This window comes from Candidatus Edwardsbacteria bacterium (assembly GCA_031082425.1).
GTDB lineage: Bacteria > Edwardsbacteria > AC1 > AC1 > EtOH8 > UBA2226.
On the sequence record JAVHLB010000008.1, the window covers coordinates 66293 to 123216 of the forward strand.

Sequence of the window (56924 nt, forward strand, 5' to 3'; positions counted from 1 at the left end):
GCCGCAGCTTAGCTGCGGCCTTTTTGATCGGGTGGTTGATATTAACCTAAGCGGTGAGGGTCCTTCTACGCCAAGGGTGCGGCGGCGGATCCTTGGCGACCGGAGCGGCGGAGATGACGATCTCTTGCTGATGATTGGTTAATTTCTTTCTGTCGATGGGTGTCGGAGGAACCGAAGGTCCCGTTATCGTCTTTTTGCAGATGGTGATCCCGCCCTGATATGAGGAGGTCAGTTCGATTGGAGATGAAAATCCGGTGGAATCAGTCGGCATCACGATGGGCCGGGGAAGATATTTCCGGAAATCGATGGCGGCAATTGTGATATCGCTGCCGAGGGAATCGGCCGGGATAACGATAGGCCGGGGCAAAAATCTTTCCCAGTTGGGGCGGGCGTAACAGGTGGTGGTTATTCCGGTGAAGATGATTCCGCACAGGGCTGCGAAGATGGCTGTCTTTTTCATTTTAGTTCTCCTTTGGGTTTAAGAGTTTATTTGTTTGGTTTGTTTGCGTTCTGGTATTATATACAAGCACTTGTCGTGCCAAGTCCGGCTTTGCCGCGTAATCGCTGTCATTGCAGCATATTGGTCGAGTAGACTGCTCTGGGTGAAATAAGAGGAAGCGCCATAAATATCGGACAGGTGCCGCAATGCGACTGCTATTGGAGGGTTTTAAAACAGGCCTTGCTCCTTCCAGGCTATATATGGTTAACTGAAATAAACCGGGAAATTATTATTCCTGGCGGGAATACCGATGGCCCCGAGCAAGGCATGAAGTTTAATAAGACATGTATTTAGAAATGTCGTCATTTTAAAATGACAGATATATCATGATGGTTTTTTGGTGCTAATCGGCAAAGCAAGCAATCCCAGGGCTTTGAACAAAATTTTTAACTTGGCATGCAATCTGCTTAATAATTCAGGTGAACCGTAAATGGAAATAAAGGAGAAACAACATGCACCCCGCGTCAGTAAAAAAAGCCGGTATGATAGCAGCAACAGTATCTTTGATGTTCACCAGCATACAATGCTCCCTGCAGAATCCGGTGGCCCCTTCCTGGGAGGCAGATATCAATGTCCCGCTTTTAACCAGCAATACCTACATCGGCGATTTTCTCGGTCTCAAGAACTCCGGCAGCAAAGACCCCTTTGTTCCGGTCATCCTGGGCGTCACCAGCATCACCGGCCAGGTCAGGGAAGTTGACGTTTCGGCATTAAGCGGAATGGTAAGCAACGGGGCCGTCAATTACGATCTGGAAAACCGGCTGGCGATCGGGTTGGATACGGCGGTCATATATATCAGCCGCGACCCGGCCAATGTTTATCAGGCGCCGGAAGTGGTCATCGGCCCCCTGCAGATAGAGGCCGCCGAGGTTGATGCCAAGGGAAATGTGATTCAGACCAGAACCACCAAGATAAATATGACCCTGACCGAAAACGAGATGGCGGTGTTGACCAATGAGTCGGGGATGGTATATGTGGGCTATTACCTGGTCACCAGCGGCACCAACGGGCTTTCGGTAAACATCCAGCCCGCCGATTATCTTAAGACAGCGGTGTTGATCTCGGTCAAGGCCAGGGTCAACTGATCTGCAGGACAGGGTGATGAAACTTTTAGTAAAAATAAACCTGGTGTTTTTAACGGCCTCGATGGCGGCCTTAAATGCGTATGCTTTTGACGGTTTCGACCCCCGGACCATGGCCCAGGCAGGGGCCACCCTGGTAAGATCCCGCGGAGTGGAGGGCTCCCTGGCCAATCCGGCCAACTTGGGGATGGCAAATAACGGCGGCCTCAACATCAAACTGTTCCATTTTGGCGCGATGGCGGGCAATAATTCATTCAGCCTGAAAGATTACAACCGGGTCTCCGGGGATTTTCTGGACGAAGGGGAAAAAGAAGCCCTTCTTCGGGCCATACCATCTTCGGGCTTCCGGGCCTCATCCTCGGTGGATGCCATGCTGCTGGGGCTGTCTGCCGGGCGGATGGCCCTGACCATCAACCTGCGTTCGGCCGAGAGCGTCTGCATACCCCGTGACCTTTTCGATCTGGCCCTTTTCGGGAACCAGCTGGACAGAACCTACCGCCTGGCGGCCAGCGATATGGGTGATGCCTGGACCGTTGCGGCCACCACCCTATCCTACGGCCAGCCCGTAAAAATCGGGGTATTCAAAGGATTGGCCCTGGGGATAGGGATCAAACACCTGATGGGCATAAATTACGGGAAGGTGGGCGGAGAGTTAAGTTTTACCACCAGCGGATCGGGCTTTAATAACACCGGGCTTATCGAGATCCTGTCCGCCGGGGAAAATGATTTCGATGCCAAAAGGCTTAACATGAACGGGTCCGGTTTTGCCGCCGACCTGGGCCTGGCCTGCCAGCTGAACCATCATTGGTCACTGGGAGCCTCGCTGATGAATCTGAGCAATGGAATAACCTGGAAGAACGACACCAGAAAAAGAATTTTAAATATGGAAGTAAATGAACTGTCCCTGCTGGGGGACAGCCTAACCGGGATGCTTTCGGGCAATGAGATCATTGGCCGGACCGATACCCTGGGAGGGATCTTCCGGTCGCGGTACCCGGCCAGCTTCAACGCCGGCATCGCCTATGACGCAAAATACTTCTCCGCCGAACTGGATGTGAGGAAAGGCTTCTATAACGGCGCCGGCAGTGCCGCCCGCTGGCAGTTGGCCCAGGGGTTTGAATTGAGATTGCTATCATTTCTCCCGATCAGGGCCGGGCTGGCCGTGTTGGATAATCGAACCATTGCCTACAGCGCCGGCAGCGGGTTGAAACTGGGCTTCATCAGCTTAGACGCGGCAGCCACCAGCCTGGGGTTTCCCGGCTATAATACCCAGGGATTTGGGGCGAGCGTTTCGGCAGGCCTGGAATTTGGCAGGTAAGATAATCGTAATACAATAATAAATATAAATTTACGCAAAATGTCATGTTTATATGACAATAGTCATATAAACATGACATTTATTTATTATTATGTAAACTCATAATTATACTTACTCATTCATTAACAATAGGTTAGTTTGAATAATACATAAAGGCACATTAAATGCATCTTAATTCTTACACTATCACAATGTTTTGTCATCGCTGGCAACAAAAACCGGAAAAATCCGGCCCAAGGGGAGGCAATAAATATATTTATGTCAGCGTATTGACACGTTATGAATACGGTGCTAGCATGAAATAAGAACTGTACGGGACTTCCAATAAACATTAACCGGAGAGATACAATGGGCGAGGATAAATTAAAGATCCTGGTGGTGGATGACGAGGAGCAGCTGCGGGATTTTTTAACCGCTGGACTGCAGTCTTTGGGCTGCCAGGTAAAATCAACCGGCGGAGCCGCCCAGGGCTTGGAGATGATCCGCCAGGGCTTGCGGGAAGACCGTTGGGATGTTCTGGTGACCGATTTGAATTTGGCCGATCAGGACGGGGTCTGGCTGTTAAAGGAGAGCAAGAAGCTGGACCCGGAGCTGGTGGTCCTGATCATCACCGGCTACGGCTCCGTCGAATCAGCGGTGGAGGCCCTTCAGCTGGGGGCGGCCGATTATATCCAAAAGCCGTTCAAGTTGGAGACCTTGAAACTTAAACTTGATAGGTCCTGGCAGGCTCAGCAACTGGGCCGGGAGAACCGTCTTCTGAAGCGGGATCTGGCCCTTTATCAGATCTACGACCTGTTCATGGGCAGTCCCGACCGCGAGAAACTGCTGAATATAGCCCTGCAGTCCCTGAATCATATAACCGGGAATACCGCAATTAAGATCAAGCTGAGGGACGGCACCCACAAAAGCAACCCAGCCTGGCAGGACGAATTCGAACTGTATGCCCTCCAGGCCTCGCTGGAATCCAAGGGGACCACCTACGGAATGATCTATCTCAAGCCCCTGGAGGGGGAACTGGGCCCGGACCAGCGCACCGGGCTGGCCCTGCTGGCAAAGAATGTATCCCTGGTATTGGAGAACCTGGACCTGGTGACCAATTTAAAGGGAAAGATGGAACAACTGGAGGCCCAGCGGTCCGACCTGCTGGATTCCTTCAAATATGCCATTCTGGGGGAGATCGCCTCCAGCCTGGTGCATGAGATGAGAAACCCGCTTTCGGCCATCACCCTGGGCGTGGAATATTTCGGGATGTGTATCGCCAGCGATGACAAATTACAAAAAGCGCTGGGAAGCATCTCCAAGTCGGTGGAGCGTCTCAATGTGATCCTGGACAACCTGTCCCTTTACAGCCGGGATTCCTCGGACATCAAAAGCACCGCTCTGCTGTCGGACATCGTTAAAAAAGCCGCGGGACTGGTCAACTATTACCTGGCCGGGAAAAAGGTCAAGATCGAGGTCGACCACGGTGAGTATGAAAACCCGGTGATGGTCAATCAGGGGCAGATCCAGCAGGCGCTGGTGGGCCTGCTGGTATTTCAAGGCAAAAGGCTGGAAAAGGGGGGCGGCCTTAAAATTACCGTCAAACATCAGGATGATGAAATGGCCGTCACCATGCACAGCCCCGGGCTGGCGATCGACCGGGCGGAGCTGGCCGGGATGATGGAGACGTCGCTGGCGTCCTGGAAGCCGGGACGGGACCTGTCCGTCAACCTGGCCCGAAGACTGCTGGAGGAGAATAATTGCCGGCTTGCGATCACCAGCAGCCCCGACCGGGGGACCGAATTTGAGCTGAACTTCACCCAGCGCCATTAAACCACAGATCATAATATAGCGAGGGAACCATGAACAAACCGCCTGATATCAGGGTTTTGGTGATAGACGACGAGGAACCCATTCGGGAGATACTCAGCCAGATAATCTCCCATGTCGGTTACCAGATAACGGTGGTGCCGGACGGCAACTCCGGCCTTAAGGCCATGAGTGAGGGCGATTACGACGTGGTGCTGCTGGACATGCATCTGCCGGATATCTCCGGCCTGGAGCTTATCCCCCGGCTGAAAGAGATCTCGCCGGAGAGCTCCCTGATCATGATCACCGGGCATGCCACCGTGGAGAGCGCGGTCAAGGCCATCCGATCCGGGGCCTATGATTACCTGGAGAAGCCGATACACACCGACGCAGTGCTGCTGGCCATCAGCCAGGCGGCGGAGCGGAAAAAGCTGCTGGACCAGAACCGGTACCTGCAGCAGACCCTGGACCGGCGTTACGGTTTTGAGAACATCGTGGCCAAGAGCAAGAAGATGCTGGCCATTTTCGACCTGATCCGCAAGATCGCCGACACCAGCACCACGGTGCTGATCCAGGGCGAGTCCGGCACCGGCAAGGAACTGGTGGCCCGGGCCGTTCACTTCAACAGCCGGCGGAAAGGGGGCCGTTTCGTGGCCCTTAACTGCGGCGGCATCCCGGAGGCCCTGCTGGAATCGGAATTGTTCGGCCACACCAAGGGGGCCTTCACCGGGGCGGCCGCCTCCAAGCAGGGCCTTTTCCAGATGGCCGACAAGGGGACCATCTTCCTGGACGAGGTGGCCACCATGCCGCTGAGCACCCAGGTCAAACTGCTGAGGGTCCTGCAGGAGGGCGTCTTCTATCCGGTGGGGGCCACCTGCCCGGTGGAGGTTGACGTCCGGGTGCTGGCCGCCGCCAACCAGGACCTGGAGCAGGAGGTCAAGAAGGGCGTCTTCCGGCAGGATCTTTTCTACCGCCTGAACGTCATTCAGATAAACCTGCCGGCCTTAAGGGAAAGGCCCGAGGACATCCTGCTATTGGCGCACCATTTTTTGAACAAATATTGCGCCGAGCAGTCCCGGGAGGCCAAGCAATTCAGCCCCGAGGCCGCCGAGTACCTGACCCGTTATAACTGGCCCGGCAATGTCCGGGAGCTGGAGAATGCCGTCGAGCATGCCGTGGCGCTATGTCCCGGGAAAATAATAAAGATCGGAGATATGCCGCGGCGCAACCAGGCGGTGGAGCTGGACCAGGTGATACTGCCGCTGGACCGGAGCATGAAGGAGGCCCGGGACATCTTCGAAAAACAGTATGTCGAGGGACTGCTCAGGATCACCGGGGGGAATGTCACCAAGGCCGCGGTGATGGCCGGCATGGCCCGCCAGAATATGCAGCTTAAGCTGAGGGATTACGGCATCAGCTCAAGAACCTTCTCCTTAAAGAACGGAGAATGACCTGATGGACATCCTGATAGTGGACGATGAGACGGTGCTGGCCGTAATGGTGTTGATGATGCTGAACGGCCGGGGCTATCATGCCTCGGTGGCCGGGGACGGCCGCCGGGCAGCCGAAATGATAAAAATGGATCCGCCCGATCTGGTGATCTCCGATCTGGCGATGCCGGTCATGGACGGCCTGCAGCTGCTGGAATGGCTGAGGAATCACCGCAATTTGGACAAGGTAAAATTCATGATAATGACCGGCAAGCAAAATGTGCTGGGCCCCCTGAAGCGCCATTCCATCGAGGCTGACGATTCCATAGCCAAGCCGTTCACCGAAGAGCAGCTGCTGTCCAAGGTGATAAAACTTATCGGCCATCCGGCCAAAAAGGAATGACAAAGTGGAACCTGGAGCCAAAATATTAGTGGCTGACGACGAACCGGTCAATTTGGAGCTGATGGAGGCGATCCTGTCCAGGCTGGGCTATGGCGTGTTGCTGGCCGGCGATGGCAACCAGGCCTTGTCCCTGTCCCTGGACCAGATGCCGGACCTGGTCCTGTTGGATATAATGATGCCGGGCCTGGACGGGTTTGAGGTGACCAGAAAACTCAAGGAAAACGACCGTACCAAGATCATACCGATAGTGATAGTATCCGGCAAAACGGAAGTACGGGACCGGGTGAAGGCCCTGGAGGCCGGGGCCGACGACTTTTTGAACAAGCCGGTGGATCCCACCGAACTGCAGGCCAGGATCCGCTCCCTGCTCAAGGTCAAGGCCTACAACGACCACATGGTCAATTATCAGAAAGCGCTGGAGGAGGAGGTCTCCAAAAGGACCCTGCAGCTGAAGGTTTCGCTGGATAAGATAAAATCGGCCTCTTTGGAGGCCATCTACCGGCTGTCGCTGGCCGCCGAGTACAAGAACAAGGAGACCGGGGACCACATCAAGCGGGTCAGCCATTACGCCGAGGCCATCGCCGTGAAAATGGGGCTCAATCGGGCCACCATCGAGGCAATTCTATACGCCGCGCCCATGCACGACGTGGGCAAGATCGGGATACCGGACCATATCCTGCTGAAGCCCGGCAAGCACGACCAAAAGGAATGGGAGATCATGAAACAGCACACCACCATCGGGGCCAGGATCATGGAGGGCTCCGAACACGGCTTTATCCGGCTGGCCTCGGTGATCGCCCTGACCCACCACGAACGGTGGGACGGAGATGGATATCCCCGCGGGCTTAAGGGCCGAAAGATCCCGCTGGCCGGGAGGATAACCGCCCTGGCGGATTTCTTCGACGCCATGACCTCTGAGCGGCCGTACCGCAGCGGGGTCCACAGCCTGGAATATACCGTTGACACCATCAGGCAGAACAGCGGCAGCCATTTTGATCCGCAGGTGGTGGATTGTTTTATGCAGTCGCAGGACCGGATCTGCCAAATAAAAGAGACCTTCCGCGATGAGCTGTCGTCGCCGGATAGAGGAGGGGTCGAATGAACAACCAGACGGAAGGCAAGAAATCATTTTTCAAGACCTATTTGAGCATCTTCGTCAGCCTGGGGCTGGTGCTGGTCTTCTGGGCGCTGGAGTATTATATCCATTTCCGTTTAAGCCCCGGGTTTTCGGCCTACCAGCATTTTTTCGGGGCCGAGCCGATGGAGCTGCACATGCGGCTGCTGGTGACATTCATGCTGCTGGCTTTCGGGACCTACGCCCATGTCCTGATAACCACCAGGAGATCGGCCGAGGTTATAGCCAACAACCAGACCAGGCAATACCAGACGCTTTTGGGCAACATGCTGAACGGCCTGGCTCATTATCAGTTGCTGACCGACGAGCTGAACAACCCGGTGGATTTCATTCTGCTGGAGGCCAACCAGGCTTACTATGACATCACCGGGCTGGCCGCCGACCGGGTGTTGGATCGCAAAGCTTCGGAGGCCACCCCCTGGATACTAAAAGGGGGCATCGGCTGGCTGGACATATACGGCCGGGCGGCCCTGGCGGGCGAGACCAGCAAAACCGAGATCTATTCTAAGCATCTGGACAAGTGGCTGCTGGTCTCGGTCTACAGTCCGGCTCAAGGGTTTTTTGTGACCCTAGTCGAGGACATCACCGAGCGTAAAAGGATAGAGGGCATCAACCGCGAGAACCAGGAACGGATGGAGGTTATACTCGAGGCCGTACAGGCCGGGGTCGTGGTGATAGACCGTGAAACCCACCTTATTGTGTATGCCAATAAACAGGCGACCCAAATGATAGGCGCCCCGGTTAGTGATATTCTCGACAGGAAATGCAACAAATTCATCTGCCCGGCCAGTGACGGTGCCTGTCCCGTAACCGATTTGCATCAGACAGTGGATAATTCGGAAAAATGTGTTATCAATATTAAAGGGGAAATGATCCCCATTCTTAAAACCGTAACACCAACCAAAATGGGCGGGCGTGAAGTGCTGGTGGAAAGTTTTGTGGATATAACGGAGCGCAAGCGGGCCGAGCAGGCTCTTAATGCCGAGGCCATCCGAAGGCGCATCCTTATCGACCAGTCACGAGACGGTATTGTGGTCCTTGCCAAGGACGGCAGCGTATACGAGTCCAACCGGCGGTTTGCCGAAATGCTTGGTTACTTCCCCGAGGAAATCAAACAACTCCACGTGTGGGATTGGGAGTTTCAGTATACACGTGAGCAGACGATGGATATGATCGGTAATGTTGATGAGGCCGGTGACTTCTTTGAGACGCGACACCGTCGTAAGGATGGTACCATCTATGATGTTGAAATAAGCACCAATGGGGCTGCCTTCGAGGGAGAAAAGCTGATTTTCTGCGTGTGCCGGGACATCACCGACCGTAAAAAAGCCGAAGATGAGTTGAGAAAAATGAACATCGCCTTGGAGCAAAGCCCCAGTGCGGTGGTCATCACCGATCTTGACGGCCGGATCGAATACGTGAACAACGCTTTCGTAACTATGACCGGATACCCCAAGGCCGATGCAATCGGCGAGAATCCCCGGATACTGAAATCGGGCGAGACCAGTGAAGATGACTATCAGGTTTTATGGAAGACCATAGCTGGGGGTGGAGAGTGGAAGGGAGAATTTCACAACCGGCGCAAGGATGGCAGCCTGTACTGGGAGCAGGCGGTAATAGCTAGCATCAAGGACCAAAACGGCGCTCCGATAAAATATGTGGCCGTCAAGCAGGACATCACCGAACGCAAGCGGGCCGAAGAAGAACTGCGGGCAAGTGAGGAGAAATTCCGGAATTTAGTCGAAAACCAAAGCGAGGGGATAGGGGTAATCAACCAAGAGGAAAAGTTTGTGTTTGCCAACTCGGCAGCGGATAAGATCTTTGGTTTGGAAAAAGGATTGCTGGTGGGTCGATCGCTTAAGGAATATTTAACCCCGGAAGGTATTCAACAAATAGCGGAAGAGAGTCGGCAAAGAAAAGATGGCAAAAAAGGACTTTATGAACTGGAGATAAACACCGGAACAGGTGAAAAGAAGATCATATACGTTTCGGCCATTCCCCAGACCGATCCAATGGGAAAGTACATTGGAACTATGGGATTATTCCAGGATATCACCGAGCAGAAGAAAGCCAGACAGGAAATCGAGGATACGCGCCGCCGCCTGGAAATGATCCTAAGCAGCGCCGGCGAGGGCATCTACGGGTTGGATGATAGGAGGAGAACCATATTCATGAACCCAGTCGCCGCAAACTTACTGGGTTATTCGGTCGAAGAAATGATAGGCAAGGTCCAGCACGAAGTCTCCCATCATACAAAACCAGACGGCTCGCATTATGACAGCAAAGATTGCCCGATCAATGCCAGCATAACAGACGGCCAGATTCACCATGTAACTGGTGAGATTTTTTGGCGCAAAGACGGCAGCAGTTTCCCGGTGGAATACACCAGCACTCCAACCGTTGAAAACGGCCGGACCACCGGATCGGTGGTGGTATTCCGCGATATCACCGAGCGCAAGCAGAGCGAGGCTCTGCAGTCAACCATCTATAAGATCTCGGAGATATCAACTTCGTCCGAAAGCCTGCTTGAACTGTATGCCGGGATACATATGATAGTTGACGAGATGATGAGTACTGCCAATTTCTATATTGCCCTATACAACAAAAAAGAGAATAAGCTTGAATTCCCCTATTTTGTCGACGAACGGGATCCGTCCCCGGTCTCCCGCCCCTTGAAAAAAGGCTTGACGGAATATGTGCTAAGAATCCATAAGCCCCTGCTGGCCCCGCCCATGGTCCAGAAAAAACTGGCCGATGCCGGGGAAATTGAGATAGTGGGCACGCCCTCGGTGGACTGGATGGGGGTTCCGCTTAAAAGCGGCAACCAGGCCTTCGGCGTGCTGGTGGTCCAATCATATCGCGAGAAGGTAAGGTTCGGGGCCAGGGAACTATCTATGCTTAATTTCGTATCGGACAATATTGCGGCGGCCATACAACGGAAAAAGGGGGAGGACGAAAGAAAGAAACTGGTCACAGAGCTGCAGGAATCGCTGGACAATATTAAAACCCTCAAGGGACTGGTGCCCATCTGCTCCTCCTGCAAGAAGATCCGCAACGACGGGGGTTACTGGCAGCAGGTGGAGGAGTATGTGGCCGAGCACACCGAGGCCGACTTCTCCCACGGCATCTGCGACGAGTGCGCCCACAAGTTATATCCCCAGTATTTTAAGGACAAGAAGAACAAGACCAAGGGCGACGAGGTGGGCTGATGACAGCATCAGTTTAAAGTTCAAAGTTGAAAGTTGAAAGAATAAAAGGCGTGTCATCACTTAGGTAGTAATATAATAGCTAAACTCAGTGCAGGCTCTGAGGGCGGCATTCATTTTTACTGCCGAAGGATCTGCGACGGGGAAGTTTTACCGGGGACTGCCCACTAAAACCACGGAAAACCGCTAAAAATAACCTGGTAATTATTCGTGTTTTTCGCGTATTCCGCGGGGAAGGCCGGTGCGTTTTTGCGGTTCAAGAACCCTGGATTCCCGCCTGCGCGGGAATGACAAAAAAATAAGCATAAAACAGGAGAGATCCATGCTGCAGGAGAAAGAAACGGCCCGGATACTGGTGGTGGACGACGACGTCAACATCATCAATTTCTTTCGGGCGGTGCTGGAGGAGCAGGGCCATACCGTGGCCACCGCCGAGAACGGCGTCGAGGCCGTCAAAAAGGCCAGGGAGTTCAAACCGGAGGTGATCCTGCTGGATGTGATCATGCCCCAGATGGACGGCTACGAGGTCACCGAGGCGCTGAAAGGGGATCCGGAGACCAGCAGCATCTCCATCATCCTGGTGACCGGCATGGACACCCTGGAGGACAAGGTCCGGGGCCTGGAGTGCGGGGCCGACGACTTCATCACCAAGCCATTCAATTTCGATGAACTGGTGGCCCGGGTGCGATCCCTGGTCAAGCTGAAAAGACTGCAGGATCAGTTGAGCAAACTGCAAAAGGAATGCACGGCCGACTTTTTGCTCAAACAAAAGAAAAGCCTCAGCCCCAACCTGGTGCTGATCGTGGAGGATGACGAGCGGATATCCAGGATCATGTCCAACGTTCTGGGCACCGGCGGATATCTGACCCATACCATAGTGAACGGACAGGAGGCGGCGGACTTTATCAGGGACAATACCCCGGATCTGATCATCCTGGACCTGATGCTGCCCGGCCTGGACGGCATGGAGGTGCTCAAACGGATCCGTGAGAACCCTATGACCCGCGAGGTGCCGGTGATAGTGGTGACGGCCATAGATGATTTCAAGACCAAGATCAAGGGGCTGTACATCGGGGCCGACGATTACCTGGTCAAGCCAGTCAAATCGCTGGAGCTGCTGGCCCGGGTCAAGGCCAACCTGAGGAAGTACCAGGCCAACAAACTGATCCGGGATGTACTAAAGGACAGCGGGGCGGGGCAATGAGTTGAAAGTCATAAGCTGAAAGTCGAAAGTGGGTCACCCTGAGACCGGCAGACAACCTGGCAGGCCGAATGGGTGGATAATTCGTAAGTTTAAAGTTGACCCCACCCTCACACCACTTCGAATGCAATATACGTTTGCCTTACTCAGTGAAGGCTCTCCCCGCAGCGGAGAGGGAAGCCGGCAGGCACGGAGAAACCGGGAATGAACAATACCTTTTAAGGAGAAGATCATGTCCAAAGCACGGATATTGGTGGTGGAGGACGAGGCCATTGTGGCCAGGGATATCTGCCAAAGGCTGGAGGACCTGGGATACCAGGTGGCCGCCACAGCCGATAACGGCGAAGCCGCCCTGGCCCAAGCCCGGGAGCAGAAGCCCGACCTGGTGCTGATGGACATCGTGATCAAGGGGAAGCATGACGGGATCTATGTGGCCAATATCATAAAAAACGAGATGGGCATACCACTGATCTACCTGACCGCTTATGCCGACGATGCCACCGTGGAGCGGGCCAAGGTGGCCGAGCCCTTCGGCTACATCATCAAGCCTTTCAACGACCGGGATCTCAATGTGACCATCCAGATGGCCCTGTACCGGAACCGGATGGAGAAAAAGCTGGCTGACCGCGAGGAGCGGTATAGGGATCTGTTCGAGAATACCAGCGACATTATAATGCTGCTGGACGAGCAGGGGTCTTTCAAATACGTGAACCGGCGTTGGCACAACGCACTGGGTTACGGTGTCGACCAGATCAAGACGATGAAGATCTTCGATATCCTGGATCCGGTATGTATGACCCATTGCCGGAGCAGTTTTGCCAGGGTATTATCCGGCCAGGAGGCACAGGTAGAGGCCGTACTCCGGGCCAAAAACGGCAAAACCATCATGGTCGAGGGAAATTGCAACAGTTCGCATTCGCCCGGCAAGCCCACCTGGGTGCGGGGAATCTTCCGGGATGTCACCGAGAAGAAAAGATCCCAGCAACTGCAGGAGGCCATGTACCAGATAGCCAACGAGACCGCCCTGTCCGGCAATCTGGATGAATTATACCAAAGCCTGCACAACATCATCAGCCGGCTGATGGACACCAAGAACTTCTATATCGCCATATACGATAACGATGCCGAACGCCTGTCCTTTCCCTATTTTGTGGACGAATATGACCCCGCGCCCAACCCCCGGCCGATGGGCTCCGGCATCACCGAATACGTAATCCGTTCAAAAATGCCCCTGCTGGCCACACCGGAAGTGTACCAAAAGCTGATGGATACCGGCCAGGTCCGCTTGGTGGGCAGGGCGCCCCTGGACTGGCTGGGGGTGCCGCTGCTGGTCTCGGACAGATACTCCGGGGTGCTGGTGGTGCAGACCTACGACCAGGGCGTCAGGTTCGGAGAGAGGGAGAAGGAGATCCTGACATTCATCTCCGAGCAGGTGGCCTTTGCCATCAACCGGAAGCAATCCGAGACCGGCCTGAGGGAGAGCGAGGAACGCTACCGCACCCTGGTGGACCAGCTGCCGGCGGTGACCTTCAGGCTGGCCCTGGATCCGGAGAACTCCACCCTGTTCATCAGCCGGCAGGCGGAGCAGATATTGGGATTCGCTGCCCGCGAATGGGTGGACGATCCCAAGCTTTGGATCCGCCAGGTTCACCCCGACGACCGGCCGGATGCCGCGGGCGGGCTCAAGCGGGTGGCGGCCGGGGGCGGCCCGGTCCGGCAGGAATACCGGATATACACCAAGGAGGGGCGGCTGATCTGGGCCTATGAATTTCTTGACCTGGTCAGGGGTGCCGACGGGAAGCCTTTGTTCGTCCAGGGGGTGATGCTGGACATCACCGACCGCAAGCAGGCCGAGGAGGCCCTGAGGATGAGCGAGGAGAAATACCGCACCCTGGTGGAGCAGATCAACGACGTGATATTCCTGCTGGACCCCTCGGGCGTCGTCCAGTATATCAGCCCGGCCATAGAGAGGATGACCCAGTTCACCGTGGAAGAGATCACCGGCCGGCCATTCTCCAAATTCATCCACCCCGACGATCTGCCGAACCTGACCAAGGTTTTCCAAAGCAGGCTCCAGGGGCCCGGGGATCCTCATGAGTACCGTCTCATTGATAAGAGCGGGGGGGTCATATTTGTCCGCAGCGCCAGCCGTCCATTATCGAAGGACAGTGAATATCCCCTGGGATTGATCGGCACCCTGACCGACATCACCCAGGCCAAGCAGATGGCCGGCCAGCTGCAGCAGGCCCAGAAGATGGAGGCCATCGGACAGCTGGCGGGGGGCATCGCCCACGATTTCAACAATCTGCTGGCCGGGATCATAGGCCAGGCCGAGATGCTGCAGATCAAGCTGATCAACCAGCCGCCCCTGGCGGCCCTGGCCGAAAGGATACTGACCACCGGGGAGCATGCCGCCTCGCTGACCAAACAGCTGCTGACCTTCGCCCGCAAGGGGAATTACCAGCAGGTGCCGGTAAACCTTCACCGCATCGTGGCCGAGGTGGCCGGCATCCTGGGCAACACCGTGAACAAGAACATCAATGTCCGTCAGGCGCTGTCCGCCAATCCCTGCACCGTGCTGGGCGACCCGGCCATGCTGGAGAACGCCATACTGAACCTTTGCCTCAACGCCCGGGATGCCATGTCCAACGGCGGCAACCTGACCATAACCACCCAGGTGGCCGAGCTGGACGAAGGGTATGTCAAGAAACACCCCTACAAGATCCCGGTGGGCAGATACCTCAAGATATCGGTCGGCGATACCGGGCAGGGCATGTCCCGGGAGATCCAATCGCACATCTTCGAGCCGTTCTTCACCACCAAGGAGCAGGGCAAGGGCACCGGCCTGGGACTGGCCAGCGTCTACGGCTGCGTCAAGGCCCACAACGGGTCCATAGATGTTTACAGCGAGGAGGGAAAAGGCAGCACTTTTAACATCTACCTGCCGCTGGCCGAACTGGGTCCGGAAAAAACCGGGGAGGCCGCAAAACAGCCGGCTCAAAAGGGGACCGGGAACATCCTGCTGGTGGACGACGAGGAGACCATCCGGGACATCACCAGCCAGATGCTGGGCGACCAGGGATATAAGGTGATCATGCTAACCAACGGCCAGGAAGCGGTGGATTACTACCGGGAACATTTCGGGGAAATAGACCTGGTGATACTGGACATGATAATGCCCCTGATGAACGGGCATGACGCCTTTCTTAAGATGAAGGAGATAAATCCCGGCATCAAAGCCCTGCTGTCCTCCGGCTACAGCATCGACGAGGAGGCCCAGGAACTGATGAAAAGCGGGGTCAGGGATTTTTTACAGAAGCCCTACCGGCTGGCCGAGCTGACCCAGAAGATCAATCAGGCGTTGGCGACGGAAGTTTAAAGCTGAAAGTTAAAAGTTTAAAGTGTGTCACCCTGAGTCCGGCTTGCAACGTGGCGGGTTGAATGGGTGAATGTGTGAGCATAGGATCCAGGATATAGAATGTAGAAGACCGTCACCCGTTCGGCCTGCTATGCGGGGAGAGATCTCAGGGTGACAAAAACAATGAAATTGATCCTTAAAGTAAAACCCTTTGTGCCTTTGTGTCTTAGTGGTTAAAAAACAGGAGGAACCAGGATGACCCAGCGTCAGATAATGGAAAAGATCCCCTTTAAGCTGCTGGCGGTGTTTTTGCTGCTGGCGGCGGGCATCAGCGCCGGGGGGTATATTTTTTATAAGCAGCAGCGGGCCAGGTCCGTCGCCCATATTCATGAAGATTTGAACGTGATAGCCCAACTGAAGAGCGGGGAAATAGAAACCTGGCGCAGGGAACGGCTGGGAGACGCCTATGTATTGCATAAAAGCATGATGTTCGCTACGAATGTCCTCAATTGGTTCGAAAACCCAAACAATAAAACCATCAGGCAATACATTTACGACCGGCTGGATGCTTTCAGGATCTACGACACCTACAAGGATGTGATCTTGATCGATCCTGCCGGCCAAGTGCGCCTTTTCATTGATCAGGGCCAGTCCGAGGGGATCAGCCCGGTTACCATGAAGATAATAAGGCAGGCCGTGCAACAACGAACGATCATTTTCAGCGATTTCTATTTCTGTGCCAAATGTCAGGAGGTTCACCTGGATGTTGTAGCGCCTTTGTTCAAAGGACAGACCGCGGCTGGCGCTGTTATCCTGCGTATCAATCCCGATAAATTGCTATATCCTCTGATCGATAAATGGCCTACCACCAGCAAAAGCGGGGAAACCATTTTGCTGCGCCGGGAAGGCGATGAAATGGTGCATTTGAACGAGTTGCGGCACCAAAAGGGAACGGCGGTAAAACTGAGGATCCCTCTGGCAGATACCTTGCTGCCGGCTGTAATGGCGGCCAACGGAAGAGAAGGCATGGTGGAGGGTCATGATTACCGGGGCGTTCCGGTGGCGGCCGTCATCAAGCGCATACCCGATTCTCCCTGGTTCATGGTGGCTAAGGTGGATAAGGATGAGATCTATGCTCCGCTCAAAAGACAAGCCGTGAATGTTGCAGCGCTGGTATCCTTGCTGATAATATTGCTGGCCGCGATGTTGTCCTTCATCTGGCAGGCCGACCGCCGGGGTTTTTATCAGAAACAGTACCAGTTGGAACTGGAGAAACAGGCGCTGGTCAGGCATTTTGATTATCTGACCAAATACGCCAACGACATCATCTTCCTGCTGGACCAGGACCGCCGGATAATGGAGATCAACGAGCGGGGTGAGCAGGCCTACGGCTATACCCGGGAGGAGCTGCTGGGTCGGTCGGTCGGCCTTATCCTGGTGGAGGAGCAGAGGGAGAAGTTCAAAGACCAGATGAGGGAGCTGATGGAAAAGGGAAGCCTTATCTACGAGACCCTGCACCGGCGCCAGGACGGCACCGCCTTTCCGGTGGAGATCAGCGCTCGGGTCATAGAAATTGAGGGCAAGAACTACCTGCAGAGCATCGTCCGGGATATCTCCGAGCGGAAACAATACCAGCTGGACCTGCAGGAGCGGAAGGAGGAACTGGAGGCAGCCAACCAGCAACTGATGGCCTCCGAGGAAGAACTTAGGGCTGCCGACGAGGAACTACGGCAGCAGATGGAAGAACTGCTGGCCAGCCAGGCCCGGTTTTCCCATTTGTTCCAGGGAATCAACAGCGGGGTGGCCGTTTACCGGGCGGTGGAGGACGGGGCGGATTTTGTTTTCATGGACTTCAATTCAGCCGGACAGAGGATAGAGGGCATCTACAGGGAGCAGGTGATCGGGAAAAAAGTATCGGAAGTATTCCCCGGGATCAAGCCCATGGGGCTGATAGATGTGTTCCAGCGGGTGTGGCGGACCGGGAATCCGGAGCATCATCCGGTCTCGATTTACAAAGATGACCGCCTGGAAGGCTGGCGGGAGAATTATGTTTATAAACTGCCCTCCGGGGAGATCGTGGCAGTTTACGATGACCTGACCGAGCAGAAGAAGGCCGAGGCTCAGCTCAAAGAAAATGCCAGCCTCTTGAGGATAGCCGGAGACAAGGCAAAGCTGGGCGGATGGAGTGTTGACCTTGTAAATAATCGTTGCACCTGGTCCGATGAAACGGCGGCCATCCACGAAAAGCCGGCCGGGTACTCTCCATTGGTGGAAGAAGGGCTAAGCTATTACACCCCGGAGTGGCGGGAGAGGATAACGAAGGTATTCTTTGAATGCGCCCGGAACGGCATTCCCTATGACGAGGAGATGCAGATATTAACCGCCGGGGGCCGGAGGGTATGGGTGCGGACCATGGGCGAGCCGGTAAAAGATGAAACCGGGAAGATCATCAAAATACAAGGGGCGTTCCAGGACATCACCCAGAGCAAGCTGGCCGAGGAAAAACTGCGGGATAGCGAAATAAATTATCGGACCTTGGCCGATTCCGGACAGGCACTGGTCTGGACCGCGGGAACCGATAAACTATGCAATTATTTCAATAAGGTCTGGCTGAATTTCACCGGCCGTACGGTGGAACAGGAGCTGGGCAATGGATGGGCCGAAGGGGTGCATCCGGATGATCTGCAGCGTTGCCTGGAAATATATACCGGCGCCTTTGACCGGCGGGAAAACTTCAGCATGGAATACCGCCTGCGCCGCCACGATGGGGAATACCGCTGGATACAGGATGATGGGAGCCCGCGTTATAACAGCGCCGGTAAGTTCATCGGGTATATCGGGCATTGCCTGGACATAACAGAACACAAGCAGGCGGGGCAAAAACTCAGTGCTTCAGAGGTCCGTTACCGCCGGCTGTTCGAATCGGCCAAGGACGGGATCCTGATATTGAACGCCGATACCGGGGTCATTGACGATGCCAACCCCTTTATCAAGGAACTGCTGGGGTATCCCCGCGAGGAGCTTATCGGCAAGGAACTTTGGGAGATAGGCCTGTTCAAGGATATCGTGGCCAGCCGCGCCAGCTTCATGGAACTGAAGGAAAAGGGGTACGTCCGTTACGAGGATCTGCCGCTGGAATCCAAGGACGGCCACAAGAAGGACGTGGAATTCGTCAGCAATGTTTACCCGGCGGGCGACCACAATGTGGTCCAATGCAACATCCGGGACATAACCCAGCGGGTGCAGGCCGAGGAACAGATCAGGGCCTCGCTCAAGGAAAAGGAGGTGCTGCTCAAGGAGATCCACCACCGGGTGAAGAACAACCTCCAGGTCATCGCCAGCCTGCTCAATCTGCAGACCGGATATGTTCAGGATGAAAGATATAAAAAGATGTTCCTGGAAAGCCAGAACCGGGTGCGTTCCATGGCATTGGTGCACGAGAAACTCTACCGGTCCGGGGACCTTTCGGGCATAGATTTTTCCGAATACGTCCAGGGACTTATGCGCGACCTGTATCTTTCCTACGGGATTACCCAGGGCGATGTGGAGCTGACGACCGATATCATGGAAGACAAAATACCGGTGGACATAGCCATCCCCTGCGGGCTGATCGTAAACGAGCTGGCCACCAACAGCTTCAAGTACGCCTTCAAGGATCCCCAGAGAAAAGGCCAAATAAAAATATCCTTCAAAAAGGATGCCGCCGGCATATGTACCCTGGAGATGAGCGACAACGGCCCGGGAATAAGCCAAGCTCTGAACCTGAAAACGGTGCCCACCCTGGGGCTGCAACTGGTGGATTCTTTGGTGGGCCAGCTGGATGCCGAGATCAAGATAACCAACGATGGCGGGACCAGGGCGACAATAAAGTTCAAGGTTTAAAGTTGAATAGTTCAAAAGGTTAAAGATCGGTAGGCGTATTTAGTATGCAGTATACAGGGGACAGGGGACAGTAGGGGCGGAGCATGATCCGCCCAGGGCATGCATGTAGCACGCAGTTTAAACGATAAAAGCCTCTGTGTCTTTGTGCCTCTGTGTGAGGGAAAACCAATAAATCATTTAAAACAGCCAGAAATGAGAAACATAATCAAAAATATTTTAAACCGGATAAAACCGGTCAAGATCAAGAACCGGGTCCAGTACATGGACCACAAGACCACCATCCTGATAATGCGCTGGCTGATAGTGCTGCTGGTGATCCTGCTGGCCGGATTCAGCGAGGGAGGCTTGAACTTCGGCAGCAAGAATTACCTGCTGGCCATATTCTTCTTCGTTTCGAACCTGATCCTGACCTTCGTCCCGGCCCGGCTGTTCGAGAAGCAGTGGCTCAACTACGTGATATTCCTCTCCGACATCTGCTTCGTCTCGGCCTCGGTCTACTTTGCCGAGGGCATCAACACCGATTTCTATCTGATCTATTTCCTCAGCATCTTCATGTCCAGCGTGGGACAGAACGTCAAGGGCACCATCCCGGTGGCTTTTGTGGCCTCCCTCTTTTACGGCTGGTTGGTGTATCACAACTCCGGACCGGAGGTGTTCTCCACCCCGTCGTTCTGGATCCGACTGCCGTTCTTCTTTCTGGTGGCCCTGTTCAGCAGTTACTGGGCCAGCCAGGCGGCGGGGGAGCGCAAGCAAAAGGAGGAGGAGGAGAGGATCAATCAACGCCTGAAGAGGGAGATAGAGCTGGCCACCGATGAGATCGTCAAGACCAACCAGAGCCTGAAATATTACAAGGAATACAGCGAAAACATCATGGCCAGCATCAACAGCGGGGTGATAGTGGTGGATGTGGACGGCGCAGTCACCACCTTCAACCGGGGGGCCAGCGAAATATTCCACCTGACATCGGCCGCGGTGACCGGGAAGAAACTTGATGAATTCCCCCGCTTCAAGACCATCTGCGATCTGCTGCAGAGGACCATGGAGACCGGGAAAAGCGTCCACCGCAATGAAATGATCATCACCACCTTCAGCGACCAGCAGATCACCATCGGGATCTCCACCTCGCTGCTGCACAGCCAGACCGCCAGGACCAACGGGGCCATCGCCATCTTCGGCGACCTGACCAGGACCAAGTCGCTGGAGGAGAGGGTCAAGCACTCCGAGAAGCTGGCCATCCTGGGGGAGATGGCGGCGGTGATGGCCCACGAGATAAGAAATCCATTGAACTCCATTGCCGGTTTCTCCCAGCTGCTGCAGTCCCGGGTGGGGGAGGACGACAAGAACCGCAAGTATGTGGACATCATAGTAAACGAGGCCTTCCGGGTGGACACCCTGATCTCGGACATCCTGGACTTCGCCCACCAGAAGAAGACCATCTGGTCCGAGGTGAATCTGGCTTCGCTGATAGATAAAGTGATGGACGCCAAAAAGACCAAGGCGGCGGAAAAGAACATCCAGCTGGTCAAAAATATCGCCGGGACCCTGCCGGCCATACAGGGCGATGCGGTCAGGCTGGAAAGGGTGATCCTCAATCTGACCAATAACGCCATCGAGGCCATCAATAACGGCGGCCGGATCGAGCTAGCGGCGGCCGAAAAGAACAACTCTGACGGCCCGGGGGTCGAACTGACCGTATCCGACGACGGTTGCGGCATACCGCCGGAGAATCTGGGCGCCATATTCAAGCCGTTCTTCACCACCAAGCAGGCCGGCACCGGTTTGGGCATGGCCATCATCCAAAAAATCATAGAAGAGCATCAGGGTACCATAAACGTCGAAAGCGGGATAGGCCGGGGAACAAAGTTCACCATCTTTCTGCCGCTGAACAAGCAGTTGGATACAGCCCCAGAAATATCGAAGGAATCAAAAATTGATATTAATCATACAAAGGAGAGAGCATGAAAAAGATCTTAGTGGCGGACGACGAGGCCAATATCCGGCTGCTGTTGGAGGAGGTGCTGGGCGAGGAGGGCTACCAGGTCACCACCGCGGCCACCGGCCGGGAGGCCCTCCGGAGGATATTAAAAGAACAGTTCGACCTGCTGATATTCGACATCAAAATGCCGGAGATGAACGGCCTGGAGGTGGTGGAGAAGATCCGGGAGCTTAAAAAGACCACTCCGGTCATAATCTGTTCGGCCTACAAGCATCTGCAGGACGATTATGTGGTGGGTACCTCCGATATCGCCGCCTATATCACCAAACCGGTCAACCTGGCCGAGCTGAGGGAGAAGGTCAAAACGGTGCTGGATGGCGGAACCCCGTCGGCAATTTAAAATCGGTATTGGGGAGCAAACCATGGATGAGATGAAAAAAATACTGGTGGCCGATGACGACAACAACGTCCTGTTCCTGATCACGGAACTGCTGACCCGTCAGAACTACCAGGTTTATCAGGCCGTCAACGGCGACCAGGCCCTCCGGGAGGCCGGGTCGCTCCACCCCGACCTGATGGTGCTGGATATAATGATGCCGGGGATAGACGGCATAGAGGTCTGCCGCCGGGTCAAAGCCTCCCCGGACACCAGGGATATCAAGGTCATAATGCTGACCGCCAAGACCAGCGGCCGGGACATCGAAGCGGGACTGGCGGCCGGGGCCGACCATTACCTGACCAAGCCCTTCCGGATAAACGAACTGACCAATAAGATAAAAGAGCTTATCGGTTGAACCGTATGTTTGGAATTTCGCTCCGGATATCGGATGTCACCATTGGCGAAAAAAAGGTGGGGATGGGCCGGGCGGCAGCGCCCGGCTGTTGTTATTTATCTTGATATTTGGCGGTGGAATTGATATCCTTGTAACCTGAAATCTAACTGACAATGCAATCAAACATGCCTGAATGATCGATCCCAAACATCCTTTGGATCATGCCCGTGTGGTTCACATCATGCTGAACCGCGGCCAGGTTTTGTCCCTGGTGGGCCAGAATGAGGGGGCGCTGGCCGACTTTAAGAGGGGCTTGCTGATATCCGGTGTGATCCGGGACAAGAAATCCCAGGCGGACTGCCACCTGCAGTCAAGCGATATCTATGGTTCGGTAAACAGGTATGCCGATATGCTGGACTCGGCGGAGAAATCCCTTTTGTTATACCAAACGGTCAACGATGAAAAGGGCCGGTCGGAAAGCCTTACCAATATCGGCCATGTGCACAATAGCCTGGGGGATTATTCCCGGGCCCTGGAATTTTATGAAAGATCCCTGAACATCCAGAAAATAAATGATGACCGGACCGGACAGGCCAACAGCCTGAACAACATCGGCACCATCTACAACAAGCTGGGCGATTATGCCCGGGCCCTGGAATGCCACGCCAGTTCATTGAAGATACGGGAGGAGACCGGCGATCTTAAAGGACAGGCCAACAGCCTGAACAACATCGGTTCGGTGCATTATAGTTGCGGGGATTATGCCCGGGCCCTGGAACATCATCCCAGATCATTAAGCATACGGGAGGTGATCGGCGACCGGAAGGGGCAGGCCCTGAGCTTGAACAATGTCGGCACCATCTACGACAAACTGGGCAATTACCCGCAGGCCCTGGAGCATTACGGCAAAGCGATGAAGATCCAGGAGGAGGTGGGCGACCGGGAGGGCCAGGCCCGCAGCCTGAACAACATCGGCGCGGTGCATTCCATCCTGGGCAATTACCCCCGGTCCCTGGATTGTCACGGCCAGGCCCTGGAAATACGCCGGGAGATCGGGGACCGTCAGGGGTATGCCGTCAGCCTTAACAACTTCGGCACGGTGCAGTACAAACTTGGCGCTTATGTTCCGGCCCTGGAATATTATGACCGATCACTCCAGATCCGGGAGGAGATAAAGGACCGGCGGGGGCAGGCCATAATTCTCAACAATATCGGCCGGGTTTGCCTGGAACAAGGACGATTTGCGGAGGCCCGGGAGCATCTGACCCGGAGCGAAGAGCTGTCTCGGGAGATAAAGGTGAGGGATATCTCGCGAAGGGTCTGCCTTTCATTGGCCGAGCTGGAGATCTCGGAGGGATCGGCTCCCGACAAGGCCGCTGATCTTGCCGAAACCGCACTGCAACTGGCCGGGGAATTGAATTCCCAGGACGGCAAAGCCGAGGCGCTTCTTTTGCAGGCCAGAATAGAAAAGAATGACGATAAATTCATCGAGGCCACGGCAATATTCGACGGGCTGAGCCAGCCGGCGGAAACGGGCCGGGCCTGTTTTTATCAGGGACTGGTCATGGAAAAGCTCGACAAGGTGAAGGAAGCCCGGAATATTTTCCAGCGGTTGGGCCTAAAGAACTGGGTGGAGAGGATCGATCGTTTGAAGACCATCCGCTGATGGTTTGCCCGGTTAAGAGGATATGGCCCAGCCGCACTTTCATCAAGCTTGAAATACGGCCAGGGTTTTGTTATAATATGAAGAAACTTGAGATCCCGGATGGATATGATGTGCCCCTGTAGCTCAGATGGATAGAGCAACGGTTTCCTAAACCGTGTGTCGGCCGTTCGAATCGGCCCAGGGGTACCATTTTATTTCCGGGGTTATTTCCCACGAAACACACGAAAAGGCACGAAAATATTTTAGGGGTTATTGCCTGGGCTTGTCCCTCTCTGGCGGAAACATACTAAAAAATACCAAACGAGTTTATACGATTTATAATTATAAGTTGATCAGCGCCATTAAAATCAAGACGCCTTGATAAAATCCCTAAGGATCTGGGGCCATTGTTTTGCGGGGTTATTGTCCGGGAAACATGCCAAAAGGCGGGATAAGCCTTTTTAGAGCTTGTACTCTGACGTCACTCTTTGGTGCAATAGGCCTATTATAGGGCCTGATCCATTGGGTGTTTTGGCATACTGCATACGGTATCATCCGGTTTGCCATCCACAACATTCAGTATCCCTTGCCGGAAAGACAAAGATAAATTTTACCCATTCTTAACTTGACAAACCATAAAAAAAGTGGCATAATGCTTCTTGAATGAAAATAGAATAATTCAATAATAAACAAGGAGTTTTAAAATGAAAAAAACATTGTTAGCTTTGGTTCTTTTGCTGGCGGCGGTCTCGGTCAATGCCCAGGTGGTGATCAACGAGGTGCAGTATGATCCGATCGGTGGCGGCACCGACACCAAGACCGAATGGATAGAGCTTTATAACCCAACCGGAGACGACATCGATCTCAGCGGGTGGATCATGTGCGACAATACCGACAGCATCGGTGAAACTTTTCCCAGCACCGTCCTGGCGGCCGGCGAATACCTGGTCCTGGCTGCCCTGGTCGACAGCTTCCACCTGAACTACCCGGCGGTCCCTGCCATACAGTGGCCGGATAGCAGCTTCGGCGCGGGGCTGGCCAACGGCGCCGACATGCTGATCATATTGAATGCCGCCGACAGTGTGATCGACCAGATGAACTGGGGAACACCCACCCTTACCTGGGCCAGTTGGATCAGGTTCGGCGGCTGGAATCCCGGGTGCATAGATGCGGCAGCCGGCCACTCCATCGGACGGAGTCCCAACGGGGTTGATACCGACCTGGCGGTCGATTGGGCCGACATGGTGGTGCCCACCCCGGGGGCCACCAACGGCGGGGCGGTGGTCTACACCCCGCATACCATCTATGATATTCAGAACGGCGGGGCCCTGACCGATTCGGCAGTCAGCGTAGTGGGCATCGTCACTTCCAAGAACTATGTTGATTTCGACGGATTCATGCTGGCCGAAGCCTCCGGACCCTGGCACGGCATAGTGGTCTATTCCAACGCCAACGTGGTGGTTGGTGATTCCGTCATCATCACCGGCACGGTCACCGAATACAACGGGCTGACGGAACTTTCCGCTTCCCAGGTGACGGTCCGCGGCACCGGAACCGTCCCGGCAATTACCAACGTATCGCTGGCCGACGTCAAGACGGGTTCGCCCACGGCGGAATCCTATGAAGGGACGCTGGTGCGCGTCCCCAAAGCTCTGGCCTGCGACACCACCTGGATGAGCCCCACCTACGGCGAGTGGGCCGTCTGCATAGGCCCCGACACCCTGCGGATAGACAACTCCAGCACTACCAACGGTATCTACTATGCCAAGCCCAATTTCGGGGTGGACAGCGTCACCGTCACCGGGGTGATGACCTACAGTTTCAGCCATTTCAAGCTGCTGCCCAGGGATTCGGCTGATGTCATCAACCATGGTCCGACCGGGGTTGCCGGCCAGCCGCCGATTGCCAAGCCGGTCTTCAGCCTGATGCCATGCTCACCCAACCCGGCCGGCCGCGAGGCCCGGTTCTCCTTCAGCCTGGCCAATCAGGGCAGGGTCGACCTGTCGGTGTTCAACGTGCTGGGGCAGAAGGTGGCCACCGTCTACAGCGGACAGCTGTCGCCCGGGCTGCACAGCCTGGCCTGGAACCTGAAGGGGCAGAACGGCCAGCAGCTTCCCAACGGGGTCTATTTCTATAATTTGAGCGACGGCAGCCGCAGCTCCACCCGCAGAATGCTCATTCTAAAATAAGCCACATTGCGATAAAAAAAGAGGAGAGAAAACATAATACTCTCCTCTTTTTTATGTATATTGACACTGTTGCCTTTATAGGTTATCATCTATAAATTATATATGACCAAAGCGCTTAAAAAAATATCCCGTCTCTCCCCCTGGCTGTTCCTGCTGCCGACCCTGGTGATCGTCGCGACATTCCGGATGGCGCCCATGCTGTACGCCCTGTGGATGAGCCTGTTCGACTGGGGTTTGGCCGGGGCCAGGAAATTTCTGGGGCTGGGGAATTATATCTATCTGTTCAGCGACAGCCGGTTCGGCCAGAGCCTTTTGAACACCCTGTTCTACGTGCTGGGGGTGGTGCCGGCCAGCCTGTTCATAGCCCTTTTCATTGCCGTCCTGATAAACCAGAAAATAAAAGCCACCGCCCTGTACCGGACGGCCCTGTTCCTGCCGGTGATAACCTCCACCGTGGCCATCTCCCTGGTCTGGAAATGGATCTTCAACCCCAGATTGGGCCTGGCCAACCAGGTGTTATCCTTCATAGGGATAAACCCTTCGCTGTGGCTGGAGGAGCCGGCCGGAATAATGAACCTCCTGCTGGGGCCTTTGGGGGTCAACCTGCCGGGGGTCCTGGCCGGACCCAGCCTGGCCCTGGTCGCCATCATAATAATGAGCATCTGGCATTCCCTGGGATACAACATCATCATCTTCCTGGCCGGGTTGCAGTCCATTCCCGAACATTACTACGAGGCGGCCTCGCTGGACGGGGCGGGGAAGTGGGCCTCGTTCCGGCACGTAACCTGGCCCATGCTCTCTCCCACCACCTTTTACGTGCTGCTGATGAGCACCATCACCTCTTTCCAGGTCTTCATCCAGATATACGCCATGCAGGGGCCGGTGGGGGGGAATCCGCTGGGCACCACCCGCACCCTGGTCTATTACCTCTATGAAAAGGGCTTCTCCGATTGGCAGATGGGCTACGCCAACGCGGTGGCCTTCGTACTTTTCCTGATCATCCTGGCCCTGACCATCATCCAGCGGAAAGTGCTGGAATCGAAAGTGCATTACCAATGAAAAACAGCCGCGCTAAGTTAATAGTCTATATCCTGCTGACCGCCATTTCGCTGGTGATGATCTTTCCCTTCGTCTGGATGATCCTGACCTCGCTCAAGACCCAGCCGGAATCCCTGCTGATACCGCCGCGGATATTCCCGGCCCGGCCCCAGCTGGTGAATTACCTGGAGGTGTGGCGCCAGATACCGTTATTGCGGTATTTCCTGAACACCATCATCATGACGGTGCTGACCCTGGCCGGGGTGCTGGCCACCTCCACCCTGGCGGCCTTCTCCTTTTCCTTCAAGAATTTCAAGGGGAGGGACCTGACCTTTCTGGCCCTGCTGGGGATGATGATGATCCCCCAGCCGGTGTATCTGGTGCCGGCCTATGTGATCCTGGCCAAGCTGAGGTGGCTGGACACCTTTTACGCCCTGATCGTTCCCTGGACGGTGAACATCTTCTCCATCTTCCTGGTGCGGCAGCATTTCAAGAGCGTGCCCTGGAGCCTCTACGAAGCTTCCAAGATGGACGGGGCCAACGATCTTAAATTCATCTGGCACATCCTGCTGCCGATCTCCAAGCCGGTGCTGGTGACCATCAGCCTGTTCTCCATCATCGGCAGCTGGAACAGCTTTTTATGGCCGCTGATCGTGACCAACAGCGAGAGCATGAGGCCGCTGCAGGTGGGGCTGGCCTATTTCTCGCAGGAACAGGGATCGATGTGGCCCCTGCTGATGGCCGCCTCCACCATGATCATCCTGCCGCTGGTGATCTTCTACATCTTCGCCCAGAAACAGATCAACCAGAGCTTCGTCTCCAGCGGGCTGAAAGAGTAGGCCGTTGCCCGCGAAATACGCGAAAATAATAAAGTATTATACTCTTTGATTGTATGAAAAAATATATAATCCCGATATTACTGCTGATGCTGGCGTTGGGGGGATGCCAGCCGCGATCATCCGACCAGGTGGTGATGTGGCATGTGATGGGCGGGCCGCTGGGCAAGACCCTGGACTCGATGGTGGCCGATTTCTCCAAAGAAAATCCCGGCCGGAAGATAGACCCCATCAGCATGGGAAGTTACACCGCCCTGTCCCAGAAACTGATGGCCTCGGTGGCGGCCGGTAACGAGCCCCTGCTGGCACAGTCGTACGAGGCCTGGACCAGCCAGCTGCTGGAGAAGGATGCCATAAAGCCTTTTGGCGATTACCTTTCCCAAGCCGGCGACACCGGTTATCTGTCCGACTTTTTCCCGGTGATGCTGGCCGAGTGCTCCCGGAACGGAAAACTCACCAGCCTGCCTTTCAATAAAAGCGTCCCGGTGTATTATTATAACCAGGACCTGTTTGCCAAAGCCGGGCTGGACCCGGAGAGATTTCCGGCCACCTGGGACCAGTTCATAGAGGCCGCCAAAAAACTCACCCTGGACGCCGACCAGGACGGCACCCCGGAACAGTGGGGCACCGCTTTCCCCACCGGCGCGGCCTGGATGTTCCAGTGTCTGGTGCTGCAGAACGGGGGGGAGATATTCTCGCCCGATGGGAAAAAGGTGGTGTTCGACAGTCCGGAGGGGATCGAAGCCCTGCAATACTTGGTGGATCTGGTCCACAAACATAAAGTGGCCTTTTTGACCACCGGGTTTGAACACCAGAACGATTTCCTTTCCGGCCGGGTGGCCATGATCCAAAGTTCCTCGGCTTCTTTGGCATACATGGCATTGCAGAAGATACCCTTTAATATGGGAATAGCGCCTTTGCCGATGAGAAAGAGGCCGGCGGTGGTGCTATCCGGCACCAATATGATCATGTTCCGCAAGCCCAGGGAAGAATTGATGGCCCGGGGCTGGGAGCTGGTGAAATGGATGATGGAGCCGGCCAATACCGCCCGCTGGTCGGCCGAGACCAGCTATCTGCCGGTCAGAAGATCCGCCCTGAATGAGAAAAGTTTGAAAGAGAAATTTGCCCGATACCCCGGGCTGGAGAGCGCCTACCGGCAATTGGAATATGCCTATCCCGAGCCCAACGCGGTGGTCTGGAACACCGGCCGCTCCATAATGGACGAGGACGGCCTGCAGCCGGCCCTGAAGGGATTCAAGACCCCGGCCCAGGCCCTGCACAAGGCGGCCAAAAAAATAAACCTGCAGCAGGGGGGGGAAGCCGGCAGTCCCTGGATGGTGCTGATCCTGCTGACCGCCATCGTGGCCTTGTCGGCGCTGGGTCTGTTTTGGAAATCACGCAAACCCAAACATGAGTAAAAGAATACCATTATACGCAGGCGCGCTATTTTTGTGTCTGGTATTGTTTTTAGCGGGGAAATCCATTCATCCACATCATTACAGGTATATAATCAAGATAACCATTAACTTAATCTCAATTATACTGATCTTTGCCTGTACGATGGCATTCAGAAGTAATGTTAATAATATTTCATACGGCAATTATATCACACTATATTCAATCGTTTTCATGGCTTCCTGGTTATGCCTTTTTTCCAGCGGGCTGACCCCAACCGGCATCAATTATATTTATGATTATAACTCAGCAATACCAATGTTGTTCTTGCTTTTAGGTTCATGGGCTACATTATATATAGGTTTTCGGGGTTTTAAAATAATAAGGGCGCAGCAACGGACAGAGTACAAGGTAATGGGTTATTTATTATCGGCCTTTTTTTTAGCGGTTTCGGCAGCTATCGCTTGGCTCCTCGGGCCAATATTATTCACCGTTGATTGGTTCCGCTGGTTTTGATACGGTGATTTCCCGGGCTATAGAATTTAAAAAATAATATTATAAATCAGGAAGGGAACCAACATGGCCTTAACTAAGACCTGGCAAAGAGTGCTGCTGACCCTGCCGCTGCTGTTTTTAATGGCCGCCGGATCGGGAGCCACTTTGCTGATGGAGGAGAACTTCAATTATTCAACCGGCCAGCTGCTGACAACCAGCGGGGGCAGTTGGATAAACTTTTCCGGCCTGGGGTCCAATCCGATACTGGTCTCCAGCGGCAGTTTGACCTACGCCGGCTATACCTCGTCGGGCATAGGCAACAAGATCGACATCATCAACACCACGGCCACCGCCGAGGACGACGGCCGTGCCTTCAGCCAGAGTCAGATAGTCGGATCGACGGTCTATTTGGCGTTTCTGCTCAACCTGGCCGATACCGCCGGCTTGTCTGCCAGCAGCAGCACCACCGGGGATTACTTCGCGTCACTGGTGCCGGTAAGCAGCATCTCATATATCGGCCGGGTGTCCATCCGAAAGGGCGCGACGATCAACAGCTACAATCTGGGCCTGCGGTCGTCAACCACCAATGCGGCGGCCGTCTGGGCCTCGGCCGATCTGGCACCCGGAACAACCTATCTGGTTTTAGTGCGCTACCAGATGATAACCGGCAGCGCCAATGATGACGCCGCCCTGTTCATCAATCCCTCCCTGGCCGGAGCGGAGCCGGCGCCGGACATCACCCAGATCTCGGCTTCGACCAGCGAGCCGGACAGCATCGGACGGATCGCCATCCGGCAGGGCAATGCCGGCACGCCCAACGCTTCGATCGACGGAATACGCGCCGCCAACACTTGGGATGACATCAGGGGCGTCTTGCCGGTAAACCCGGAGGTGCTTTCCGTCAGTCCCGTGCACAATGCCTCCAACGTCAATACCCAAGCGGTGATCTCGGTGACCTTCGACCGGCTGATGGACGCAGCCACCCTGGATACCGCCAGCTTCGCGGTGGCGGGCCTGAAACAGGCGCGCTATTACCCGGATTCCATCCGCCCGGCGGCCAATAGCGCCGCCTATGCCTTTTATGTCCAGGACAGCCTGCGCAAAAGCGACACCGTCACGGTGACCCTGACCACGGCCGTCGCCGACACCGGCGGGAACCATCTTCTATCCCCCTATGTTTGGACCTTCCATACGGTTTTGCCGGACACCATGCCGCCCCGGGTGCTGAGCACCCTCCCGGCGGACGGGCAGATCAATGTCCAGGTCAATTCTTCGGTGGAGATCAATTTCAGCGAGGCCCTGCTGCCGTCCACCGTCGACACCGCTGCCTTCAGGCTGACCGGACGCCGCATAGCCAGCTATGGAATAATGGCCCCGGTGCTTTCCAACGGAAACACCCGGGTCACCGTTCAGCCGTCCGACAGCTTTGCCTACGGCGACACGGTGACGGTGGAGGTCCGCAGCACCCTGACCGACTCCGCCGGCAACCCGGCCGTCGGCGACAACTTCTCCTTTCAGACCAGGAGAAATGCCAACCTGACCATATTCGACATCCAGTACACCAGCGATCCCTCGGGCAATTCGCCCTACAACGGGCAGAACATCACCGTCAGCGGGGTGGTCACCGGAGTGGTGCGGGTGGGCAACAGCAAGGGTATGTATTTCATCCAGGACGGCAGCGGCCCCTGGAACGGTGTCTACTGCTACGACCGCGATCGTTTCCCCGAGGAGGGGGATTCGGTGCTGGTCAGCGGGACGGTCATCGAATATTTCGGGCTGACCGAGATCTCGCCGGTCAGCGGATTCCAGCTGCTCAAGAAAGGCACCCTGGTGCCGGAGCCGGTGGTCCTGCCCACCGATAGCTTCTCCAGCAACAATCCCAATGCCGAAGCCTATGAGGGGGTGCTGGTGGCCACCAACCGGGTGAACGTCACCAGCCTGCCCAACACTTATTATGAATGGAATGTCACCGACGGCAGCGGCCCCTGCATCATGGACGATTTCCTTGATTCGCTTTCGCACATGGGCTACACCCCGGTGGTCGGCGACAGCCTGATCCGGGTCCAGGGCATCCTGCATGCCTCTTTCGGCTGGAAGATAGAGCATCGCTTCCCCCGGGATATCGTACAGTTCAAACCGGTCAAGATGCTTTCCTCGCTGCCGGCCCAGGGCAACATCAATGTTCCCACCCTGGTGGGCATCCGGCTGAATTTTGACAAACCGCTGGATCAGTCCGCCGTAATGGCCGCAAATTTTTCAGTTACCGGCAGCAGTTCTTCGGGACACAGCCTGTCACTGAACTACGACAGCCTCGAATGCACGGTCCGGCTGCTGTCGGCCGACGCCTTCTCCCCGGGGGAGACGGTCTCGGTCTGGATATCGCATTCCCTGCGCGACACCCTGGGTTATTACCTGGACGGGAACGGGAACGGGGTGGGATCCAATGACAGCCTGGATGATATCAGCTTCAGCTTCGTGACCCTGCTCAATCCCACCCGGATCTCCGACGTCCAAAAGCCGGGCGCCGACGGTTTCACCCCGCTGATGGAGGGACTGACGGTGACCGTGGAGGGGATAGTCAGCGGCCCGGACCAGTATTTTACCAGCTCCACTGCCAGCACCGCCAGCTGGTACCTGGATGACGGCACCGGAGGGGTCAACGTCTACGGCGGCACCAGGGGCCAGTTCGTGCTGGGCCGCCGGGCGGTGGTCACCGGCCGGGTGACCGAATACAACGGGGTCACCGAGGTGGCCAGCACCGCAGCCCAGATCGCACTGTGGGACTGGGCCGACCAGCCGGCCGCTCCCCGGGCCATGGTCTACAACCAGCTGCTGGGCGAGAGCATCGAGGGGCAGCTGGCCTCGGTGGAGGGCACCATCAGCGGCATTCCGGCCTATGCCGGCGGCGGTTACAACATGGAGCTGCGCAACGGCAACGCCCCCATCGCGGTCCGGATCGCCGAGATCAGCGGCTTCGACCTGAGCCCGATGACCTACGGCGCCAAGGTCAGGGTTGCCGGGATAGTCTCGCAATACGACAAGGAATCCCCTTACAACAGCGGCTATCAGCTGGTTCCCAGGTTTGCCCAGGATTATTATTACAACGGGGTGCTGTACCCGCCCGACATCGAGATCCTGGTCGATTCCACCGCGGCTTCGGCTTCCTCCCAGATCGTTTCGGTCAAGCCCAACCCGTTCTCCCCGGAATGGGGGGAGGTGTCGGTCATCGAGCTCAACGCCCCGGCCGACCACCATCTTACCTTGAGAATATACGATCTGAAGGGACGGCTGGTGAAGACCTGCCTGAACAATGTCCCCGGCGGGCATCAATACTATTACTGGAACGGGAGCGATAATTCCAACCGCCGGGCCGGCATCGGTATGTATATCGCCCACCTGAGAAGCGTCACCGCCCAAGGGGCCATCTCCGATAAAACCAAGATAGTCGTGCTGGGCACGCCATTGAAATGAAGGATGCAGATATGAAAAAGATTCTTTCGCTGACATTTATCCTGGCCCTGGCCCTGGGAACGGCCCGGGCGGCTTTCGAGGACTGGCAGGTGGGCATCCGGCCCAGCGGCATGGCCGGGGCCTATACCGCAGTGGCCGACGACATCGACGCCGTCAGATGGAACCCGGCCGGGCTGTCCCGCCTGGACTCCTGGCAGGCCTCGGTCTACGCCAAGCGGCTGTGGGGGGTGGCCGGCCTGACCAACCAGACGGCCAGCATCGGCCGCAGCTTCGGCCAATGGGGCGGGACGGCGATATCGGCCCAGCAGGTGGGATGCGACCTGGAGACCGACCAGACGGTGACCCTGTCCCACGGCTTCGACCTGAACAGCCAGCTGGCCTTCGGTTATAATTTCAATTTCTACCGGCTGTGGCAGGACCGTTTCGGCTCGGCCATGACCATGGGGATCGATATCGGCCTGCTGGCCAAAGTTTACCGCAGCTGGAGCATCGGCTGCTTCGGGCATAACCTTAACCATCCCAGCCTGGGGAAATCATACCAATACGACCTTCCCAGCGGGGTGAGCATCGGCCTTTCCTATGTTCCATTGAGCGGGGTGTTGGCCTCGGTCGAGGCCGGGAAGGATGCCGGCAAGATAACCCGGTACAAGGTGGGCTCCGAATATGAACTGTGGCAGGACAAACTGGCCCTTCGGGCCGGCATTCTAAATGAAGGTCAGCTGACCCTTTATTCCATGGGCCTGGGGGTGAAGGCCAGGGGGATACTGGTGGGGTACGCCTTCGAGGGCGGACACCAGGCCCTGTCCGGGACCCATCAGTTCGCCCTGGGCTATAAGTGGTGATATCTATGAAATTAGATTATAAGATGATGATTTTCATTTTGCTGACAGGGCCCTTCCTGATAAGCCCGGCCCCTGCCCAGCAGGTGGATTTTTATCAGGAAACGCAGGTCAATCTTTTGCCGGATGACACCCTGGCGGCGGCCTCCGGGTCACAGCTTGACCTGAACCGGGCCACCCGGGAAGAGATATTGGGCCTGTCGGGCATTCCGCCAAAACTGGCCGAGGACATCCACACCTACCGCTTTGAGCGCGGAGCCTTTGCCAGTTTCTACCAGTTGATGCAGGTTCCCGGGATGACTCCCGTCGAGCTTAATAAACTGCGCCAGCAGGTGGCCGTATTCCCCTCCTCCGACACCTCCCGGGTCACCAGGTATATCGCCGAACTGCAGGACCGGCTGGCCTCCGAAGAATCACCGGGCTACGGGGCCATCAACGAGTGGGAGGAGCTGCTGCTCCATCCCATGGACATCAACCGGGCCTCCATCGACCAGCTGCTGACCCTGCAGAATGTGTCGCCCATCGACGCGGCCGCCGTGGCCCGGCATATCAGATACTCCGGCCGGATCAAGGACTGGCGGACCCTGCAGCGCAACATAGACGGGCTGTCCCATTACGGCTTTACCAATATGAGGAACTATGTGACCATCAACCCCAGGGAGGAGAGCTTTTATTTTGACGGCAATTACCGGGTCCGGCTGACCTCGGACGACCGGATAGACCCGGGCGACGAGGGCGATTTCCGCTACCAGGCGGCCTCGCTCAATTCCGCCCTGCTGGCCTTCGTCCCCGGCTCCGCCATTTATGACACCATGACCACCGACAAGATCCTAAGCCAGCACGGCTGGACCGAGCCGGAGATAGCCCAGCTGAAAAGCCGGCTGCAATCAGAGTACGACCAGCTGAGGTACGCCCGGAACGATCTGGCGGTCCAGCACCGCTTGAGGATGGACCTGGGCGGGGATCTCAAGCTGGGTTATTACCATCAAAAGGAGCCCTTCGAGACCGAGGGCTTCACCAAGGCCTATGTCGCCCTGTATGACCTGGCGCCCGTCGACAAGCTTTTCCTGGGCAACTACCGCCTGACCTTCGGGCAGGGGCTGGCCATGGATAACCGCTGGTCGGCCGACGAATCCATGGTGCGGCGTTTCTCCCGCGGGGCCGGGGTTTTCGGAGACATCACCTCCAACGAGGAATTCGCCCTGCGGGGCGCAGCTCTCCAGTCCAGCATCTGGAACATCACGCCCTCCTTTTTCTTTTCCTCCGACCAGAAGGACGGGATCCTGAACCGGGACGGCACGGTCAGCACCTATTTCTCCCCGTCCCCCCGATACCCCTGGTACCGGGACGTGTTCAACGAAAAGACCTACGGGATGAATCTGAACTGGGACCTCTCCGGAACCGTGTCTTTGCCGGTGGGCACCAGCCTGGGCCTTACCGCCTTTGAGTGCAGGTACGACAAGCCCTTCCGCCCCGACCCCTATGAGCTGGACCTGCCGGGGGACAAGAACGACCTGTCGGACCCCAATTTCACCCAGCTGTGGTCGGGAAACGTCCGGGGCGTGAAATCCGGCAATTTCCGGACGGTGGTGGACAATCTTTCGGTGGAGGGGGAGCTGGCCCATCTTAACAGCGGCGGCTGGGCCTATCTGTGGAAGACCCATCTGCAATACGAAACTTTGTATCTGCTGCTGCTGCGCCGCCATTACGACGTGGACTATGATAATCCCTATTCCCGCGGTTTCTCCGAGCAGACCAAGTTCGACGACACCATCCTGGAGAAGGAATACCGCCTGATCGACCCGGTCTACAAACAACTGGTCAACTATCCGGCGCCCAAGGCCGAGGACGGCACCTATATCGAGACCCGCTGGCAGATCAGCCGCCAGTTCACCATAACCCGGGCCTATATAGACTTCTGGAGAAACCTGGCCTACGGGCTGGACAATGTCCGTTTCCAGGGCGAGCTGGAATACCGCCCGGTTTTCCCCCTGCGCTTCAGGCTGAAACAGAAATACCAGACCAAATACCTGCCCAAGAGCGCCGAGGCCACCAGGTCCAACACCCGGGAGACCACCCTGCGAACCTTCTGCACCCTGACCGACCGCGATTATTTCAACGTGGAGCTGCGCTACGGCGAGGTCCGGCTGACCCCCTCGACATTGTACGGCAGCAACACCCTGATGAGCGGGGTCTATGTGGCGTCGAACTGGCAGCATAATTTCTCCCCCAACTGGGACCTCAGGGCCGGGATCGCCAGCTGGAGGACCGATGCCATGTCCCAGTGGATATTCGAGGACGCCGGAATAGACTTTCTGGACGGCGACGGCACGAAATATTTCATATCGGTGTCCGACCGCCTGTCCGACAACCTCCAGGCCCGGCTCAGACTGCGGGGCAAGGACAGCCGGTATAACTTCAATAACATCTACGGCCCGGATTACGTCTATTATTACACCGAATCGCCGGCCGAGGTGGTGCAGGATTTCACCGACCGGCGCGACCTGTGGAAGGTTGACCTGCAGCTGGATTTCAGATGGTAACCGGAAAATATAACAGAAATCATCCAAAGGAGATATAGATGAGAACCAAGGGAAAAATATCACTGCTTTTGGTGTGGGGCATTTTTGCTTTAGCCGGCAGTGCCCGGGCCGGATTGTTGGAATACACCCCCTATGGGTCCCCGGCGTCAAGCTATAACGCCAGGGGAACGGCTCTGAACCTAAAAGGGGTGGCCCTTTCCGGACAGGGGTTGCTGGCCAACCCGGCGCTGATGGCCGAGACCGACGGTCTGAGGGCCCAGCTTACCGCCGGCATCAACTGGCGGCGGGAATACCGTTCCATAGAGGTGTTCGATTCCTACGCCAATTCGGTCGGCCTTAGGACCACGGCCATCAACGACCAGACCGACTACAGCCTCCAGGGGGCCGAGGCATCGTATGCCACCAGCTTCTGGGTCCTGCCCAAGGCGGCTTTGGGTTTCGGCATCAGCCGGGAATACGATTTCAACTACCGCTTAAAGGCGGAGGAGCGCGATGCCTTTTATTACCTGACCAGCCTGTATGAGCAGGTCCAGCAGGGAGCGGTTTACGGATACAGCGGTGCCCTGGCGGTGAAGCCGTTCTCCTTTTTTTCCGCCGGACTGGGGTTGACCAGGCTGTCGGGCGATCCCAAACTCACCATCACCGAAAGTTTTGAAGACCCGACATACACCGACCTCAGCATCAGTTATCAGCACAATTACCGGGGCTACCGTTTTTCGGCCGGGGCTTTTGGACAGCTGACCCCGCGGATCAGCCTGGGGATAAGCTGGAAAAGCAGCGCCCGGGTGGAGGGCCTATTGTCCTACAGCGACAACGATACTTCCATCAGCCAGACCCAGAGGGTGGGGCTGCCCAGCAGTTACGCCATGGGAGCAACCTACCGGCCGTCCAATGAATTCCCGGCCACCGTCTGCCTGGAATACGAGCATACTCCCTGGCAGAATCTGGAAGATAACCTGTTCTCCTACGAACCGCTGGTCCCGGTGAACAAGTACAGCTTTGGAATATCCCACCGGATGAAAAACAGCCTGCCCCTTTATTTTGGGGTGTCCTTTGCCAATTCCTACCGTTCATCGTCCATCGGGCTGGCCCGGGCCGGGTTCGGCACCGAGATCTCCGTCTCCCAGGTCATAACCGGGATCTCGGCCGGGGTGGGGCGCCGGACCTATAATTACGGCCAGGCCTTCGGCACCTCCAGCGGAACCACGGTGTCCGAGACCATGGCCGACCTGATGTTAACCTTTTCGCTGAAGTAAGATCATGTTCAAGAAATATAAAATTATAATCGCGTCCCTGATCTTTCTGATAGCCGGGACCGCCCAGGCCAAGGAATGGCAGCATCTGGTGATCCTGCACACCAACGACATCCACGGCCACCTGCCCCAGGAGGAGGCCTGGTGGATCAATCCGAACTTTCCGCCCCCCATCGGAAATGCCGCGGCGGTGGCCACCATCATCAAGGAGGAGCGCCAGCGGGCCGAGCAGAACGGCTGGGGCTTCCTGCTGGTGGAGGGCGGGGACATCTTCCAGGGGACCCCGCTGGGGGAGTTCACCAAGGGCCGGGCGGTGATAGACTTCATGAACCTGATGGGCTACGATGCCATGACGGTGGGCAATCACGATTACGACAAGGGGCAGGAGATACTTAAGGATCTGATCTCGGCGGCAAAGTTTCCGACTCTGGGGGCCAACTTGCTGGATTCCGCCACCGGGGGCACGGTTGACTATCTCAAACCATATATTGTTCTGGACCGGGGCGGATTGAGGATCGGCATCTTCGGCCTGATCACCCATTACCTGCGCGGCATGGCCACCCCGGAACATATCCAGGGCCTGGATATCGCCAAGGAGTCGGCCACCGCCAAGCAGATGGTGGATTCGCTCAAGGCCCAGAATGTCGACCTGATCATCGGCCTGCTGCACACCGGCTTCCGGCACGACAAGGCCATCGCCGACACCGTGGCCGGCATCGATGTGATCATCGGGTCCCACAGCCACACCGGGCTGCGCACCGCCTACGAGGATCCCAGGCATCACACCATCATCGTCCAGACCTTCGGGCATCTGACCACCATCGGGAAACTGGACCTGATGATAGACCCGGACACCAGGCGGATAGTGGGATACAACAGCGAACTGAAGGAACTGTTCACCGAGGCGGTCCCCCAGGATACCATGGTGGACCGGATAGTGTCCGAAAGTGCAGCCCGGGCCGAAAAGGGGTTTGATGAGCCGGTGGGCCGGTCCCTGGCGGATATCAAGCGCGGCGGGGGCGACAAGGAGAGCTCCATCGGGAACTTTGTATGCGACGCCATGATGGAGGCCACCGGAGCCGACATCGCTTTCCAGAATTCGGCCGGCATCAAGGCCGACATCATGAAGGGCGAGATAACCTACCGCAGCCTCTACAAGGTGGACGCCTTCGGCAATTACCTGGTGACCATGGATATGACCGGCAGCCAGGTGATCAGGGCCTGCGAGACCAGCGTGCTGGGCTACCACGCCATTTTCCAGGTGGGGGGCCTGCAGATGACCTACGACACCAAAAAACCGGTCTGGAAAAGGGTGGTCGGTGTTTCCGTAAACGGCCAGCCCATCGACAGCGCCAAGGTCTACAAAGTGGTCACCAATAATTTTCTGGGGGCCGGCGGCGGCAATTACAAGATCTTTCAGGAGGGGGCCAATCGCTCGGATACCTACATCCAGCTGAGGCAGGCCATGGTGGACTATGTCCGGAAAAGATCGCCCATAGAGGCCAGGATCGAGGGCCGGATAAGAAAAGCGGAAGGAGGCGGAGAGTTGCTCAAATGAGGATGACATTCAGGATACTGTTTTTATGCCTGCTGATGATCCGGGCTGGCGCCAGCCAGGCGGAGTACCGATGTTTTTACGGCAACCTGCATGCCCACACCAGCTATTCCGACGGCGAAAGCACCCCCGACACCGCCTACGCCTACGCCCGGGATGTGGCCCGGGTGGATGTTCAGGCCCTGACCGAGCACAACAACGGCGGGAGCTTCGGCGGGGTAAGCTATTCCATCACCCCCGAGCATTACCAGAACCTGAGGCTGATCGCCGACACCATCACCGCGCCGGGCCGGTTCGTGGCCCTGTCCGGACAGGAGGTGGGCAGCATCGGCAGCTCCGGCTTCGGCCACATCAACATCTGGGAGGCCCCCGGGCTGTGGCCCTACAACAACAGCGACCTGCTGGGCTGTTATTCCTGGATCCTGGAACAGGGACACCCGGCCATGTACTGCCATCCCGATTCCTCCTGGAACAGCAATTTCAACGATCTTTATTATTACCAGGATTACGACCGGGCCATGGACCTGATCGAAGTGATCAACAGCAGCACCCTTTACGAGGACGCCTACTTCAGGGCCCTGGAGAAGGGCTGGCATGTGGGGGCCTCGTCCAACCAGGACAACCATCGCCGGGACTGGGGGAACCGGGTGAATTCCTACGGCAACATCCCGCTGACCGGGATCTGGGCCGACACCCTGACCAAAGCGGCCGTCCTGGAGGCCCTGCAGGCCCGCCGCACCACCGCCATGGAGGTCAGCCCGGCCGATGACCGGATAGAGCTGCTGCTTTCGGTGGACGGCCGCTATCAGGGCCAGCATTTCATCCGGCAGGAGGGGACGGCAAAGATCAGGATCGAAGCCCGGGCATCCACCAGCTTCGCCAGCCTGCTGCTTTACAGCAACGGCATTCCGTCCGATACTTTCAATCTGATCCCGGCCTCCAACCAGACCGTCTGGGAGCTGGACAAGAGCATTGGATTGGGCACGGTGTATTATTTTGTCAAGGCCCTGCAGACCGACGGCGACCGGGCCTGGACCAGCCCGATCCATATAGATGGGGTATCCGAGAAGAGCCCGGTGGTCACCTGGCCCACTCCCATAAGGAATTTTGCCCGGATCGTTTTCACCCCCCTGTCCGGCGCAACTTCGGTCAAGGCGGTCATCTTCGACCTGTCCGGGCAGAAGATAAGGGAGATAACCGGAAGCCAGCCCGATCTGCCGATCGGCTGGGACGGAAAGGATGCCCGGGGCCGCCAGGTGATGAACGGCGTTTATTTCATCCGGCTGGAACAGAGATCAGCCACCGAAACCAGGACCTCCCTGGGGAAAACGATGGTGTCCCGATGAAAAGATTAATTTTCGTGTTTTGGGCCATTGTGCTGGCCCAGGCGGCCCGGGCCCAATTACTTTACTGGGACCTGCCCACCACCGCCGAACAGGTGGCCTTCGGCCAGGGATGCCTTCTGCAATCCCGGGAACCCCAGGGGTTGATGCATAACCCCTCATCACTGGGCTTCATAAAATACCGGGTGCTGGCGGCCTCGGGGATCCAATGGTGGCAGGAGGTATACGGGGGCTCGTCCAGCGCCGTGCTGCCGGCCGGAAGATACGGCACGGTTTCCCTCGGCCTGGGCTACTGGTCACTGGGGACCATGGCCGGGTATTCGGAGGAGGGCCGGCCGATGGGAACCGTCCAGTCGCAGGCCACCAACCTGGGGCTGGGCTACGGCCTGGTGCTGGCCGATACCTGGGGGCTGGGGCTGGCCTTGAAATCCTCCCGGCTGAACCTGCCGGACCGCTACGACTGGGGCTGGAGCTCGGATATCGCCCTGAGCTATAAACGGGGCCTGATCACCGGCAGCCTGATGGTCAAGGACCTGGGGCCGGATTATCCCAGGAACAACGATATCAAATATCCCCTTAATACGGCATATCTGGCCGGAGCCGGGGCGGCATATTTTGAAGGAAAGGTCAGCGGCTCGGTGCAGTATAACATCAGAAAAGAGGAGGGCGGATATCCCTCCCTTTCCCTGGAGGCCGCACCGCTGTCAGGCCTGAAACTGAAGATAGGTTATGAAAAAGTTCCCGAGCTGGCCGACCGCTCTCCCCTGGGCTTGGGGATCGAGATAGACAAGCTGGGGCGCCGGGACCTCAGCGTGGCCTACGGTTACCGGTCCTACGGCGATCTGGGCCGTATCCAGGCCCTGACCATGGGGATCAGCTTCTAGCATGCCGGAGAGCCACACCACGCCCAGGCCGGCAAACCCGGCTGATTGGGCTTCGCTGCAAAAAGCGGCGGCGATCATGAACCGGGCCTGCCGGGAGAATCGGATCATCGCCGTTTGGGGCCATGACGACATCGACGGCATTGCCAGCGTCGCCATCATGCTGGATGCCCTGCGGGGCAAGACAGAGGTGATCTATTACATCCCCCCCAAGTCCGTCACCCATTACGGCCTGGACCGGGAGGTGATCGATAAGCTGCTGGCCCGGGGGGCCTCGCTGTTGATAACCGTGGACTCCGGCATCTCCAGCATAGATGAGGCGGAATATGCCGCGGCCAAGGGGCTGGAACTGATCATCACCGACCACCACGAACTTCCTCCCCGGCTGCCGAAGGCTGTCTGTCTGCTCAACCCCAAGATCCCGGAGGAGGGGCGTCCCACCCCCCATCTGGCCGGAGCCGGGGTGGCCCTGTATCTGGCGGCAGCGTTGGACGGGGAATCATCTGATGACTGGCTGGAAAAACATCCCCAGCGGACGGCCTGGGCGGCCCTGGCCACCATCACCGACCGGGTGCCGATGACCTCTGAGAACTGGCAGATGGTCCGGAGCGGATTGGGGTTCATCGACGGCAACGAAGTCATCGGCAGGTTGAACGATCTGCTGGGAATATCCAGCGAACAGGGCCTGTCGCCCAGGATGATCTCCCAGACCTATGTGAGCCTGCTGTCCTCGGGCATCTCCCAGGGGTTTAGCCATGAGACCCTGGAGCTGCTGCAGGGTGATTTTGATCCCCGGCATTGGCAGGAGCGGTACTCGGAGGAGCAGCTCTGGCTGAACCGGATGGAGGACCAGGTGGCGGCCAAGACCGAAATGGCCCTGGCCGACCCCCATCCCCTTAAAGTGCTGGAGGATGATCAACTGCCCTGGAGCCTGGTGGGGCCGGTGGCCGGCGGGGTCCGGGACCGGACCGGGCTGCCGGTGATAATCCTGGGCCGCAAGAACGGCCTGACCGCCGGGGAATGCCGGGGCTTCGAACCGTTCGATTTCGTGGCCCTGCTTAACGAGCTGAAAAGGTTCTTTCTCCAGCATGGCGGGCACAAACCGGCGGCCGGCTTCACGGTACTGGAGGGCCGGGAGAAGGAGCTGATGGAGGCCCTTAAGGAATACGGCCTCCGCAATCAATCTTTGATCCTGAAAGCGAAACCATCAAAAAAAACCGACCATAAACTTGTTCGGCTGTCGGAGATCGATCCGATCCTGCCGGAGATGCTTTTGCGGGCGCCCTTCGGCCCGGCCAACCAGCCGCCGGTCTGCGAATTTGAAAATTTGCTTTTGCCCCAATACAGCCAGCCGGGCGACCGCTATTGGCTGAAATATCTTATGGCCAGCCAGAAAAATCAGGATTTTGCAAGCTGCAAATGCCGTTGTATCCTGGATGTCACCCATAAGGGTAATTTCTATTTGGATCTTTTGGAGATCAAAGCAAACAATGGTTAATCCCAGCAATTAATTGAAGTCCTTGGAAATTCGATCACCGCTAAGACGCTAAGGTCGCGAAGGGTCTAACGTCGGGGAAATTCGGCACAAAACCAAATGATATCAAGGACACGGGGTACAATTTTCTTAGCGGTCTTTGCGCCTTGGCGGTAAAAAAGACCACTATTATTAACTGCTCTCCTTAATAATACATAGCGGGATAAAGAATATGGCGGAAGTATTGCTTGAAAACCTTACCAAGGTGTATGACAAAAAGGTCACGGCGGTAAGCCGGGTGGATCTGAAGATCAACAACGGCGAATTTCTGGTTCTGGTGGGCCCGTCGGGCTGCGGCAAGACCACCATCCTCAGGATGATCGCCGGGCTGGAGGAGATCACCGAGGGCAAGGTTTCTATCGATAGTGCTGTGGTCAACGATGTCGCTCCCAAGGACCGCAACGTAGCCATGGTCTTTCAGAATTATGCCCTTTATCCCCACATGACGGTGTTTGACAACATCGCCTTCGGGCTGAAGATGGCCAAGATGGACAAGGCCCTGATCAGGGAAAAGGTGGGCAAGACGGCCGATATGCTGGACATGGGAAAATACCTGGACCGGAAACCCAAGGCCCTGTCCGGCGGCCAGCGCCAGAGGGTGGCCCTGGCCCGGGCCATCGTCAAATCGCCCAAGGTCTTTTTGTTCGACGAGCCGCTGTCCAACCTGGATGCCCAGCTCAGGACCCAGACCCGGGCCGAGCTGAAGCGGCTCCAGCAGCAGTTGAACACCACCGCCATCTATGTCACCCACGACCGGACCGAGGCCATGACCCTGGGCGACCGGATAGCCGTCATCAAGGACGGACGGCTGCACCAGGTGGGCGAGCCCCTGGCCATCTACAATGATCCGGCCGACCTGTTCGTGGCCAATTTCATCGGCACCCCGGGGATCAACCTGATCCCGGGAAACATGACATCCGCCGCCGGCAAGTTTGCCTTCAAGAACAATCAGATCGAAAAGGAGCTGCCGCATATCTCCTCCGGTGCGGAGAACGGCACCCCGGTTTTGCTGGGAGTACGGCCGGAGAACATATCGCTGGTAAAGGAAGGGGAGGGATTCAAGACCGTGGTGGACCTGGTGGAGCAGCTGGGTGGTGAATCGCTGATCTACACCACCTCGCCAGACGGATACAAGGTCATCGCCCGGAGCTTCGGCAATGTCAAGCTGGAGCAGAACAGCCACATCAGCCTGGATTTCAGATCTTCCGAGGCCCATCTATTCAGGGAGTCCGACGGGCAGAGGATAAGATAGGTTTATCCGGCTTGACAGTCCCCGGTCAATTCATATATAATCATACATTGACGGAATAAAAACATTATAGAAATTAAGGGAGAATTTAAAAGTGTCGCATAATATCAGCAAGCACCGGCTGAAACACGACGAGTTCGCCGAAGACATGGCCAAGACCATAAACCTGTTCCGGAAATACAGCACCGAGATCCTGGCCGTCCTGGTGGGGGCCCTGATCATTGTGATCGGATTATTCTTCGTGGCCCAGAACCGGACCAAGAACGAGCGGGAGGCCAACCTGCTTCTGGGATCGGCCCATGCCGCCCTGTTCAGCGGCGACGCCCAGCAGTCCCGCCAGGGATACGAGGACATCATCAAGCGTTTCGGCAGCACCGAATCGGCCAAGGAGGCCATGGTCAACCTGGGCAATCTAAACTTCCAGATGCGTAACCAGGAGGAGGCCCTGAAGTATTATCAGCGGGCGGTCCAGGCCAAGCCCAAAAGCTATCTGCTGATGTCGGCCGCCATCGGCGGGGTGGCCGCCTGCTATGAGCAGTCGGGTGATTTCAATAAAGCTGCCGAGGAATATATGCAGATATTCCAGCGCTATCCCAAACAGAACTATGTTTCGCTTAACGCCATGCTGTCAGCCGGCCGGTGCTACCGGGCGGCCGGAAACAATATCAAAGCTCGCGAGACATATCAGAGCATCGTCAGCAAATATCCCGATGACCAGAACGCCCAGAAGGCCCGGTCGGCCCTGGCCATGCTTCCGCCGGCGGAATGAGAAAGGAACCATGGCTGCCCTGAACGTCGCATTTCTGTGGCACATGCACCAACCCTGTTACCGGGAGCCGGATAACAGGGTTTTTCGCCTACCGTGGGTCAGGCTGCATGCCCTGAAGGATTATTACGACATGGTCTCCGTCGCCCGGCAGCATCCGGATATCAAGCTGAGCTTCAATCTGGTGCCGGTGCTGCTGGAACAGCTCCAGGATTATGTATCGGGAAGTTGCAGCGATCTGCATCTGGAGGTCAGCAAAAAGCCGGCCGCCGATCTGTCCCCCGAGGAGAAGCAATTTGTGCTGCGGGATTTTTTCATGGCCAACTGGGCCAACATGGTGGAGGTCCATCCCCGATACAGAGAATTGCTTAACAAGCGGGGCCGTAATCCCAAGCCCGGGGATCTGGCCGATATCGCCAAACGGTTCAGCGTCCAGGACATCCGTGATCTGCAGGTCTGGTTCAATCTGGGATGGACGGATCCGGTCCATTTCCCAAAAGATCCCCAGCTGGCCCGGCTTAAGGCCAAGGGCAGCAACTTTACCGAGGAGGACAAGGGGCTGTTGTGGGACAGCCAGCAGGCCATCCTGGCCTCGATCATCCCGCTGTATAAGCAGGCCTGGGATTCGGGGCAACTGGAGATATCCACCACCCCCTATTACCATCCCATCCTGCCGCTGCTGTGCGACAGCAATATCGCCCGGGAATCCATGCCGGGAGCCCCCCTGCCTCCGGCCTTTGTTTTCCCGGAGGATGCCTCCGCCCAGATCACCCAGGGGCTTGATTACATGGAGAAATTGTTCGGCCGGAGGCCGGCCGGGATGTGGCCCTCCGAGGGCAGCGTCAGCCGGGAGACGGTGGAGCTGATGGACCGGGCGGGGGTCCGCTGGCTGGCCAGCGACGAGGGCATCCTGGAACGGTCGCTGGGCCGGCATCTCCGCCAGGGCCACGAGCTGGCCCATCCTGAGGTCTTATATCGTCCTTATCGACTGGGCAGCTGCAGCCTGTTCTTCCGGGACCGGGTGATCTCGGACAAGCTGGGCTTTGATTATTACAACTGGGAACCGGCCCAGGCGGCCCGGGACCTGGTGGCCAGGCTGGAGCAGTCGGCAGAAAAACTGGGGACCGAGGCCGCAAAGCATATCGCCCCGATAATACTGGACGGCGAGAATGTCTGGGAATTCTTTCCGGATGACGGCCATGAATTCCTTAACCAGTTGTACGGCCGTCTGTCATCCAGCCAAAAGCTGAGGTGCTGCACCTTCAGCCAGTATCTGGACGAACAGCATGATCTGCCCGGCCTGACGAAACTGTTTCCCGGCTCCTGGATAAACAGCGATTTCCGGATATGGATCGGGGCCGAGGAGGACAACGAGGCTTGGGAGCAGCTGCTCCGGGCCCGCCAGGCGGTCCAGCAGAATCAGAAAACCCTGGAGGGCGATCCCCAGAGATACCGCCAGGTGATGGAGCAGATCTACACCGCCGAGGGCAGCGACTGGTGCTGGTGGTACGGCGGCAACTTCTCCAGCGAGAATCTGGCCGAGTTCGACGAGCTGTTCCGGGGGCATCTCCGGGCGGTGTACAAACTGCTGGAGATGGAGGCGCCGGAGCGGCTGTTCCGGCCGATCGCCAAAGAGGGGGCGGAACGCCAGCCGGTGTCCCAGCCCATCGCCTTTATCACCCCGGCCATCGACGGCCGGGTCACCGAGTTCTACGAGTGGTCGGGCAGCGGCGTCTATGACGTCCATCTCAACGGAGGGGCCATGCGGCGCAGCCAGAGCTTTTTCCGGTCGGTCCACTTCGGATTCGACGCCGGGAATTTTTACCTGCGGCTGGACCCTTCACCCGAATCGAATTTGGGATCGCTGGGCGACGCCCGGCTGAAAGTGGAGCTGCTCAGCCCGGTCCGCAGAACCATGATCTTCCGCCTAAAGGAACAGCAGGGGCCGGAGGGCTGCCTGATAGCAATGGACCGGATCGTGGAGCTGAGGATACCATTTGAACTGACCGGGGCCAAAGCCGGAGAAAGCGTGGGCCTGCTGCTCATTCTGGAGGAGGGCGGCAGCGAACTGGAGAAGCATCCCGACGGGCCGCCCATAACGATAAAGGTGCCGGGCCGGGATTTCGAGGACCACTTCTGGCAGGCTTGAGATAAGGCCGTGGTTCTACCACAAAGAGCACAAAGGGCACAGAGATATATTGCTTTTATGAAAACCGAAGCCGGCAAGCAAATTTAAAATAAGACACAATCGATGTATGGATTTGAAAACAGAATAAGTTGTTTGCTGGCGTTGCTTCTCCTGTCGGCCAGGCCTTCAGGGGCCGCCACCCCGGTATTGCAGGGAGCGGGGATAGGGCGAACCATTGTTCCTCTCCCGGCCCGGAATAACGGCCGCCCTGACCGGGCCTTTATGGAAAGGCAGACAATACTGGCTGAACTCTATCCCGGACTGGCGGTGGTCAAGGCGGAGATCATCCTGGGCAACCGCAGTGAAAATAATATTGCAATTTCTTTGGGACTCCCCAAAAGCGGAAGTTTTTCCCACGACGAGATATCCATAATCAAGCTGGATTCGCTGTTCGACCTGAAAATATCCTGGAAGGGGCGGGATCTGACGGTAAAAACCATCACCACCGATCTCCGATCAAGCGATATATACCTTTCCCTGCCGGAATCGTACCGGGATTCGGTCAGCCAGTGGTATGGCTGGATGGTGGATATCCCTCCCGGCAGCCGGGATACGTTAAGATTATCCTACGCCGTCAGGACCGGCCCGGCCCAGCTGGCCCGGGGCGGCAATGTCCGCCGCTCGTTCTTCCTGGGATTTCTGCTGGAGCAGGCCCGGGCCTGGGAGGGACAGATGCAGGATACCGAATTGCAGATCGATCTGAAAGGCCGGCTTTTGCCATCGCAAGTGTTCGGCATCTATCCCAGAGAAGTTTTTGAATACGACGACCGGGGACGGCTTTATTTCCAGATCTCCGGCCGCAATCCCCTCCGGCATGATGATGTACTGATGGGCTATGACAGCAAAGACGGATTCGATTATTTGGCCGATTATCTGCAGAACAAGGATAAATATGCTGGTCCGATGAAACGCATCCCGCCCGACAGTCTGAAAACAAGCAAAATGCCTTCCGGCAGGTTCGATGTCTATCCGTCCCGGGAATATGCCGTCCTGGGTGCATTGGCTGCCTGCCTGGGGCTGGCCGCCCTGTTGGTGATATATCTGATAAAGAGGAGATAAAATGGACAAGTTCGCCGTTTCCACCGGATTGATCGGCCTGACAATCGGGCTGATCGCCCTGCTGGTATTCATCTATTTGATCAGCCGCCTGGCCAAGCGAAAGGCCGGGGCCGGACGGGCCCTCAACCTGCTGCTGAACTCGGCGGTGCTGGCCGTGCTCTCGGCGGCCTTCATCTTTTTGTCGCTGTTCATCCAGACCCTCAACCGTTACCTGCACGACCAGCGGATCGGCGCCATCTCCGCCCGGCAGGAGGGACAGGGCCTGAGGATGGAGTTTACCGACCTTAAGACCGAGCAGCATTTTAATTTCGAATTGAACGGCGACCAGTGGATGGTGGAGGGCTACATCGTCCGCTGGAACCCGCTGCTGAGGTGGCTGGGGGCCGGGGCCTATTACAAGATCGACCGGTTCTCGGGGCGCTATGAATCGGACACCTGCTCCCTGGCCCCGGGACGTTACGTGATAGACAGCTCCCACCGCGGGCTGTGGAAAAGCCTGCTCAAATACGGACAGCGGACAAAGCTGATCGACGCCGCCTACGGCATCGCCGCCTTCCAGTACCCGGCGGAAGAAACATACGGCCTGTATATCAACGACAGCGGGTTTATCATCAAGAAGGAATGAACATGAGGATCAGGGATTCGGGCTGGTCGCTTCTGGAAACGATGATAGCCCTGACCATATTCGGAATAGTGATGGCGGGCATTTTCGGGGTGCTGGTACCGACGTTCCGGGCCTTCGCCAGGAATCAGCTTAGGCATGAGCTTTATATGCAGACCGAGCAGGCGCTGAACGGGCTGGACCGGAGGGTATCCGATTCCTTCGGCTGGCTGGAGGGGGATTCGCTGAGAATGCTGCTGGCGGCCCAAAACGGCGACACCATCTCCATATTTCGCGGCACCAAGGACAGTGTTCTGTATGTCAATTCCAAGCCGGTCCTGCCGGCGGGGTATAAAACAGCCGCATTCGATATCCGATACAAGCCGATGAACGACAGTGCCATGGCCATGACCCCGGACCAGTGTTTTACCGCCGCCGATGCCGACCAGAACGGGATCATCCGGGGAGGCGAGATATCGCAGGTGGCTTCTATGGAACTGAGATTGACCGTCACCAGGGCCGGAGAGAGCTACACCGGATCGACCTTTCCCCGGATCCCCCCGGCCATAGTGGAGATCGAGATCGGGGAGTGAGGGTTTTTCTTCACCGCAGAGGTGCGGAGGGATTTTAACCACTAAGCGCATAAAGGGCACAGCGGATTGACCCTGGCTTTTTTTCAAGCCTGATTTCATGGATTCCCGCCGGAAGCCTGCCCTGAGTAAGGCAAGCAAGCCCTGCTGGCTCAGGGTTTGTCCCGCACTTGATGCGGGGCGGGAATGACATGACAGGCCGCCAAATTCGCAAAATCACATGCAATTAATGATCTATTCAGCCATCATCGGCGGCCTTATCCCGGCCGTCTTTTATTTTCCGTTGACATCACCCTAATTTATGTTATAATAAGACTTTATATTGGGGCCTTATGATAAAAAGCATGACCGGATACGGCCGGGCGGAGTCCACCCTTAACGGCTCCCGCCTGACCCTGGAAATACGCTCGGTGAACAACCGCTTCACCGACTTCGGCATCAGGCTGCCCCGGGCCTTCGCCAGCCTGGAGCCGGAGGTCAAGAAGTTTCTGCAGAAGCGCATCGCCCGCGGCTCGGTCAGCCTGACCGCCACCTACAACGGGGGCGAAGCCCCCGACCTGCCGGAGCTGGACCTCCGCAGCGCCGACCATTTTTACAAACTGCTCAACATCCTGCGCAAGCGCTATCGGATAAAGGACCCGGTGGAGCTGGAGGACCTCTGCCACTTCTCCGAGATATTCAGGAGCCGTCAGGCCCCGCTGTCGCAGGGCAGGGCCTGGTCCGGCCTGCAGTCCTGCCTGAAGAAGGCCCTGGACGATTTCGACCGCATGAGGATCCGCGAGGGCTCGGCCCTGGCGGCCGATCTCCGCAAGAACATCGCCGAGCTGAAAAAGAGCATTTCGTCCATCGAGAAGCTGGCCCCCTTGAGGATCCGGCAGTTCCGCGACAAGTTCGCCCAGCGCCTTAAAAAGATCTCCCAGGGAACGGCCCTGGACCCCCAGCGGCTGATGCAGGAGGCGGCGGTCTACGCCGACCGGTGCGACATCAGCGAGGAGTGCGTCCGCTTCGCCAGCCATATCAAGGCCTTCGAGGAATACCTGGACACCGCCCAGCCGGTGGGCCGGCGGTTGGACTTCCTGCTGCAGGAGATCAACCGCGAGGCCAACACCATCGGCTCCAAGGCCAACGACGACAAGATATCCCAGCTGGTGGTCCGGATAAAGGAGAACCTGGAGAAAATGAGGGAACAAGCCCAGAACGTGGAATAATATTTAGGGAAGGAATTTGCCATGAAGAAGATGTTCTTGTCAATGACCCTGGGCCTGGCGCTGGCCGCCGCCCTTAACGCCCAGAGCCTCGCCACCCAGATGGAGGTCCATATCTCCATGTCCACCCCGGAGCTGAACCTGTACTTTCTGGACCTGGGCTTTCTGGACCTCAACCTGGCCCACGGCAGCGTGGGGATGATGAACAACCCCGGGGGCCTGGGGAGGACCGGGATCATGGACGTCACCGTGGCCGGCAGCCTGTCCAAGGACGCCAGCATGAGCACCGACATCAGGCTGATGGACAGCACCGAGGTGACCGGGGAACTGAATATACCCACCTACCTGACCCTGACCGACCAGGGCGGGTTGGATTACGTGGGGGTGGCCGGCAAGATGGGGCCCTTCGGGGTGGGCATCGCCTACCAGAGGAGCTTTGCCGTGGAGGCCGGGCTGGACAAGGCGGATATGGACATCTCCCAAAGGTTCAATTACGCCTACGATTATATCCTGACCAGCGACGCCAACGGGCTGCTGCCGGGAGGACTGGCGGTCCCGGTGACCTTCAACGTCTCGGCGGTCACCAACGTCCGCCTGAAGGGCAGCGGGGAGGCCCGGATCTCCAACCAGCCGATCTTCGTGGGAACCGGCACCAAATACGGTCCCATCAACATGGGGATGGGGTTTAAGGTGACCAGGATCGAGGCGCTGGCCAACACCAGCCTCAAGCTGTCCGGCAGCATCGACAGCCTCAGGGGGGAGCTGGATTCGGCCAATTACGGCGGCTCCAGCGTGATCTTTGACAACGTGGATATCTACGCCCCGTTCGGTGATTCCATCTTCTACAGCAAATTCTCCAGCGACCTCCAGGGGACCCAGTACAGCCTGGTGCTGGGCGGGAACATGGAACTGCCCATCGTCAAGCTGGGGATGTCCCTGGAAATGGGAATGCCCTACAAACTCTCCGGATATTACTTCAACAACTCGGGACTGCCCGAAGGCCAGCCGCTGCTGGACAGCATCAGCGTCAGCAGTCTGCAGTACGACAGCGCCAGCCAGACATTCACCGGCGATGTCAAACTCAATCTGGGCGGGGTGGAATACACCCGCAAGACCGCCGCCGACACCGGCGAGATCGAGCTTCCCGGGATGACCAGCCTGAAGGCCTCGCTGGGCTTTAAACTTTGGGGGCTGCGAATCGGGGCAACAGGTGGGATGGATATGATGACCGGGGAATGGCCCATGATCGGCAACGCCTACGCCTCGCTGGGCACCTCGCTGTCCATCAAACGCACCAGCTTAAGATTGGGGCTGGCCAGCCGCTGGCAATATCTGGTCATAGAAGATGACAAGTCCTATAAATCAGCACCTATGGTCATTCTGGGCGCCGGGGTGGGCATCCCCTTTCCCAAGGGCGAGCTGATGCTGGGCTCCCGGATCAACCTGGCCAACGGGTTATTAAGCACCTCCAATCTGGAGAAGATGGAGGACTTCAAGCCCTGGGAGACCATCGCCCTCAACGCCGGGATCAGGGTATCGATCTGAAATTAAAACACCGGCAGCAAACTCAAGAAATCATTTCCAGCCGTGACAAAGACCGGAGCTCCTGTGCCTGAATATATGTCCTCCGCTTTCTCTTTGAAGAGAAAGCTACAAAGAGAACTGTCGCTGCACCGCTGCCCGGTAGCCCTGAAACCAGCCGCCTAAATGTTTTGATCACGAAACCGGGCACCAGCAGGCAAAACATTCTTAACGGCGGCTTTTACCAGGCAGCAGCGCTGATGCGACCCGGGGCCCCGCCATCAGTGAAGCGGCGCACACTTAAGCCCCGATAAAGCAGTCATTGCGTCATAGACATCCTGCAAGTTCTGGTTCAATGAATGCCTGGGCGCAGGACTTACTGTCCGCAGAACTGGGCGAGGCAAAGATTTCCTTAGTTTGTCGAACAAGCAGACTGACTCAGGACGTGCCTTTGGTTACTTTCGGCGCCTGCCCTGAGAAAAACAACCCGCCTTGTTTGTGAAGGGTCATAAGAAAGTAACATTTAAGTTGCTGCAGACCCACTTTCAAAAATATTTAATGCCAATTACTTATTTATATGCATAACCTGACACGCCAGGGTTTCCCCATAATACTCTCCGCCCCGTCCGGGGCGGGCAAGACCAGCCTGTGCCGCAAGGTAGTGGAGAGGCATCCCGAGATCGTCTATTCCATATCGGTGACCTCCCGGCCGCCCCGCCCCAACGAGAAGCACGGGCAGGACTACCATTTCGTGTCGGCGGCCGATTTCGAGAAGATGCTGGAGAGCGACGCTCTGGTGGAATGGGCCATGGTCCACGACAATTATTACGGAACCCCCCGCAAGGACATCTCGGGCCAGCTGGATCAGGGGCGGGATGTGATCATGGACATCGATACCGTGGGGGCCCGGTCGGTCAAGAAGACATACCCCCAGGCGATCAGCATCTTCGTGATCCCGCCCTCCATCGAGGCCCTCAAGCAGAGGCTGATGAGCCGGGCCACCGACAGCGACGAGGTGATCAGCAAGCGTCTGAACAAGGCCCGGCTGGAGATGGAGCAGATCGGCGATTTCGACTACTGGCTGGTCAATGACGACCTCAGCCAGGCCATCGATGCGGTGGTGGCCATCATCCGGGCCGAGCGGCTCAGGCTTTCCAGGTACAACAAGGACGAGATCATAAAAATAATATAAAATCTTTAAGGAGACCGGCAATGGCTTTCATCCCCATCGAAGAGCTGAGCGAAGGCATGGAGAACAAATACATGGCGGTCCTGGTGGCCGCCAAGGAGGCCCGGCGCCTCAACGACAAACGGAGGATGGGCCGGATGGACATGGCCCTCAAGCCCATCTCGCTGGCCCTGGAGCGGCTGAGGGACCACAAGGTGGAATTCCACGGCAATGACTAAAGCCCCCAACATAGTGTTGGGGGTGACCGGCAGCATCGCCGCCTACAAGGCCCTGGACCTGGTCGGCCGCCTGAGGAAGAAAGGCTGCCGGGTGACGGTGATCATGACCGGCAATGCCTGCCAGCTGGTGGGCCCGGCCTCATTCGAAGCCCTGTCTGGCAACCCGGTGGCCCGGGAACTGTTTCCGGATTCCAAGCCGCAGAATATCGAACACATATCCCTGGCCCAGCTGGCCGATGTGCTGGCGATAGTGCCGGCCTCGGCCAATTTTATCGCCAAGGCCGCCGCCGGCATCGCCGACGACCTGCTGACCACGGTGGCCCTGGCCGTCAAGGCCCCGGTGCTCTTGGCCCCGGCCATGAATGTCAATATGTGGCAGAACCGGATCGTCCGCCAGAATGTCAAGCGCCTTACGGATAACGGCTGGCGGATGGTGGAGCCGGAATCAGGCCGGCTGGCCTGCGGCACGGAGGGCAGCGGCCGGCTGGCTTCGCTGGATAATATTGAGAATGAAATCCTTGGCCTGCTGGGCTGGAAGGATGATTACCGGGACATTCCGCTGATCATCACCGCCGGGCGGACCGAGGAACCCTGGGACCCGGTGAGGTTCATCTCCAACCGCTCATCCGGCAAAATGGGCATGGCCCTGGCCGAACAGGCCGCCCGCCGGGGGGCCAAAGTGACGTTGATATCCGGCCCGGCCGATGTCCCGGCTCCGCAGGTATTCAAACATATAACGGTTAATACCGCCGCCCAGATGAGCCAGGCGGTGCTTAAAGAACTGCCCTATAACCGGGCATTGATCATGGCGGCGGCGGTGGCGGACTACGCCCCAAAAAATATCGCCTCCGGCAAGCTCAAGAAAACAAATGACGACGATATGACTTTGATCCTTAAAAAGAATCCCGATATAATCCAACTGGCCGCAGGCAGGCGAAAAGCCGGGACGGTGCTGGTGGGTTTCGCCCTGGAGACGGATAACCTGATAGCCAACGCCCGGAAGAAGCTGTCCGCCAAAAAACTGGATCTGATCGTGGCCAACCCGGCCAAAACGCTGTCCAGCGAAAACATCCAGGCAGTGATCATCGATAAAAAAGGGAAGGCCGCCAAATTCCCCCCGATGCCGAAATCCAACCTGGCGGGGCTGATCCTGGACCGGACCATCAAATTGATAGGAGCCGATAAGTGACCTCAACCATGGCCATCAGCCGGCTCAGGAAATATCTCCTCCAGGAGCAGGAGCAGGGCGTCAGCGAACTGGTGCTGAGCAAAAAGCCGGTGATATCTGGCTCCGGCAGGAACGGGGCCCTGGCCCGCTACCAAAAGGAGATCTCCGGCTGCACCAAATGCCCGCTGTCCAAGACCCGCACCAACTTCGTCTTCGGCGACGGGGATCCCCAAGCCGACATGGTCTTCGTGGGCGAGGCCCCGGGCCATGATGAGGACCTGCAGGGAAAACCATTCGTGGGCGCCGCCGGGCAGCTGCTGACCAAGATCATCGAGGCCATCAAGCTGGACCGCTCCCAGGTGTATATCTGCAACATCCTCAAGTGCCGCCCGCCGGGCAACCGCAACCCGGAGCCCCGGGAGATCGAGATGTGCGAGCCCTATCTGGTCAGGCAGCTGGAGCTGATAAAACCCAAGGTGATCTGCGCCCTGGGCACCTTCGCCGCCCAGACCCTGCTGAAAAGCACCACCCCGATCTCAAAGCTGCGGGGCCAGATCCACTACTATCACGATATAAAGCTGGTGCCCACCTTCCATCCGGCGGCCCTGCTGCGGAACCCGGCCTGGAAGCGGCAGACCTGGGAGGACGTCCAGTTGGTAAGAAAGATATACGATCAGGAAAGGTCCGATGGCCGATAGCAACAACATGATAGAGAGGCTGCCGCCCCAGTCGCAGGACGCCGAGATGGCGGTGCTGGGATCGATGCTGTTGTCGCCCGAGGCCGTCTCCCGGTCGGTGGAGATCATCAGCGACGAGGAGAATTTCTACTCCTCGGCCCACCGCAAGATATTCCGGGGCATCATCAACCTCTACGAGAAGAACCAGCCGGCCGACCTGGTGACGGTGGCCGACGAACTGCGGCGCCTTAAGTGGCTGGACGATGCCGGGGGCCCGGTCTACCTCACCCGGCTGGTGGAGAGCGTGGCCACCGCGGCCAATGTCGATTATTACGCCCGGATCGTGCTGGAGAAGGCGGTGGTGCGCCGGCTGATCAACTCCGCCACCCAGATCGTTACCTCCTGCTACGAGGCCAGCGAGACCGCCGAGGAACTGCTGGACCGCGCCGAACAGCTGATATTCTCCATCAAGGAGAAGCGCCTTCGCAAGCATCTGATGCCGCTGGGCTCCTTCATCAAGGACAGCTTCGAGATGGTGGAGAAGATGTACAAGGAGAAGCGGCACATCACCGGGGTGGAGACCGGTTTTGCCGACCTGGACGAGATGACCTCCGGAATGCAGAAGGGGGACCTGGTCATCGTCGGGGCCCGCCCCTCGGTGGGGAAGACCGCTTTCGCCCTGAACATCGCCCAGCATGCCGCCATAACCAACAAGATACCGGTGGCGGTATTCAGCCTGGAGATGTCCAAGGAACAGCTGGTCATCCGCCTGCTGTGCTCCGAGGCCCGGGTGCCGGGGCACAAGGTGCGCAGCGGCTATCTCTCCCAGCAGGATTTTACCAAGCTGGTTTCGGCCGCCGGCCTGCTGCATGAGGCCCCGATATACATCGACGAGAGTTCCAGCTCCAGCCCCCTGGAGATCAGGGCCAAGGCCCGGCGGCTCAAGTCCGAGGTGGACCTGGGGCTGATCATCGTGGATTATCTCCAGCTGATGCGGGGCTCCAATTACCGTTCCGAGAACCGCCAGCAGGAGATCTCCGAGATATCCCGTTCCCTCAAGGCCCTGGCCAAGGAGCTGGATGTCCCGGTGATGGCCCTCTCCCAGCTGTCCCGCATCTCCGAACAGCGGGGCCAGGACTCCCGTCCCATCCTGTCCGACCTGCGCGAGTCGGGGGCCATCGAGCAGGACGCCGATGTGGTGCTGTTCCTGCACCGCCAGAAGGGCGTCTACAAGGACAAGGAGGAACGGAGCCAGTCCGAGCAGACGGACGCCGACAGCGCCGAGCTGATAATCGCCAAGCAGAGGAACGGCCCCACCGGAAAGTTCAACCTGACCTTCCTCAAGGAGTACACCCGGTTCGAGAACCAGACCCAGGAGCAGAGAACCGATCCGTTCTAAATTTCTCTGCCCTTTCTGACCGGGCAGACCCCACCCACACTCCCTCCCCGCAGCGGGGAGGGAAGC

Annotated in this window: 40 protein-coding genes and 1 tRNA gene; 40 read left to right on the forward strand and 1 reads right to left on the reverse strand. The window is 57.1% G+C overall.

The genetic code is table 11. From position 1 onward, the window contains the following. Positions 1-46: 46 nt before the first annotated feature. Entirely contained in the window at positions 47-460 is a 414-nt protein-coding gene (locus tag RDU76_09160; GenBank protein MDQ7799091.1) for a hypothetical protein, read from the reverse strand. Between the two features lie 491 nt (positions 461-951). Between RDU76_09160 and RDU76_09165 the strand changes: the two genes are divergently transcribed. The 40 genes from RDU76_09165 (at position 952) to dnaB (ending at position 56858) form a co-directional block, all read left to right on the forward strand. After that, complete coding sequence (locus RDU76_09165; protein ID MDQ7799092.1) at positions 952-1584, forward strand: hypothetical protein; 633 nt, start codon at positions 952-954, stop codon at positions 1582-1584. A gap of 16 nt (positions 1585-1600) precedes the next feature. Then, on the forward strand, positions 1601-2899 hold the full coding sequence (locus tag RDU76_09170) for a DUF5723 family protein (protein MDQ7799093.1): 1299 nt from the start codon (positions 1601-1603) through the stop codon (positions 2897-2899). A gap of 348 nt (positions 2900-3247) precedes the next feature. Further along, positions 3248-4711: a response regulator gene (locus tag RDU76_09175; GenBank protein ID MDQ7799094.1), complete on the forward strand. Its 1464-nt coding sequence runs from the start codon at positions 3248-3250 to the stop codon at positions 4709-4711. A gap of 29 nt (positions 4712-4740) precedes the next feature. Beyond that, the gene (locus tag RDU76_09180) at positions 4741-6138 is read left to right on the forward strand and encodes a sigma-54 dependent transcriptional regulator (protein MDQ7799095.1); all 1398 of its coding nucleotides are present in this window, start codon (positions 4741-4743) and stop codon (positions 6136-6138) included. Between the two features lie 4 nt (positions 6139-6142). Further along, a complete protein-coding gene (locus tag RDU76_09185; protein MDQ7799096.1) occupies positions 6143-6520 on the forward strand; it encodes a response regulator in 378 nt (125 codons plus the stop codon). Positions 6521-6548: 28 nt separating this feature from the next. After that, positions 6549-7622, forward strand: coding sequence for a response regulator (locus RDU76_09190; GenBank protein ID MDQ7799097.1), 1074 nt, complete (start codon positions 6549-6551; stop codon positions 7620-7622). After that, positions 7619-10864, forward strand: a complete 3246-nt coding sequence (locus RDU76_09195) for a PAS domain S-box protein (GenBank protein ID MDQ7799098.1) — start codon at positions 7619-7621, stop codon at positions 10862-10864. Before RDU76_09190 ends, RDU76_09195 begins: the two co-directional genes overlap by 4 nt. A 319-nt stretch (positions 10865-11183) precedes the next feature. Then, the gene (locus RDU76_09200) at positions 11184-12065 is read left to right on the forward strand and encodes a response regulator (protein ID MDQ7799099.1); all 882 of its coding nucleotides are present in this window, start codon (positions 11184-11186) and stop codon (positions 12063-12065) included. A 229-nt stretch (positions 12066-12294) separates the two neighbouring features. Further along, positions 12295-15441, forward strand: a complete 3147-nt coding sequence (locus tag RDU76_09205; GenBank protein MDQ7799100.1) for a PAS domain S-box protein — start codon at positions 12295-12297, stop codon at positions 15439-15441. Positions 15442-15675: 234 nt separating this feature from the next. Continuing rightward, positions 15676-19302, forward strand: a complete 3627-nt coding sequence (locus RDU76_09210; protein ID MDQ7799101.1) for a PAS domain S-box protein — start codon at positions 15676-15678, stop codon at positions 19300-19302. Positions 19303-19494: 192 nt separating this feature from the next. Continuing rightward, positions 19495-21264 carry an ATP-binding protein gene (locus RDU76_09215; protein ID MDQ7799102.1) on the forward strand — a complete coding sequence of 590 codons (1770 nt, stop codon included), beginning with the start codon at positions 19495-19497 and terminating at the stop codon, positions 21262-21264. Then, positions 21261-21638 (forward strand): response regulator, encoded by a 378-nt coding sequence (locus tag RDU76_09220; protein MDQ7799103.1) that lies wholly within the window; start codon positions 21261-21263, stop codon positions 21636-21638. The genes RDU76_09215 and RDU76_09220 overlap by 4 nt, the downstream gene beginning before the upstream one ends. 22 nt (positions 21639-21660) lie before the next feature. Further along, on the forward strand, positions 21661-22032 hold the full coding sequence (locus RDU76_09225) for a response regulator (GenBank protein ID MDQ7799104.1): 372 nt from the start codon (positions 21661-21663) through the stop codon (positions 22030-22032). Positions 22033-22204: 172 nt separating this feature from the next. Continuing rightward, positions 22205-23677, forward strand: coding sequence for a tetratricopeptide repeat protein (locus RDU76_09230; protein MDQ7799105.1), 1473 nt, complete (start codon positions 22205-22207; stop codon positions 23675-23677). Between the two features lie 112 nt (positions 23678-23789). Then, positions 23790-23866 (forward strand) — tRNA-Arg (locus RDU76_09235). Between the two features lie 494 nt (positions 23867-24360). Further along, entirely contained in the window at positions 24361-25845 is a 1485-nt protein-coding gene (locus RDU76_09240; GenBank protein MDQ7799106.1) for a lamin tail domain-containing protein, read from the forward strand. A gap of 102 nt (positions 25846-25947) precedes the next feature. After that, positions 25948-26904, forward strand: coding sequence for a sugar ABC transporter permease (locus RDU76_09245; protein ID MDQ7799107.1), 957 nt, complete (start codon positions 25948-25950; stop codon positions 26902-26904). Further along, positions 26901-27722: a carbohydrate ABC transporter permease gene (locus RDU76_09250; protein ID MDQ7799108.1), complete on the forward strand. Its 822-nt coding sequence runs from the start codon at positions 26901-26903 to the stop codon at positions 27720-27722. The genes RDU76_09245 and RDU76_09250 overlap by 4 nt, the downstream gene beginning before the upstream one ends. A gap of 53 nt (positions 27723-27775) precedes the next feature. Next, complete coding sequence (locus RDU76_09255) at positions 27776-29137, forward strand: ABC transporter substrate-binding protein (GenBank protein ID MDQ7799109.1); 1362 nt, start codon at positions 27776-27778, stop codon at positions 29135-29137. Between the two features lie 556 nt (positions 29138-29693). Beyond that, positions 29694-33080 carry an Ig-like domain-containing protein gene (locus RDU76_09260; protein ID MDQ7799110.1) on the forward strand — a complete coding sequence of 1129 codons (3387 nt, stop codon included), beginning with the start codon at positions 29694-29696 and terminating at the stop codon, positions 33078-33080. An 11-nt stretch (positions 33081-33091) separates the two neighbouring features. Continuing rightward, positions 33092-33922, forward strand: a complete 831-nt coding sequence (locus RDU76_09265; GenBank protein ID MDQ7799111.1) for a hypothetical protein — start codon at positions 33092-33094, stop codon at positions 33920-33922. A 5-nt stretch (positions 33923-33927) separates the two neighbouring features. After that, positions 33928-36462 (forward strand): helix-hairpin-helix domain-containing protein, encoded by a 2535-nt coding sequence (locus tag RDU76_09270; GenBank protein MDQ7799112.1) that lies wholly within the window; start codon positions 33928-33930, stop codon positions 36460-36462. A gap of 38 nt (positions 36463-36500) precedes the next feature. Continuing rightward, positions 36501-37718, forward strand: a complete 1218-nt coding sequence (locus RDU76_09275) for a hypothetical protein (GenBank protein MDQ7799113.1) — start codon at positions 36501-36503, stop codon at positions 37716-37718. A 4-nt stretch (positions 37719-37722) separates the two neighbouring features. Further along, on the forward strand, positions 37723-39273 hold the full coding sequence (locus RDU76_09280) for a 5'-nucleotidase C-terminal domain-containing protein (GenBank protein MDQ7799114.1): 1551 nt from the start codon (positions 37723-37725) through the stop codon (positions 39271-39273). After that, on the forward strand, positions 39270-40616 hold the full coding sequence (locus RDU76_09285; GenBank protein ID MDQ7799115.1) for a CehA/McbA family metallohydrolase: 1347 nt from the start codon (positions 39270-39272) through the stop codon (positions 40614-40616). The genes RDU76_09280 and RDU76_09285 overlap by 4 nt, the downstream gene beginning before the upstream one ends. Beyond that, a complete protein-coding gene (locus RDU76_09290) occupies positions 40613-41497 on the forward strand; it encodes a hypothetical protein (protein ID MDQ7799116.1) in 885 nt (294 codons plus the stop codon). Before RDU76_09285 ends, RDU76_09290 begins: the two co-directional genes overlap by 4 nt. 1 nt (position 41498) lies before the next feature. Then, positions 41499-42992, forward strand: coding sequence for a DHH family phosphoesterase (locus tag RDU76_09295; GenBank protein ID MDQ7799117.1), 1494 nt, complete (start codon positions 41499-41501; stop codon positions 42990-42992). Positions 42993-43200: 208 nt separating this feature from the next. Further along, complete coding sequence (gene ugpC, locus RDU76_09300) at positions 43201-44280, forward strand: sn-glycerol-3-phosphate ABC transporter ATP-binding protein UgpC (GenBank protein MDQ7799118.1); 1080 nt, start codon at positions 43201-43203, stop codon at positions 44278-44280. 91 nt (positions 44281-44371) lie between these two features. Further along, a complete protein-coding gene (locus RDU76_09305) occupies positions 44372-45046 on the forward strand; it encodes a tetratricopeptide repeat protein (GenBank protein MDQ7799119.1) in 675 nt (224 codons plus the stop codon). A 10-nt stretch (positions 45047-45056) separates the two neighbouring features. Next, the gene (locus tag RDU76_09310) at positions 45057-47192 is read left to right on the forward strand and encodes a glycoside hydrolase family 57 protein (GenBank protein ID MDQ7799120.1); all 2136 of its coding nucleotides are present in this window, start codon (positions 45057-45059) and stop codon (positions 47190-47192) included. A gap of 261 nt (positions 47193-47453) precedes the next feature. Then, positions 47454-48290, forward strand: a complete 837-nt coding sequence (locus RDU76_09315) for a hypothetical protein (protein ID MDQ7799121.1) — start codon at positions 47454-47456, stop codon at positions 48288-48290. A 1-nt stretch (position 48291) separates the two neighbouring features. Beyond that, positions 48292-48915 (forward strand): hypothetical protein, encoded by a 624-nt coding sequence (locus tag RDU76_09320; GenBank protein MDQ7799122.1) that lies wholly within the window; start codon positions 48292-48294, stop codon positions 48913-48915. A 2-nt stretch (positions 48916-48917) separates the two neighbouring features. Next, the gene (locus tag RDU76_09325) at positions 48918-49484 is read left to right on the forward strand and encodes a prepilin-type N-terminal cleavage/methylation domain-containing protein (protein ID MDQ7799123.1); all 567 of its coding nucleotides are present in this window, start codon (positions 48918-48920) and stop codon (positions 49482-49484) included. 329 nt (positions 49485-49813) lie between these two features. Beyond that, positions 49814-50689 (forward strand): YicC/YloC family endoribonuclease, encoded by an 876-nt coding sequence (locus RDU76_09330; protein ID MDQ7799124.1) that lies wholly within the window; start codon positions 49814-49816, stop codon positions 50687-50689. Between the two features lie 21 nt (positions 50690-50710). Further along, entirely contained in the window at positions 50711-52231 is a 1521-nt protein-coding gene (locus tag RDU76_09335) for a hypothetical protein (GenBank protein ID MDQ7799125.1), read from the forward strand. A gap of 553 nt (positions 52232-52784) precedes the next feature. Next, on the forward strand, positions 52785-53399 hold the full coding sequence (gmk, locus tag RDU76_09340) for a guanylate kinase (GenBank protein MDQ7799126.1): 615 nt from the start codon (positions 52785-52787) through the stop codon (positions 53397-53399). Between the two features lie 20 nt (positions 53400-53419). After that, on the forward strand, positions 53420-53614 hold the full coding sequence (gene rpoZ / locus RDU76_09345) for a DNA-directed RNA polymerase subunit omega (protein ID MDQ7799127.1): 195 nt from the start codon (positions 53420-53422) through the stop codon (positions 53612-53614). Then, positions 53607-54803 (forward strand): bifunctional phosphopantothenoylcysteine decarboxylase/phosphopantothenate--cysteine ligase CoaBC, encoded by a 1197-nt coding sequence (gene coaBC / locus RDU76_09350; protein ID MDQ7799128.1) that lies wholly within the window; start codon positions 53607-53609, stop codon positions 54801-54803. The genes rpoZ and coaBC overlap by 8 nt, the downstream gene beginning before the upstream one ends. Further along, on the forward strand, positions 54800-55480 hold the full coding sequence (locus RDU76_09355) for a uracil-DNA glycosylase (GenBank protein MDQ7799129.1): 681 nt from the start codon (positions 54800-54802) through the stop codon (positions 55478-55480). Before coaBC ends, RDU76_09355 begins: the two co-directional genes overlap by 4 nt. After that, positions 55470-56858: a replicative DNA helicase gene (dnaB, locus tag RDU76_09360; protein MDQ7799130.1), complete on the forward strand. Its 1389-nt coding sequence runs from the start codon at positions 55470-55472 to the stop codon at positions 56856-56858. Before RDU76_09355 ends, dnaB begins: the two co-directional genes overlap by 11 nt. Positions 56859-56924: the final 66 nt, after the last annotated feature.

Coding starts and splice junctions, on each gene's coding strand:
- RDU76_09160 (MDQ7799091.1), bottom strand. CDS start 460: ATGAAAAAGACAGCCATCTTCGCAGCCCTGTGCGGAATCATCTTCACC.
- RDU76_09165 (MDQ7799092.1), top strand. CDS start 952: ATGCACCCCGCGTCAGTAAAAAAAGCCGGTATGATAGCAGCAACAGTA.
- RDU76_09170 (MDQ7799093.1), top strand. CDS start 1,601: ATGAAACTTTTAGTAAAAATAAACCTGGTGTTTTTAACGGCCTCGATG.
- RDU76_09175 (MDQ7799094.1), top strand. CDS start 3,248: ATGGGCGAGGATAAATTAAAGATCCTGGTGGTGGATGACGAGGAGCAG.
- RDU76_09180 (MDQ7799095.1), top strand. CDS start 4,741: ATGAACAAACCGCCTGATATCAGGGTTTTGGTGATAGACGACGAGGAA.
- RDU76_09185 (MDQ7799096.1), top strand. CDS start 6,143: ATGGACATCCTGATAGTGGACGATGAGACGGTGCTGGCCGTAATGGTG.
- RDU76_09195 (MDQ7799098.1), top strand. CDS start 7,619: ATGAACAACCAGACGGAAGGCAAGAAATCATTTTTCAAGACCTATTTG.
- RDU76_09200 (MDQ7799099.1), top strand. CDS start 11,184: ATGCTGCAGGAGAAAGAAACGGCCCGGATACTGGTGGTGGACGACGAC.
- RDU76_09205 (MDQ7799100.1), top strand. CDS start 12,295: ATGTCCAAAGCACGGATATTGGTGGTGGAGGACGAGGCCATTGTGGCC.
- RDU76_09210 (MDQ7799101.1), top strand. CDS start 15,676: ATGACCCAGCGTCAGATAATGGAAAAGATCCCCTTTAAGCTGCTGGCG.
- RDU76_09215 (MDQ7799102.1), top strand. CDS start 19,495: ATGAGAAACATAATCAAAAATATTTTAAACCGGATAAAACCGGTCAAG.
- RDU76_09220 (MDQ7799103.1), top strand. CDS start 21,261: ATGAAAAAGATCTTAGTGGCGGACGACGAGGCCAATATCCGGCTGCTG.
- RDU76_09225 (MDQ7799104.1), top strand. CDS start 21,661: ATGGATGAGATGAAAAAAATACTGGTGGCCGATGACGACAACAACGTC.
- RDU76_09230 (MDQ7799105.1), top strand. CDS start 22,205: ATGATCGATCCCAAACATCCTTTGGATCATGCCCGTGTGGTTCACATC.
- RDU76_09240 (MDQ7799106.1), top strand. CDS start 24,361: ATGAAAAAAACATTGTTAGCTTTGGTTCTTTTGCTGGCGGCGGTCTCG.
- RDU76_09245 (MDQ7799107.1), top strand. CDS start 25,948: ATGACCAAAGCGCTTAAAAAAATATCCCGTCTCTCCCCCTGGCTGTTC.
- RDU76_09250 (MDQ7799108.1), top strand. CDS start 26,901: ATGAAAAACAGCCGCGCTAAGTTAATAGTCTATATCCTGCTGACCGCC.
- RDU76_09255 (MDQ7799109.1), top strand. CDS start 27,776: ATGAAAAAATATATAATCCCGATATTACTGCTGATGCTGGCGTTGGGG.
- RDU76_09260 (MDQ7799110.1), top strand. CDS start 29,694: ATGGCCTTAACTAAGACCTGGCAAAGAGTGCTGCTGACCCTGCCGCTG.
- RDU76_09265 (MDQ7799111.1), top strand. CDS start 33,092: ATGAAAAAGATTCTTTCGCTGACATTTATCCTGGCCCTGGCCCTGGGA.
- RDU76_09270 (MDQ7799112.1), top strand. CDS start 33,928: ATGAAATTAGATTATAAGATGATGATTTTCATTTTGCTGACAGGGCCC.
- RDU76_09275 (MDQ7799113.1), top strand. CDS start 36,501: ATGAGAACCAAGGGAAAAATATCACTGCTTTTGGTGTGGGGCATTTTT.
- RDU76_09280 (MDQ7799114.1), top strand. CDS start 37,723: ATGTTCAAGAAATATAAAATTATAATCGCGTCCCTGATCTTTCTGATA.
- RDU76_09285 (MDQ7799115.1), top strand. CDS start 39,270: ATGAGGATGACATTCAGGATACTGTTTTTATGCCTGCTGATGATCCGG.
- RDU76_09290 (MDQ7799116.1), top strand. CDS start 40,613: ATGAAAAGATTAATTTTCGTGTTTTGGGCCATTGTGCTGGCCCAGGCG.
- RDU76_09295 (MDQ7799117.1), top strand. CDS start 41,499: ATGCCGGAGAGCCACACCACGCCCAGGCCGGCAAACCCGGCTGATTGG.
- ugpC (MDQ7799118.1), top strand. CDS start 43,201: ATGGCGGAAGTATTGCTTGAAAACCTTACCAAGGTGTATGACAAAAAG.
- RDU76_09310 (MDQ7799120.1), top strand. CDS start 45,057: ATGGCTGCCCTGAACGTCGCATTTCTGTGGCACATGCACCAACCCTGT.
- RDU76_09315 (MDQ7799121.1), top strand. CDS start 47,454: ATGGAAAGGCAGACAATACTGGCTGAACTCTATCCCGGACTGGCGGTG.
- RDU76_09320 (MDQ7799122.1), top strand. CDS start 48,292: ATGGACAAGTTCGCCGTTTCCACCGGATTGATCGGCCTGACAATCGGG.
- RDU76_09325 (MDQ7799123.1), top strand. CDS start 48,918: ATGAGGATCAGGGATTCGGGCTGGTCGCTTCTGGAAACGATGATAGCC.
- RDU76_09330 (MDQ7799124.1), top strand. CDS start 49,814: ATGATAAAAAGCATGACCGGATACGGCCGGGCGGAGTCCACCCTTAAC.
- RDU76_09335 (MDQ7799125.1), top strand. CDS start 50,711: ATGAAGAAGATGTTCTTGTCAATGACCCTGGGCCTGGCGCTGGCCGCC.
- gmk (MDQ7799126.1), top strand. CDS start 52,785: ATGCATAACCTGACACGCCAGGGTTTCCCCATAATACTCTCCGCCCCG.
- rpoZ (MDQ7799127.1), top strand. CDS start 53,420: ATGGCTTTCATCCCCATCGAAGAGCTGAGCGAAGGCATGGAGAACAAA.
- coaBC (MDQ7799128.1), top strand. CDS start 53,607: ATGACTAAAGCCCCCAACATAGTGTTGGGGGTGACCGGCAGCATCGCC.
- dnaB (MDQ7799130.1), top strand. CDS start 55,470: ATGGCCGATAGCAACAACATGATAGAGAGGCTGCCGCCCCAGTCGCAG.